This is a genomic window from Streptodolium elevatio, from assembly GCF_053592165.1.
On the sequence record NZ_JBSFVE010000004.1, the window covers coordinates 260,888 to 318,558 of the forward strand.

47 protein-coding genes (1 of these 47 cut by a window edge) are annotated in these 57,671 nt (G+C 72.4%); 19 read left to right on the forward strand and 28 right to left on the reverse strand.

Features of this window, described 5'->3' with window-relative positions:
* Window positions 1-326: 326 nt before the first annotated feature.
* The gene (locus ACWD12_RS10940; protein ID WP_450099258.1) at window positions 327-1,181 is read left to right on the forward strand and encodes a hypothetical protein; all 855 of its coding nucleotides are present in this window, start codon (window positions 327-329) and stop codon (window positions 1,179-1,181) included.
* Here ACWD12_RS10940 and ACWD12_RS10945 read toward each other — a convergent pair.
* Window positions 1,173-1,772, reverse strand: a complete 600-nt coding sequence (locus tag ACWD12_RS10945) for a TetR/AcrR family transcriptional regulator (RefSeq protein ID WP_450099259.1) — start codon at window positions 1,770-1,772, stop codon at window positions 1,173-1,175. The two genes, ACWD12_RS10940 and ACWD12_RS10945, sit on opposite strands and share 9 nt — an antisense overlap.
* A 76-nt stretch (window positions 1,773-1,848) precedes the next feature.
* Here ACWD12_RS10945 and ACWD12_RS10950 point away from each other — a divergent pair, with 76 nt between their 5' ends.
* Entirely contained in the window at window positions 1,849-2,619 is a 771-nt protein-coding gene (locus ACWD12_RS10950) for a hypothetical protein (protein ID WP_450099260.1), read from the forward strand.
* A gap of 146 nt (window positions 2,620-2,765) precedes the next feature.
* Window positions 2,766-3,557 (forward strand): VOC family protein, encoded by a 792-nt coding sequence (locus tag ACWD12_RS10955; protein ID WP_450099261.1) that lies wholly within the window; start codon window positions 2,766-2,768, stop codon window positions 3,555-3,557.
* Between the two features lie 131 nt (window positions 3,558-3,688).
* Here the strand turns inward: ACWD12_RS10955 and ACWD12_RS10960 are convergent, their stop codons facing one another.
* Window positions 3,689-4,213 (reverse strand): VOC family protein, encoded by a 525-nt coding sequence (locus ACWD12_RS10960; protein ID WP_450099262.1) that lies wholly within the window; start codon window positions 4,211-4,213, stop codon window positions 3,689-3,691.
* Window positions 4,214-4,420: 207 nt separating this feature from the next.
* Window positions 4,421-4,963 carry an inorganic diphosphatase gene (locus ACWD12_RS10965; protein WP_358349186.1) on the reverse strand — a complete coding sequence of 181 codons (543 nt, stop codon included), beginning with the start codon at window positions 4,961-4,963 and terminating at the stop codon, window positions 4,421-4,423.
* 267 nt (window positions 4,964-5,230) lie between these two features.
* Between ACWD12_RS10965 and ACWD12_RS10970 the strand changes: the two genes are divergently transcribed.
* Window positions 5,231-6,058: an enoyl-CoA hydratase/isomerase family protein gene (locus ACWD12_RS10970; protein ID WP_358349188.1), complete on the forward strand. Its 828-nt coding sequence runs from the start codon at window positions 5,231-5,233 to the stop codon at window positions 6,056-6,058.
* Here the strand turns inward: ACWD12_RS10970 and ACWD12_RS10975 are convergent.
* Window positions 6,055-7,206 (reverse strand): DUF7638 domain-containing protein, encoded by a 1,152-nt coding sequence (locus ACWD12_RS10975; protein WP_450099263.1) that lies wholly within the window; start codon window positions 7,204-7,206, stop codon window positions 6,055-6,057. The two genes, ACWD12_RS10970 and ACWD12_RS10975, sit on opposite strands and share 4 nt — an antisense overlap.
* Window positions 7,207-7,357: 151 nt before the next feature.
* On the opposite strand from ACWD12_RS10975, the gene ACWD12_RS10980 reads away from it, so the two are divergent.
* A complete protein-coding gene (locus tag ACWD12_RS10980; RefSeq protein ID WP_450099264.1) occupies window positions 7,358-8,905 on the forward strand; it encodes an amino acid permease in 1,548 nt (515 codons plus the stop codon).
* 17 nt (window positions 8,906-8,922) lie between these two features.
* Here the strand turns inward: ACWD12_RS10980 and ACWD12_RS10985 are convergent, their stop codons facing one another.
* The 4 genes from ACWD12_RS10985 to ACWD12_RS11000 all read right to left on the reverse strand — a co-directional run bounded on the left by ACWD12_RS10985 (window position 8,923) and on the right by ACWD12_RS11000 (window position 15,599).
* Window positions 8,923-10,542, reverse strand: a complete 1,620-nt coding sequence (locus ACWD12_RS10985; protein ID WP_450099265.1) for a DUF7379 domain-containing protein — start codon at window positions 10,540-10,542, stop codon at window positions 8,923-8,925.
* Window positions 10,543-10,670: 128 nt separating this feature from the next.
* Window positions 10,671-12,881, reverse strand: coding sequence for an MMPL family transporter (locus ACWD12_RS10990; protein WP_450099266.1), 2,211 nt, complete (start codon window positions 12,879-12,881; stop codon window positions 10,671-10,673).
* Window positions 12,882-13,178: 297 nt separating this feature from the next.
* Window positions 13,179-14,669 (reverse strand): MFS transporter, encoded by a 1,491-nt coding sequence (locus tag ACWD12_RS10995; RefSeq protein ID WP_450099267.1) that lies wholly within the window; start codon window positions 14,667-14,669, stop codon window positions 13,179-13,181.
* Between the two features lie 111 nt (window positions 14,670-14,780).
* Window positions 14,781-15,599: a hypothetical protein gene (locus ACWD12_RS11000; protein WP_450099268.1), complete on the reverse strand. Its 819-nt coding sequence runs from the start codon at window positions 15,597-15,599 to the stop codon at window positions 14,781-14,783.
* Between the two features lie 200 nt (window positions 15,600-15,799).
* On the opposite strand from ACWD12_RS11000, the gene ACWD12_RS11005 reads away from it, so the two are divergent.
* Window positions 15,800-16,690 (forward strand): LysR family transcriptional regulator, encoded by an 891-nt coding sequence (locus ACWD12_RS11005; protein ID WP_358347697.1) that lies wholly within the window; start codon window positions 15,800-15,802, stop codon window positions 16,688-16,690.
* A 3-nt stretch (window positions 16,691-16,693) separates the two neighbouring features.
* Here the strand turns inward: ACWD12_RS11005 and ACWD12_RS11010 are convergent, their stop codons facing one another.
* On the reverse strand, window positions 16,694-17,545 hold the full coding sequence (locus tag ACWD12_RS11010; RefSeq protein ID WP_450099269.1) for a helix-turn-helix domain-containing protein: 852 nt from the start codon (window positions 17,543-17,545) through the stop codon (window positions 16,694-16,696).
* 150 nt (window positions 17,546-17,695) lie between these two features.
* Between ACWD12_RS11010 and ACWD12_RS11015 the strand changes: the two genes are divergently transcribed.
* Window positions 17,696-18,241, forward strand: coding sequence for a hypothetical protein (locus ACWD12_RS11015; RefSeq protein ID WP_450099270.1), 546 nt, complete (start codon window positions 17,696-17,698; stop codon window positions 18,239-18,241).
* A 42-nt stretch (window positions 18,242-18,283) separates the two neighbouring features.
* The gene (locus ACWD12_RS11020) at window positions 18,284-18,751 is read left to right on the forward strand and encodes a hypothetical protein (RefSeq protein WP_450099271.1); all 468 of its coding nucleotides are present in this window, start codon (window positions 18,284-18,286) and stop codon (window positions 18,749-18,751) included.
* Window positions 18,752-18,830: 79 nt separating this feature from the next.
* On the opposite strand, the gene ACWD12_RS11025 is transcribed toward ACWD12_RS11020, so the two are convergent.
* The 5 genes from ACWD12_RS11025 to idi form a co-directional block, all read right to left on the reverse strand.
* Window positions 18,831-20,441 (reverse strand): AMP-binding protein, encoded by a 1,611-nt coding sequence (locus tag ACWD12_RS11025; RefSeq protein WP_450099272.1) that lies wholly within the window; start codon window positions 20,439-20,441, stop codon window positions 18,831-18,833.
* Between the two features lie 15 nt (window positions 20,442-20,456).
* Complete coding sequence (locus ACWD12_RS11030) at window positions 20,457-21,647, reverse strand: acyl-CoA dehydrogenase family protein (RefSeq protein ID WP_358347711.1); 1,191 nt, start codon at window positions 21,645-21,647, stop codon at window positions 20,457-20,459.
* A 67-nt stretch (window positions 21,648-21,714) separates the two neighbouring features.
* Window positions 21,715-22,695, reverse strand: a complete 981-nt coding sequence (locus ACWD12_RS11035; RefSeq protein ID WP_450099273.1) for a hypothetical protein — start codon at window positions 22,693-22,695, stop codon at window positions 21,715-21,717.
* Between the two features lie 274 nt (window positions 22,696-22,969).
* Window positions 22,970-23,920, reverse strand: a complete 951-nt coding sequence (locus tag ACWD12_RS11040) for a hypothetical protein (RefSeq protein WP_450099274.1) — start codon at window positions 23,918-23,920, stop codon at window positions 22,970-22,972.
* Window positions 23,921-24,140: 220 nt separating this feature from the next.
* Window positions 24,141-24,710, reverse strand: a complete 570-nt coding sequence (gene idi, locus ACWD12_RS11045; protein WP_450099275.1) for an isopentenyl-diphosphate Delta-isomerase — start codon at window positions 24,708-24,710, stop codon at window positions 24,141-24,143.
* Between the two features lie 202 nt (window positions 24,711-24,912).
* Here idi and ACWD12_RS11050 point away from each other — a divergent pair, with 202 nt between their 5' ends.
* Complete coding sequence (locus ACWD12_RS11050) at window positions 24,913-26,631, forward strand: N-acyl-D-amino-acid deacylase family protein (protein WP_450099276.1); 1,719 nt, start codon at window positions 24,913-24,915, stop codon at window positions 26,629-26,631.
* A 143-nt stretch (window positions 26,632-26,774) separates the two neighbouring features.
* On the opposite strand, the gene ACWD12_RS11055 is transcribed toward ACWD12_RS11050, so the two are convergent.
* The gene (locus ACWD12_RS11055) at window positions 26,775-27,350 is read right to left on the reverse strand and encodes a chaplin (RefSeq protein WP_450099277.1); all 576 of its coding nucleotides are present in this window, start codon (window positions 27,348-27,350) and stop codon (window positions 26,775-26,777) included.
* Between the two features lie 191 nt (window positions 27,351-27,541).
* Window positions 27,542-27,883, reverse strand: coding sequence for a chorismate mutase (locus ACWD12_RS11060; protein WP_358347725.1), 342 nt, complete (start codon window positions 27,881-27,883; stop codon window positions 27,542-27,544).
* 217 nt (window positions 27,884-28,100) lie between these two features.
* On the opposite strand from ACWD12_RS11060, the gene ACWD12_RS11065 reads away from it, so the two are divergent.
* Window positions 28,101-28,562, forward strand: a complete 462-nt coding sequence (locus ACWD12_RS11065; protein WP_450099278.1) for a hypothetical protein — start codon at window positions 28,101-28,103, stop codon at window positions 28,560-28,562.
* Window positions 28,563-28,668: 106 nt separating this feature from the next.
* Here the strand turns inward: ACWD12_RS11065 and ACWD12_RS11070 are convergent, their stop codons facing one another.
* From ACWD12_RS11070 to ACWD12_RS11080, 3 genes are all read right to left on the reverse strand, one after another.
* Entirely contained in the window at window positions 28,669-29,085 is a 417-nt protein-coding gene (locus ACWD12_RS11070) for a hypothetical protein (protein WP_450099279.1), read from the reverse strand.
* 246 nt (window positions 29,086-29,331) lie between these two features.
* Window positions 29,332-30,252, reverse strand: coding sequence for an IclR family transcriptional regulator (locus tag ACWD12_RS11075; protein ID WP_450099280.1), 921 nt, complete (start codon window positions 30,250-30,252; stop codon window positions 29,332-29,334).
* Between the two features lie 213 nt (window positions 30,253-30,465).
* Window positions 30,466-30,846, reverse strand: coding sequence for a limonene-1,2-epoxide hydrolase family protein (locus ACWD12_RS11080; protein WP_450099281.1), 381 nt, complete (start codon window positions 30,844-30,846; stop codon window positions 30,466-30,468).
* Between the two features lie 193 nt (window positions 30,847-31,039).
* On the opposite strand from ACWD12_RS11080, the gene ACWD12_RS11085 reads away from it, so the two are divergent.
* Window positions 31,040-31,297 (forward strand): FAD-dependent oxidoreductase, encoded by a 258-nt coding sequence (locus ACWD12_RS11085; protein ID WP_450099381.1) that lies wholly within the window; start codon window positions 31,040-31,042, stop codon window positions 31,295-31,297.
* Window positions 31,298-31,388: 91 nt separating this feature from the next.
* Here the strand turns inward: ACWD12_RS11085 and ACWD12_RS11090 are convergent, their stop codons facing one another.
* From ACWD12_RS11090 to ACWD12_RS11105, 4 genes are all read right to left on the reverse strand, one after another.
* Window positions 31,389-31,982: a TIGR03086 family metal-binding protein gene (locus ACWD12_RS11090; RefSeq protein ID WP_358347748.1), complete on the reverse strand. Its 594-nt coding sequence runs from the start codon at window positions 31,980-31,982 to the stop codon at window positions 31,389-31,391.
* A gap of 163 nt (window positions 31,983-32,145) precedes the next feature.
* A complete protein-coding gene (locus tag ACWD12_RS11095) occupies window positions 32,146-34,587 on the reverse strand; it encodes a CoA transferase (protein ID WP_450099282.1) in 2,442 nt (813 codons plus the stop codon).
* A gap of 5 nt (window positions 34,588-34,592) precedes the next feature.
* Entirely contained in the window at window positions 34,593-35,027 is a 435-nt protein-coding gene (locus tag ACWD12_RS11100; RefSeq protein WP_450099283.1) for a Zn-ribbon domain-containing OB-fold protein, read from the reverse strand.
* A 2-nt stretch (window positions 35,028-35,029) separates the two neighbouring features.
* Window positions 35,030-36,205, reverse strand: coding sequence for a thiolase family protein (locus tag ACWD12_RS11105; protein WP_358347756.1), 1,176 nt, complete (start codon window positions 36,203-36,205; stop codon window positions 35,030-35,032).
* Window positions 36,206-36,642: 437 nt separating this feature from the next.
* On the opposite strand from ACWD12_RS11105, the gene ACWD12_RS11110 reads away from it, so the two are divergent.
* Entirely contained in the window at window positions 36,643-39,528 is a 2,886-nt protein-coding gene (locus ACWD12_RS11110) for an ATP-binding protein (RefSeq protein ID WP_450099284.1), read from the forward strand.
* Entirely contained in the window at window positions 39,525-42,551 is a 3,027-nt protein-coding gene (locus ACWD12_RS11115; RefSeq protein WP_450099285.1) for an ATP-binding protein, read from the forward strand. Before ACWD12_RS11110 ends, ACWD12_RS11115 begins: the two co-directional genes overlap by 4 nt.
* On the opposite strand, the gene ACWD12_RS11120 is transcribed toward ACWD12_RS11115, so the two are convergent.
* Window positions 42,542-42,988: a hypothetical protein gene (locus ACWD12_RS11120; protein ID WP_358347764.1), complete on the reverse strand. Its 447-nt coding sequence runs from the start codon at window positions 42,986-42,988 to the stop codon at window positions 42,542-42,544. The two genes, ACWD12_RS11115 and ACWD12_RS11120, sit on opposite strands and share 10 nt — an antisense overlap.
* 443 nt (window positions 42,989-43,431) lie before the next feature.
* Here ACWD12_RS11120 and dapD point away from each other — a divergent pair, with 443 nt between their 5' ends.
* On the forward strand, window positions 43,432-44,424 hold the full coding sequence (gene dapD, locus ACWD12_RS11125) for a 2,3,4,5-tetrahydropyridine-2,6-dicarboxylate N-succinyltransferase (RefSeq protein ID WP_450099286.1): 993 nt from the start codon (window positions 43,432-43,434) through the stop codon (window positions 44,422-44,424).
* A gap of 126 nt (window positions 44,425-44,550) precedes the next feature.
* On the opposite strand, the gene ACWD12_RS11130 is transcribed toward dapD, so the two are convergent.
* Window positions 44,551-45,297 (reverse strand): HAD family hydrolase, encoded by a 747-nt coding sequence (locus ACWD12_RS11130; RefSeq protein ID WP_450099287.1) that lies wholly within the window; start codon window positions 45,295-45,297, stop codon window positions 44,551-44,553.
* 77 nt (window positions 45,298-45,374) lie between these two features.
* On the opposite strand from ACWD12_RS11130, the gene ACWD12_RS11135 reads away from it, so the two are divergent.
* The gene (locus ACWD12_RS11135; protein WP_358347771.1) at window positions 45,375-46,205 is read left to right on the forward strand and encodes an MgtC/SapB family protein; all 831 of its coding nucleotides are present in this window, start codon (window positions 45,375-45,377) and stop codon (window positions 46,203-46,205) included.
* A gap of 67 nt (window positions 46,206-46,272) precedes the next feature.
* Here the strand turns inward: ACWD12_RS11135 and ACWD12_RS11140 are convergent, their stop codons facing one another.
* The gene (locus ACWD12_RS11140; protein WP_450099288.1) at window positions 46,273-47,985 is read right to left on the reverse strand and encodes a class I adenylate-forming enzyme family protein; all 1,713 of its coding nucleotides are present in this window, start codon (window positions 47,983-47,985) and stop codon (window positions 46,273-46,275) included.
* 427 nt (window positions 47,986-48,412) lie between these two features.
* Between ACWD12_RS11140 and ACWD12_RS11145 the strand changes: the two genes are divergently transcribed.
* The gene (locus tag ACWD12_RS11145) at window positions 48,413-48,823 is read left to right on the forward strand and encodes a hypothetical protein (protein WP_450099289.1); all 411 of its coding nucleotides are present in this window, start codon (window positions 48,413-48,415) and stop codon (window positions 48,821-48,823) included.
* Window positions 48,824-48,939: 116 nt separating this feature from the next.
* On the forward strand, window positions 48,940-49,656 hold the full coding sequence (locus ACWD12_RS11150) for a DUF305 domain-containing protein (RefSeq protein WP_450099290.1): 717 nt from the start codon (window positions 48,940-48,942) through the stop codon (window positions 49,654-49,656).
* Between the two features lie 106 nt (window positions 49,657-49,762).
* Here ACWD12_RS11150 and ACWD12_RS11155 read toward each other — a convergent pair whose 3' ends face one another.
* Window positions 49,763-50,431 carry a TetR/AcrR family transcriptional regulator gene (locus ACWD12_RS11155; protein ID WP_450099291.1) on the reverse strand — a complete coding sequence of 223 codons (669 nt, stop codon included), beginning with the start codon at window positions 50,429-50,431 and terminating at the stop codon, window positions 49,763-49,765.
* 140 nt (window positions 50,432-50,571) lie between these two features.
* Between ACWD12_RS11155 and ACWD12_RS11160 the strand changes: the two genes are divergently transcribed.
* The gene (locus ACWD12_RS11160; RefSeq protein WP_358347780.1) at window positions 50,572-52,095 is read left to right on the forward strand and encodes an MFS transporter; all 1,524 of its coding nucleotides are present in this window, start codon (window positions 50,572-50,574) and stop codon (window positions 52,093-52,095) included.
* Between the two features lie 189 nt (window positions 52,096-52,284).
* Here the strand turns inward: ACWD12_RS11160 and gyrB are convergent, their stop codons facing one another.
* Window positions 52,285-54,378, reverse strand: coding sequence for a DNA topoisomerase (ATP-hydrolyzing) subunit B (gene gyrB / locus ACWD12_RS11165; RefSeq protein ID WP_450099292.1), 2,094 nt, complete (start codon window positions 54,376-54,378; stop codon window positions 52,285-52,287).
* A 724-nt stretch (window positions 54,379-55,102) separates the two neighbouring features.
* Between gyrB and ACWD12_RS11170 the strand changes: the two genes are divergently transcribed.
* Window positions 55,103-57,671 carry the 5' portion of a protein kinase domain-containing protein gene (locus ACWD12_RS11170; protein WP_450099293.1) on the forward strand. 98 nt of this gene lie beyond the right edge of the window, so only the first 2,569 of its 2,667 coding nucleotides appear in the window; its start codon is at window positions 55,103-55,105; its stop codon lies beyond the right edge, outside the window.

The window sequence follows — 57,671 nt, forward strand, 5'->3', positions numbered from 1 at the left end:
ACTCGCGCCAACACCTGGGGCCCCCCCCGTTGGGGGGGGCCCCCACCACTCTCCGTTTACCGAGCCCCTGGCTCCTGACCCCCGAGCTTTCAGCCGCCCTCCGCGACGCGGATCCCGAGCGGGTCGTGGCCCTGGTGGCGGCCACCGTGCAGCACTACCTGACCGGCGCCCTTCCCCCCCGGCCCCGCAAGTCGGATGACGTCGGCGCCACTTCGCCGGAACGGGAACGGGAAGGGGGCCGAGAGCCCCGGGAACCACCCGGTCCGGTGCTGCGTCCCAACGCCATGATGTGGTGGCGACGGCACACCGTTTCCGGACGTCCGGCCATGCGCAGCAAGGCTGTTCTGGCTCTGGCCCTTCTCGCGCCCGCGTCCCTGGCAAGCTCCGGTTGCCTCCTGCCGCCAGGCGACCCGCCGATGGACGACGCCCCGAAAGGCCGGCGGATCGACTCCGCCGTGGCGGTCGAACGCGGGTTCCTGAACCGGCAATACGGCGCCTTCCATCTCGGCCGAACCGAGCGCGAGGCCGAGGTGATCGGATCCCACCTTCAGGCCCCGGCGCCGAAGGTCGACTTCGCCGCGACGGCCTTGGTGGTGATCGCCGTCGGCACCGGATGCGCCGAACTGCAGGAAGCGCAGCTCTACGCGAACGGCGCGAAGTTGCGGGTGCGCGTCAACCGCGGCGAGGACCACGAGGAGTGCGACGCCCCCTACTTGAACGTCCTCTACTTCTCCGTCCCGCTCGCCCGTCTGCCGCATGACGCCCGGTACCAGGACGCTCCGCCCGGGGACTTGGGCATCGGAATCCTGGTGTCCGACGACGAGATCGAGGTCGCACCGGCCGCCACCCCGACGCGCGTGGTCGAGGTGACCGACCGGCGCCAGGTCGAGGACTGGATCGAGCAGAACGGCGGCGGTCCCCCGGCCGAGCAGGACGCCCGCGTCGAGCCGGTCCCGGCGGACGGCGAGCGGCGGTTCGCGTTCCTGGTGCCGGCCTGCGCGACTCCGGATTCGACCCGCGTCGACATAGGGCCGGACGGCCTCCCGGTCCTCGTCGCGGACACCTCGCGCCCGTACCACGCCGAACCGTGCGCCCCGCGTGAGCACTACCTCGTCGTCTACGACGTGCCGGCCGCCGCGTTGCCGCCGCCGGGGGCTATCGCGCCGGCGGCGTCAGGGTGAGACGGCCAAGGTCTTGAGGGCGGACGCCGCGGCGCGCGCGAAGTCGAGCAGGAGCGCGTCGTCGACCGGGACGTGGAAGGCGTACAGCGCCGCGAAGTGCGGGCCCGCGAGCATCAGGTGGGCGATGTCCGGCCTTACCGGGCCCGGCAGTTCGCCCCGGCACACGGCGCGTGCGCAGATCTCCGTGAAGTCGGCGCGCTCGATGTCGAGGAAGCGCCCGCGGAACTGTTCGGCGAGAGCGGGGTTGCGGCCCAGTTCGGCGACCAGGGCCGGGATCACCTCGCGCGCCACGGGGTTGGCCGCGCGCGCCTGGACGATGCGGGCCAGGGCGTACAGGTCACCGACGAGGGACCCGGTGTCGGGCGGCGCCGTGACGTCGATGTCGTGGACGGCCGCCGCAAAGGCGAGTTCGGCCTTGGATCCGAACCGGCGGTATATCGCGGCCTTCCCGACGCCCGCGCGGGCGGCGATCGCGTCCACCGTGAGGCCCGCGTACCCGGTCTCGGCGAGGGCGTCGCGCACGGCCTGGCGCACGGTGCGGTCGACGCGCGGATCGCGCGGGCGGCCGCGTGGCGTGGCGCTCTCGGTCATGACGTCAGAATACGAGACCATGGTTTCGTAATTCACGATGCGGTGGATCTCGGATCCCCTTGCGGAGGTGGCGGCGATGCACGATTTGCGCGAATGGCTCCCTGCTCACGAGTGGAGCAGCCGACACCACCGCGTGGTGGCGGCGCCCGTCGCGGTGTCGGCGCGGTGCATCCTCGACCTGGAGGACTCCGACATGCCGGTCACCCGGGCGCTCATGGGCGCCCGCCAGTTGCCGGCACGCTTCGCGGCGCGCGGCGCGGGATCGGGGGCAGGCCCGGGATCGGCGGACGGATACGCATCGGTCGAACCGGATCCGCCGTCGTCCGAACGCATGCGCCGCCTCGGCTTCGTGGTCCTGCGGGAGAGCGACGAGCCCGGCGTCGGTGTCTCCGCCGGATTCGTGGGCCGGCCCTGGCAGTTGACGCTCAAGTCGGCCGTCGTGCGCGGTCTGGACCCGGCGTCGTTCCTGGCCTTCGACGAGTCCGGCTACATCAAGGCGGTGACGTCGATGTGGGCCGAGCCGCGGCACGACGGGACCAGCCGGCTGATGACGGGGACGTACATCCATGCCACGGACCGCGAGGCGGCACGGCGGTTCGGGCGCTACTGGCTCGCGATCAAGGCCTTCAGCGGGTTGACGCGGATGGACATGCTGCGTGGCATCGCGCGCCGCGCCGAACGCGAGGCCGTGGCGGCGGCCGCGACCACGTCGGCCGGTCCGGCCGGCGCGGCGGGCTCCTCCCGTACGGCGGACCCGGCGGCCGGCACCGGTCCGGCCGACCCGATCGCGACGGACGGCCCGACGCCCGTAACCGCGGACCCGGCACGCCCCGGCAACACGCCGTAGCGCCGCGCGTCGGGCGCATCGCGCGAGGTCAGAGGCACACCTTGCGCGATGCGGCATACCAAATGCCCGAGGTTCGTACAAATGTCGGAGGCCGCTGCGAGACTGTGCGCGTTCGAGGCATCACGCCACGAGAGGAGCGGTCCTCCATGATCACACCCCCCGACTTCCCGACCGGTACGCCGAACTGGCTGGACCTCGGCAGCCCGGACATCGACGCCGCGGTCGCGTTCTACGGCGGCGTGTTCGGCTGGTCGTTCCAGGGCCTGGGCCAGGAGGCCATGGGCTACGGGTTCTTCCAGATCGACGGCAAGACCGTTGCGGCCGTCGGCCCGCTTACCGAAGAGGGCGCCACCAGCGCCTGGACGACGTACTTCAGTACGCCCAGCGCCGACGACGCCGCGAAGACCGCGGTGGAGGCGGGCGGGACGGTGCGCGTCGAGCCGTTCGACGTGTTCGACGCGGGCCGGATGGCCTGTCTGACCGACCCGACGGGCGCGGAGTTCGCGGTGTGGCAGGGGAACACCACCAAGGGCGTCGACATCGCCTGTCAACCGAACACGTTCCTGTGGACCGAACTGCACACCGGCGACGTGCCCGCCGCGACGGCGTTCTACCGCACGCTGTTCGGCTGGCGTAGCGAGGTCATGGAGATGCCGGGCATGTCCTACACCGTGGTCTCGACCGCCGAGGGCGAGGACCAGGGCCAGGCGGCGTTCGGCGGCATCTGCCCGCCGATGGACGAGGGCGCGCCGACGCACTGGGTGCCGTACTTCGACGTCGAGGACCCCGACGACATCTCGCGTCGCGTCGAGGCGGGCGGCGGCACGGTGCTGGTGCCCGCGGAGAACATCCCCGAGGTGGGCCGCATGGCGTGGTACGCCGACCCGGCCGGCGCCACGTTCGCCGTCCTCAAGCCGGACCCGCAGCAGGGCGGCTGAGTCCCGGCGGCGGCGCGTACCAGGGCTCCCGCACACGACGAAACCCCTTCCGCACGGGAGTCGTCGTCGGTACGGGAGCCCTTCCGCGTCCGATCGGCCGAGTTCGGCCCAACTCAGGCAGCTCAGGCAGCTCAGGCGGGGACGGACGGGATCGAGATGCCGATGCCGCCCTTGGTCCCGCCGCCGTAGCGCGCCTTCTCCTTGGCGATGTCCAGCGACTGGGTCGGCTTCGAGCGCGCCTCGGCGAGGACGTCCGCGGTGATCAGGTCCGCCGGCAGGAGCCAGCTCACCTCGAACTCCATGCCGTCCGGGTCCTTGGCGTACAGCGCCTTCGTGGTGCCGTGGTCGCCTGCCCCGACGAGCGCGCCGGCCTTGGCCAACTCCCCGCCCACGCGCTCCAGTTCGTCGAGCGTGTCGACCTCCCACGCGAGGTGGTAGAGGCCGACGGAGGTACGCCCGGCGCCGGAGTCCGCGGCGGCCGAGCCGATCTGGAACAGGCCGAGGTCGTGGTCGTTGGTGCTGCCGGACGCCTGGAGGAACGCGGCGCCGGGGAAGGCCATGACCGTGCGGAAGCCCAGGACGTCGGCATAGAAGGCGACACTGCGCTCGACGTCGCGGACGTACAGGACGGCGTGGTTGAGGCGGGTGACCGGCATGGCGTGCTCCAAGGGATCGGGCTGCTCCCTCGACGATAGCTCGATTTAGTTAACCATTCAACTAACCATCGGAACGCCGGGCCCGCGCTCGCCCCCCACCACCGCCGGCCCCGCGCCGATGACAGGCCGGACATGCGTCGCAATCGCGTGACCGATGCGCGGCCGATGCGTGGCCAATGCGTCGGTCGAACACGCTCGTCCCGCGGGTCAGCCGCGGCGCGGCCCCGGGCGCGGATGGTCGGCGCGCCCCTCGAACGGCAGTACCCGCTCTGCGTGTTCGGCCCGCTCCCGCGCCGCGGTGATCTCCTTCTCGGCCTCGCCGCGCCCCTCCCAGTGCGACCCGTCCACCGACTTGCCGGGCTCCAGATCCTTGTAGACCTCGAAGAAGTGGGCGATCTCGTTGAGCTGATGCGCGGGCACGTCGGCGATCTCGCGCATCGCGGTCCGCCGCGGGTCATGGGCCGGTACGCACAGGAGCTTCTCGTCGGGGCCCTTCTCGTCGCGCATCACGAACATGCCGAGGGCGCGACAGCGGACCCGGCAGCCCGGGAACGTCGGCTCGTCGAGCAGCACCAGGGCGTCCAGCGGGTCTCCGTCGCCCCCGAGGGTCTCGGCGACGAAGCCGTAGTCCGCGGGGTAGGCGGTCGAGGTGAACAGCATGCGGTCGAGCCTGATGCGGCCGGTGTGCCGGTCCATCTCGTACTTGTTCCGGCTTCCTGCCGGAATCTCCACGACGACGTCGAACTCCACGACGGCTCCTCCCTGTTTTTCGCCCGCTTCGGCCCGTTCGGTGGCAATGACACGGCAATGACAGAGGTGCATATCGGCGCAGTCGTGGACCTTCCCCGGTGAAGGTGCCGTTACGCCCGCGTGAACCGGCCGGATCGGCATGCCCGGCGTGCTTCCGCCATCCCTTGACTTGGTCAATAAAGAACGGTTTCCTGTCCATCGCCGGGTCCGGTGCGCACCGGACCGGCCGCGACCGCGCGACGAGCCGCAGAACGAGGGGAAACCGCCATGATCCGCATCGAGGACACCGACCGCGTACGGATCCTGACCCTCGACCGTCCCGACGCCCTCAACGCCTTCAACGAGGCCCTCTACGACGCCACGTGCGAGGCCCTGATCGACGCCGCGGCCGACCCGTCGGTCGCCGTCGTGGTGCTCACCGGAACCGGCCGCGCGTTCTCCGCGGGCACCGACCTCGTCGAGATGGCACAGCGCAACGCGGGCGGCTTCGTCAACGGCAAGCACGGCTTCCCGGGCATGGTCGACCAGCTCGCGGCCTTCCCGAAGCCGTTGTTCCTGGCCGTCAACGGGCTCGGCCTCGGCATCGGGGCCACCGTCATCGGCTTCGCCGACATGGTCTTCATGTCGACGGACGCCCGCATCAAGTGCCCGTTCACCTCACTCGGCGTCGCCCCCGAGGCGGCCAGCAGCCACACCTTCCCGGCACTCATCGGGCGGCAGCGCGCCGCGTGGGTGCTGCTCAGCTCCGAATGGATCAGCGCGCAGGAGTGCGTCGAGCTCGGACTCGCGTTCAAGGCCGTCGCCCCGGACGACCTGATGGCGGAGACCCTGCGGCACGCCAAGGTGCTGGCGTCGAAGTCGGTCGCGTCACTGGTCGAGTCGAAGCGCGTGCTGCTGGCGGCGCTGGGCGATCAGCTCGACCGGGCCCGCGAGCGCGAGAACGAGGCGTTCAAGCTGCTGCTGGGCGGCCCGGCCAACCGCGAGGCCCTGACCGCCTTCGCCGAACGCCGCGACCCGGACTTCGCCGCCGTCGACGCACGCACCGCGGGCGGCGGCACAGGCGACAAGGCAGGCGACGGCGGGCAGTCCGCCTAGCGGGGCTCGCCGGGTGCGTCGTCCCCGGCCGCGACGGCCGAGCGGGCGAGGACGAGTTCGGCGCGTACGAGTTCGAGCAGACGGCCCATCCAGTGCCGCTTCGTCTCCCCCGGCCCGGCGCCGTCCCAGAACGGGTCGAGGCTCTGGTAGACGATGCGCGCATCACCCGTGGACACGAGGATGTCCGCGAGATCCGGGTGCTCGCGGAACTTCGCGCGCAGCAGCTCGGTCATGACGGCGAGGCGCACCGCCGGCCACTCGGGGCGCTCCGGGTATCCAGCCGCGACGTAGGGGACGCGTATGCCCATCGGCTCGGCGGCCACGGCTTCCCGGCCCGCGTCGTCGAGGATCGACAAGGCGTGGAAGGCGTGGTGCAGGGAGGGGTACGTGGCGCCCGCGACGGTCGTCTCGAGGGGGAACTCGTTGCGGAGCGCGCCCGGGTCCCGCGGCGGCGGTCCGTCTGGGTGGGCGAAGTTCACGTCGTACAGCTCGACCGTCGATGCGGTCGCGAGCTGCGCGGCCTTGGCCGCGGAAGCGGCCTCGTCGCGGTCGTCCCATTCGGCGGCGTACTCGGCGAGCTCCTGCCGCGCCTGCTCTGCCTCGTCGGCGGAGATCTGTTGGCCACCCCAGAGCGTGGCACCCTCGTCGTGCCACATGACCCGGTACGCCGCCTGCGTCGACGCGGAGTCGACCAGCCACCCCCACCGGTCGGGGACGGCGTCAGCCGCAGTACGCATGGCAGCCAATGCCTCCGGCGAGGACTCGCGCCCGTAGGCGCGGACGGCGGCGTAGAAGCGGTCGACGGTGTCGGGCCTGCCGTTGAGCCGGTCGACCGCGTCGGCCATCTCCGTGATCAGCGCCGTGGGGTCGTCGTACGACATGGTGGCCTCGGCAACGGTCCAGTCCCCGAAGTCGTAGGCGTGGACCTGCATGCCGTCCTCGACGTGCGCGACGATCTCCCCGTCGTGGACGGCCTCGACGAACCGTTCGAAGGACCAGGTTGCCCAGGGGCCGCCGCCGACGGACACGATGCCGTCGGCGTACGCGGCGAGGTTCACCAGCTCCAGGCGGCCGTTGAAGCGGTGGAGCGCGGGACGGGACAGGCCCTCGACACGAGAGCCGTCGACCATGCGGTGGGTGGGATGCACGCGCGGAGCCTAGGACCGGACGGCCGCCGGGAGAACTGATTTTCGACTCGACCTCCCAGAGACGCCGAAATGCGCGTTTTGGTGGGGATCGTGCAGTGGGGTGATACTGACGCGGTTCCCCCGATGTCCCAGCACCAGGACCTGCGCGCCCATGAGTACCACCCCACCCGTGTCACCGGCCCCCGGCAGCAACGGCCCCGAGCGTGCCGCAGGCCGGGCAGGCGGCTCGGTCGGGCGGTTCGGGCAAGTCGGCAGGGGTGGGGCCGGTGGATCGGGCGCCGCGGCCGTCGGCTCGGGTGGACCGGGTGAACGCAAGGCGGGCGAGGCGGTGGGCCGCGACGGGGACGAGCATCTGGGGCACGGCCTCAAGCCGCGCCACCTCACGATGCTCGCGCTGGGCGGGGCGGTCGGCGCCGGGCTGTTCGTGGGCACCGGGCAGGGCATCCGGACCGCCGGGCCCGCGATCCTGATCTCGTACGCCCTCGCTTCCCTGCTCGTCGTGCTGGTCATGCGCATGCTCGGCGAGATGTCGGCGGCGTCGCCGCGCAGCGGGTCGTTCTCGGTCTACGCCGAGCGCGCGTTCGGCCGCTGGGCGGGCTTCACCGTCGGCTGGCTCTACTGGTGGATGCTGACCGTCGTGCTCGCCGTCGAGTCCGCGGGAGCCGCGCGGATCGCGCACGGCTGGTGGCCGGACGTACCGCAGTGGGTGTTCGCGCTCGCGATCATGGTGTTCTTCTCCGGCGCCAACCTGCTGTCGGTCAAGGTCTTCGGCGAGTCCGAGTTCTGGTTCGCGGGCGTCAAGGTCTTCGCGATCGTCGCGTTCCTGGTGCTCGGCACCCTGGCGATCCTCGGTTGGCTGCCGGAAAACGACGCGCCCGGGCTCGGCAACCTCACCGGGCAGGGCGGATTCCTGCCGAACGGCTGGTCGGGAGTGGTCACCGGCCTACTGGCGGTGGTCTTCGCGTTCGGCGGCCTGGAGGTCGCCACCATCGCCGCCGCCGAGTCCGACGACCCGGCGCGGTCGGTGGCCCGGGCGGTACGCACGATCGTGTGGCGCATCGTGCTCTTCTACATCGGCTCGGTGCTCGTCATCGTGACGCTGCTGCCGTGGGACTCGGACGCGGTCGGATCCGGGCCGTACGCGGCGGTGCTGGACCGCATCGGCATCCCCGGCACGGCCACCCTCATGGACGTCGTCGTCTTCGTCGCGCTGCTGTCCGCGCTCAACACGATGCTGTACGGCGCGTCCCGCATGGTCTACTCGCTCGCCGAACGCGGCGAGGGGCCGCGAGCCCTGCTGGCCGTCTCGCGCGGCGGCGTACCGCGCCGGGCCGTCCTGGCGTCGTCGGCCTTCGGGTTCTTCGCGGTGCTGCTCAACGTGTGGTGGCCCGAGCAGGTGTTCAAGCACATGCTGAACTCGGTCGGCGCGATGCTGCTGTTCGTGTGGTTCGCGGTCGCCGCCTCGCAGTTGGTGCTGCGGCGGCGGTACGAGCGCGAGGCGCCGGAGAAGCTGGTCGTGCGGATGTGGCTGTACCCGTACCTGACTTGGGCGTCGCTCGCCGCGATGATCGCCGTGGTCGCGCTGATGGTCTTCGGCCAGAGCGACGACGCACGTACCCAACTCGCTTCGTCCTCCGCGGTGGTCGCGGTGATCCTGGCCATCGGCCTGCTGCGCGAGCGGAAGTCCGTCCCGGGCTGAGTCGTGTCTGCCTGGTCTCAGGGCCGCAGCCACTCCAGGAGTTTGGCGCGGGTCTGCGACTCGCCGAACAACGAACTGTGCCACACCGCCCGGTCCGCGGTGAAGTGCAGTGCGCGCTCGTCGGGGATCGGGAACCCGGAGGCGGACGCGCCCGCGGGCATATCGCGCAGGCACACGCCGTGCGTGGGGACGACCAGGTCGTTCGCCTCGGGGAACACCGAGTCCATGAGGAGATCACCGGCACGCAGCTTCAGTGCGAGGCCGTCCGCGGGCTCGAAGTCGGCGTGGATGCCGTAGAACTCCGTGCCCCCGCAGTCGGACGCGGCGAGCGCCTCGAGAACGGGGCTGCCGGGGCACATGGCGCACAGCCCGTCGAGGTCGGTCAGCGCCGCGTGCCCGAGGATCTGCACGGCGGTCATCAGGCCGGCCAGGGTGTCGCCGACGATCTCGGCCGGACCCGGCAGCAGGGTCAGCAGGTTGGTCTGGCGGTCGATGAACTTGACCACGTGCTCGGGATCGGCGAGCGGCGTACCGCGGTTCGGGGTGGCCGCGAACACGACTCGCCGCACGCGGTACTTGGCGTCCGGCGCGCCCTGGCGGCGGACCAGTTCGCGGGCGACCAGGCCGCCTCTGCTGTGCGCGACGATGTCGACGTCGAGCGGGCCCGGTGCCAGGGTCATGCGGTGCAGCGCGTCGATGTTGGCCTCGACGGAGACCGAGACGGTGGGGTGGTCGAAGGCGATGACGCGGCCGCCGTACGCCGCGTGCAGCGCCGCGACCGTGGCGGTGTCCAACTCGCCGAACCCGCCGTGGCTGGTAGAGAAGGTGCCGTGCACGAGGAGGAGTACGCGGCCTTCGGTGAGGCGCGCCCACTGCTCGGCGGTCTCGATGCGGGAGTCGGGCGCGTAGGGCACGGCGTAGTTGTCCGGCGTGACCGTCCGCACGCCGTAAGGGCGCGTCTTGATCTCGTGCTGCTGGGCGAGGTTGTCGACGATCGGGTCGAGCACGCGGTCCACGATCGGGTAGACGAACACGACGAGTTCGTGCACGACCTTGCGGACGATCGTGCCGATGATGCCCTCGTCGAGGTTCGGCCCGTCGGGCGGCGGCGGGGCCTCGGTGGTGTCGAGGGCCGCGGCCGGTACGGCGAACCGCGTTGTCCCGGCAGCGGGTTCGCCGGTTGCCCCGTGGACCGGGTCGGCTCCGGGGGCGGCGGCGCTCTGCGGCCATGCCCAGTGCCACAGTCCCGCGGCGTCCTGGTAGCGCAGCACCTGGGCGGTGCCGGGTGCGGAGGACGGGACGTCCAGGATGAGGTCCGAGGCGGGTGCGGGCGACAACGATTCGAGGCCCGGCGGCGGCGCCTGCGCGGGCAGTACGCCGTCCGGTCCGGTCGGCGCGGGGCCGGAAGCGGGCGCCCCCTCGGCGGGCGCGGCCGTCGTGCTGACCACGAATGTGCGCTCGGCCGTCATCCCGCTCGCCGCCAGCGCCGCGTGGACCGGGTCGACGGCGACCGCCAACCCCTCGTCGGCGAAAGGCCGTTCCGGTACCACGTCGACGCCGATCAGAAGCCCGGGGGCGGTGAGCGCCACCCCGTCGCCGAGGTCGACGTGGCCCTGTCCGCTGAATGTCCCTGCCATGGCGATTCCCCCCGGAATGCCGAATGACCCCCGCGCCGCAATCGCGTCGCTGTGCACGACGATACTGCCGGAAGCCCCCGTTCCGAGGGCCGTACGGCCAAGCCCGCGGCTCGCCGCCGCCGTCGCGGTCAGCCGCGCGGCGTACGCGAACCGGCCGGGTCGGACGACCATTCCGCGGCCAGGCGCTCTTCCAGGTGCTTGCCCTCGATGTCGGGGTCCGGCACGTACTTCGCGAACCACTGCGGGTGGTACCAGAGTTTGCCGCGCACGATGGCCATGACCGCCGGGACGAGGGTCAGGCGTACCACGAACGCGTCCAGGAACACGCCGGCCGCGAAGCTGAAGCCGAGGGCCTTGATCGTCGGGTCGTCCGTGAACATGAAGGCGACGAAGATCGAGAACATGATCAGCGCCGCGGCGGTGACCACGCGGGCGGACTGCGCGGTTCCGCGTTCGACCGCACCGCGCGCGTCGCCGGTCTCCGAGTGGTCCTCCTTGATGCGGGAGACCACGAACACCTCGTAGTCGCTGGACAGTCCGAAGATGATGGCCAGCATGATGATCGGCAGGAAGCTGATCGTCTCGGTCGGCGTGATGCCGAAGATGTGCTCGCCCCAACCCCACTGGAACAGCGCCACCTGGGCGCCGAACGCGGCCGCCACGGAGAGCAGGAAGCCGAGGATCGACTTGATCGGCACCAGGATCGTCCGGAACGCCAGCGTCAGCAGGACGAACGCGAGGCCGACCACCACCGCGAGGAACACCGGGAGCGCGTCCGCGAGTTTCTGCGAGACGTCGACGTTGGACGCGGTGGTGCCGCCGACCGTGACCGGGACTCCCCCGGCCGCCGCCTCGACCGTGGCGCGGTTGTCGCGGATGCGGTGCACCAGGTCGGCCGTCTCCTCGTCGTTCGGCGCCGTGGTGGGGATGACCCGGACGACCGCGACCTGGTCGTTCACCGCCAGCGGCGCGGCCGACGCGACGCCCGGCTGCTGGTCGAGCGCGACGGCGAGCTGCTGGACCGAGTCCTGCGAGACCGCACCGTCGGCGACGACCAGGAGCGGACCGTTGAAGCCGGGCCCGAAGTTGTCCTCGACCAGGTCGTACGCCTTGCGCTCGGTCGTCGACGTGGGCTGCGACCCGGAGGTCGGCAGCCCCAGTTGGATGTCGAGCGCGGGGATCGCGAGCACCACCAGCAGGGCGACGCCCGCGAAGAGCACCGGGATCCGGAAGCGCACGACGAAGCGCGCCCACTTGGCGCCGAACGTCCGCGCCGGCTCCGTGGCGGCGGTCTTCGCGACCGTCTCGTGGTGACCGGGGCGCAGGCGCGTACTGACGAACCGGATCAGCGTCGGTCCGGCGAAGCCGGCCAGCGCCGGGAGCAGGGTGAGGGCGACGAGCAGCGCGATCGTCACCGCCGCGGCGGCGCATAACCCCATGACGGTCAGGAAGGGGATGCCGACGACGGCCAGTCCGCACAGCGCGATGACGACGGTGAGCGCGGCGAACACCACCGAACTGCCGGACGTGCCGAGCGCGAGGGCCACGGAGTCCTCGGTGGGTGTGCCGCGCAGCAGTTGGTTGCGGTGCCGGTAGAGGATGAACAGGCCGTAGTCGATGCCGCAGGACAGCCCGAGCATGATCGCGACGGTGGTCGACGCGGAGGCGACGTCCACGACGGCCGCGACCGCCGTGACGCCCATCAGCGAGATGACCACGCCGATGACCGCGGTGGCGATCGGCATTCCGGCCGCGACCAGCGCGCCGAAGGTCACCAGCAGGATCACCAGGGCGACCGCGATGCCGACCAGTTCCGGGGTCTCGGAGACCTCGATGCGCCAGCCGGGGTAGACGCTGCCGGTGTACTCGACTTGGACCCCCGCGTCGCGTACCGGCTGCATCGCCTTGACCAGGTCGTCGATGCTGGAGTCCTTCACCCCGGCGGGGTCCTCGGAGTACTGCACGAAGCTCTGCGCGACGCGGCCGTCGGGCGCCACGCTCTGGGAGGCGTCGGACACCGAGACGACCTGGGGCACCGACTTGGCCTGCGTCAGCGCCGACTGGATCGCGGACTGGTACGCGGGCTCGGTGATGCTGCCGCCGCCGGGCGCCGCGAACACGATCTGCGTCTGCGCGCCGGCCAGGGCGGGGAGCTTCTGCTCCAGCAGATCGGTCGTCTGCTGCGACTCGGTGCCCGGGATGGTGAATTCGTCGTTCGTCTGGCCGCCGCTCGCCGTCGCGGTGACGATCGCGGCCACCAGGACCACGAGCCAGAAGGCGAGCACCCAGCGACGGCGCCGGAACGCCCAGCGGCCGAGCCGGAACAGGTAGGTGGACACGCGGTTCCTCCGACGCCGACTCCCGCTCCGGCGTGCGCGCCAGGCGGCCTGTGCCGCGGCCCCGCACCCCGGCTGTCGGCGTGCGGCCCCTGGCCGAAACATGATGATTGTCGGCATATCGGAACGCGCTCCTCGGAACGCCTCGCCGCGAAGGGCCGCGCATACGCTCACTTGGCCGAACCGCGGGCCGGGGTCGACGAGCAACGGGCGACGGGCCGCGCGCAGCGGGCGACGCGCAACGGGCAACGGGCCCGGTCGACTGGGCAGCCCAGGCGGCGTTCCGCGGGTGACCGGTGCCTACGAGGCGGTGTCCTCGGGCGCCGCGCGACCGGGCACGGCGTCCTTTTGCCGGCCCGGGGCCAGCAGTGATATCGCCGTGGCCAGCGTCCCCGCACCGACCGCGATGCCGCACGCGACGGCGAACTGGGTCGGGCCGGGGATGCCGTGGGACCCGGTCGCGAGGACGGTGGCGGCCTGCTGCGCGCCCAGTGTCATGCCGATGTTGCGGGCGACGGTGTTCGCGCCGGTCGCGGCGGCGGTCTGGGTCGGCGGCACGGCCGCCACGACGACGTTGGCCAGTGCGGTCTGGAGCAGCCCGACGCCGAAACCGACCACGGCGCTGGCGACCAGGGCCTGCCATACCGCGGCGTGCCACAGGCCGAGCATGCCCATGCCGCCGGCGGCGAGCGCGGTGCCGCCCGCGAGGACGAGCCGCGAGCCGTACCGTGCTCCGACGCGGCCGCCGACGACTCCCGCGACCAGAATCGTGAACGACTGCGGCAGGATGAACAGCCCCGCCTTGGTGGCGCTGAGCCCCATGCCGAACCCGGTGGACTCCGGCAGCGCGGCCAGCTGCGGCAGCAGGAACATGCTCGTCGACATCGTGACGCCGGAGAGCACGGCCGCGGCGTTCGCCGTCCAAACCGCACGCAGCCGCATCGTGCCGAGGTCGATCAGCGGGGCCGGGCTGCGCCCGGCGGCCGCCGCCCAGCACAGCCCGAACACCACGGACGCGGCGAGCAACCCCAGCACCCCGGCCGATCCCCAGCCCCACTGCCCGGCCTTGGTGAGCGCGAGCAGCAGGCTCACCAGGGTGCCGGAGAGCAGGACCGCACCGATCCAGTCCACCGGCCCGGGTTCTCCCGGCGCCGACCGCGGGACCCATGCCACCGCGGCGGCCAGGGCGGCGACGATCAGCACCAGCGGGAACCAGAAGAGCCAGTGGTACGACATGTGCGTCACGATCGGGCCGGCCGCCACGATGCCCACACCGCCGCCGACGCCGGTGAGTGCGGACAGCAGCCCGATCGTCGCCGCCACTTTCGCGGACGGGAACGCGTCGCGCACAATCGCGAAGGACAGCGGGAACACCGCGCCGCCGAGTCCCGCGATAACCCGGCCGACCACGAGAGTGGGCAGCGTCGTCGCCAGCCCGCACAGCGCGGTCCCGGCGGCGAGCAGCCCCAGCACGGCCAGCAGTACGCGGCGGTGCCCGAACATGTCGCCGAGGCGTCCGGCGAGCGGCGTGGCGACCGCCGCGGACAGGATGAAGGAGTTCATCATCCAGGCGAGTTCGCTGGTGTCCGCGTGCAGCTCGCGCTGGAGGGTCGGCACCGCGGGGCCGACCATCGCCTGGAGCTGCGAGTAGGCCATGGTGGCCAGGACGAGCGCCGCGAGCAGCCGGGGATCGGCGCGTTCGCGGGTCTTCTGTGCGCGGCCCGCGGCGGCATGCGCCGCACCCGCACCCGCCCCCGCACCTGCTCCGGATCCCGCAGACCGCCGTGGCACGTTGTGTCCCGCTCCCTCGGCACGCGGCAGCCGCGCCCCCATCTGACACCCCGTCAGTTACCGATTCTGGCAGGTGGGCGTGTGGTTTGTCCGCACTTCCCGAGCACTAAATCATCGGCTGTTGACAGAACGGTCGGCGAGGCGGGCCCGCATGAAGGGCACGGGGGTCCGGCCGACGATGAGAGTGCCGTGCGGCAGGCGGGTGCCGGCGGGAGGATCGGCGGCCGGGAGGACGGCGGACAAGGGCGCCGCGGCGTGGATGCCGACGGGGCCGGCGCCGTCCGGCAGGGTGGCGACACGCAGGATGTCCTCGACCGGGTCGTCAGGGCCGGGGGCGACCGCGTTGACGAGTACGCCGCGATGCGGACCGGCCGCGACGGCGCGGGCGAACGCGCGTACCGCCGCGACCTGGGCGACGCGCGACGCGACCTCGATCCACGCGGGCCAGCCCTGGTCGGCGGCGGTCCCGTCCTCGACGGCGGCGACGTACCCGTCCAGCACGCGCGCGAGGTGCGGCAGGTCGGCGTCGGGACCGTCGAACCGGTCGCGCAGGCCCTGCGGCAGGTGGTCGAGCGACCCGAGCGCGCCGCTCACCACGACGAAGCGCGCGCCGTCGCGCAGGACCGGCGAGAACGCGGCCATCAGGCGGTGCACGCCGTGGTTGTTCAGCTCGATGTAGTCGCGGACCTGGTCGGCCATCCGCAGTCCGGGGGCGACGGCGCCGGTCGTGTGCACGATCACGATGTCGACGCCTCCCCCGCCCGCGGTCGCCGCGGACGCGGCCAACGCCCGGGCGGCAGGGGCGTCGGGTAGTTGGTCGGCCGCGGCCTCGCGCACCACCGCCCCGGGCGCCAGACGACGTCGCAAGCCGCGTACGACGGCTCCGCCGATCCCCTGGTCCGCTCCGGTCACGACGGCGCTTGCGGGCATGGCTGACTCCCTGGGGATGTGCGACGTCGCGGACGTCGGGACGTGGTGATGTGCGGCGGCCGCGGTGATCGCGGCGAATGCGTGTGCCATCCAAGATGCGCGGACCGGAGCCCCGGAACAACGGCGAGGGTCGCAACCTTGGTTAACTCAGGGGTTACCGATCGCGATCCGAGGCGGTCGCGGAAGGCGGAGCGGGGTACGTGGAACTGCGCGACATCGAGATATTCCTGACGCTCGCCGAAGAGCTGCACTTCGGTCGCACCGCGGACCGCCTGCTGGTCTCCCGGGCGCGCGTGAGCCAAGCCGTCAAGCTCCAGGAACGCCGCATCGGGGCGCCGCTGTTCGAGCGTACGAGCCGCAACGTGACGCTCACGCCCATCGGCGCCCGGCTCCGCGACGACCTGGCGGAGGGCTACCGCCTCATCAACGAGGGCATTGCCCGGGCGAGTTCGGCGGCGAAGGGGCTGACCGGCGTCCTGCGCCTGGGCATCATGGACGCGATGCTGCACGAGATCCACGCGGTGACCGACCTGTTCCGCGAGCGCCATCCGGAGTGCCGCCTGCAGATCCGCGAGGCGCAGATCGGCGACCCGTTCGGGCCGCTGCGCTCCGGGGCGGTCGATGTGCAGTTGGTCTGGCTGCCGGTGGAGGAACCGGATCTGACGGTGGGTCCGGTCGTGGTCACCGAACCGCTCGTCCTTGCCGTGTCGTCGCGCCACCACCTCGCCGGGCGCGACACCGTGTCGCTCGAAGACCTGGCCGAGGGGCCGGTGTTCCAGGCGGTGAGCAACATCCCGGCCTACTGGGAAGAGGCGATCAACCCGCGCGTGACACCGAGCGGCAAGCCGATCCCGCGCGGACCGGAGGTCGCCACGGTGCACGAGACCCTGGCCAACATCGCGGCGGGGCTGGGCATGTCGCCGGTGCCCGCGCACGCACCGAAGTACTTCGCGCGGGAGGACATCGCGTACATCCCGATCCACGACGCCGCGGAGCTGCGGTGGGCGCTGGTCTGGCGCAGTGCGGGCGAAAGCGCGCTGGTACGGGCGTTCGCACAGGCGGCCCGCGACGCGGGAACACGCCGCGTCTGAGGGCTACTTCGGCGGAGCCACCCGACCGCGCAGCACGGCGGCGGTGAACTCGTCCAAGGGGTAGAAGAGTTCGATGGCCAGCTCGGACAACGTGACGTCGGCGGGCGTCCCGAAGGTGGTCATGGTGCCGAACATCGAGAGCACGCCGACGGGCGTCCGTACGCGGATCGGCACCTGGATCGGGCTCGGCCGGGCGGCGGGGGTGTCCGGCCAACCGGCGTCCGGGTGGGGCGGCGCGGACCCGTCGGCCAGGGCGGCGGGCGGGGCGGGGTCGGGGTAGGTGCTGACCTCGTCGTACAGCGCGCACAGTTCGGCGTCGCCGGTCGCCTCCACCTGGCGCCGCAACCGGGTCAGCGTGAGGTCGCGCACCTGGTCGAGGTTGGCGAGCCGGGCCGCGAGGCCTTCCGGGTGCAGCATCAGCCGGAAGACGTTGGGCACGGGTGCGAGGAGGTGGTCGGGGATTCCGTCCATGAGCACCCCGAGTGCGCCGTTCCCGGCGACCACGTTCCAAAGGCGGTCGACCACGACTGCGGGGTACGGCTCGTGCGCCTTCATCATCATGTCCAGCGCCGCCCGGATCGCCGCCATGTCCTCGTCGTCGAGGCTGCTCTCGCGGTACGCCGGGGCGTAGTCGGCGGCCATCAGGAGCACGTTGCGCTCGCGCAGCGGGACGTCCAGCGCCTCGGACAGCCGCAGGATCATCGACCGGCTGGGCAGCGCCCGGCCGGTCTCCAGGTACGACAAGTGCCGTGCCGACGTGTCGGCCAGCAACGACAGGTCGAGTTGGCTGAGCCTGCGGCGCTGCCGCCATTCGCGCAGCAAGGCCCCCACCCGGGTGGTCGGCGCGGTCTCCATGATCGCGAGGGTAGTGCGTTCGTGGTCATGGCGGCCATGACCTCACAGGTCATTGAGCGGCGGCACGGCGCGGTGGCACGGTCGTGGCACCGCCCGCCGCCGGGCAACACGGCCGGGAGCGGCCGGGCGGCCGACACGGAGGAGCAGGCCATGACACGCACCGCCGCCGGAACACCGACCACCGCAAACGCCAACGCCGCCGTCGACGCCCTCACCGCTTCGGCGGCAACGGCCGGCACCACCGCCGACACCGCGGCGCACACCACCGCGGCGCGGCCCGTCGGGCCGGCCCCGCCCTCCCCCGACGAGTTGCTGCGTGCCGCCGTCCGGCTTGACGCGTGGGCAGCCGGCGCGTTCGGCGTCTTCCTGCTCGCCCTCGGATCCCTGATCGACGGGCCGCTGGGGCTGCCGCTCGCGTGGTCGGTCCCGTTCGGCGTCGCGATGCTCGGCGGGGCCCTCGCCCTCGCCCTGATCGCCAGGTATCCGGAGATCCCGGCGCCGCTCGCGGTGCTGGTCGTCTCGTGCAACGCGGCGTCGAGCGCGGCACTGCTGGTGCTGGCGTTCGTCGACCTGGTCCCGCTCACCGGGTGGGGCCGCGTCTTCATGCTCTGCGGTGCGGCGATCGTCGCGGCCTTCGCGGCGGCGGAGTACGTCGGCCTCGCCCGCCTCCGGGCGCCGGAACGCGCTCGCACGTAGGGTGGGCGTCCCCGGTACCGGCCGGGTCGGAGAGGAGGCGGCATGCACGAATTGCGGCAGCACCACTACGGGTTCGCCCACGGGATCCTCCCGCAGATGGCCACCACGATGGGGCCCCGGCTGCTGGACGAGCCGCCGCCGCGCGGGTACGACGCCGCCCTCGCCGCGATCTGGGACGGCTACGGCGAGTCCCTTCCGGAGGAGGCTCGTCTCGACCGGCCCGGGCTCGCCGGGCAGTTGGTGGAACGGGACGGCCACCGAATGCTGGTGGTCACGCTGCCGCCGCCCACCGCCCCGGCCGAGGCCTACTTCGCCGCCGTCGTCCGGGCCCCGGGCGCCGCCGCGTGCCGGTACTTCACGCTGGAGCACACCGTCAGCCCGATCGACGGCGCCGAGGGCACGGTGCTCGGCGGATGGGCGGACGGCAGCCACCTCAACTACGGTTCCTCGGGCCCCGCGACGGTCGAGAACTTCGTGGCCGCGATCGTGCGGAAGTCGGGACAGGGCTGAGGGGCGCGGCGCCGCCGGGCGGCCCCGGCGGACCGGTCCGCGGCCCCACGGCCCCGGACCACGGCCCCGGAACGCGGCGTCAGGCGTACCGCTCCTTGAGGTCCTTCTTGAGCACCTTGCCCGCCGGGTTGCGGGGCAACGTGCCGACGATCTCCAGGCGTTCGGGGAGCTTCTGCACCATCAGGCCCTGCCCGCGCAGGTATTCGCCGAGCGCGTCGAGCGTCGGCGGGCTGCCCGGGTCGGCCGCGACGACCACCGCGCACGCGCGTTCGCCGGTCGCCGGGTCGGGCAGCCCGATGACGGCGACCTCCGCGACGTCCGGGTGTCCGCTCAGGAGGTCCTCGACCTCCTTGGCGCTGATGGTCTCGCCCTTGCGGATGATGACGTCTTTGAGACGGCCGGTGATGAAGACGTTGCCGGCGCCGTCGATCCGGCCGAGGTCGCCGGTGCGGAACCAGCCGTCTTCGTCGAACGCCTCGGCGTCCAACGACGGGTCGAGATAGCCGAGCATCAACTGCGGCCCCTTGGCGCGCAGTTCACCCTCGCTTCCTGGCGCGGCGTCGGAGCCGTCGGAGGCCACGACGCGCAGCCGCACGCCGTTGGTGGGGCGTCCCTCGGCGGCCGCGAGTGCGTCGTCCGGGTCCTCCACACCGGCCATGGTCAGGATCGGCGCCTCGGTCAGGCCCCAGCCCGCGACGATGCCGACGCCCCCGAGCTCCTTCTTCATCTGCGCGTGCAGGCCGGGCGGCTTGGGGGCGGCGCCGCCGGGGAAGCAGCGGACCTCGGGGAACAGCGGCCTGTCCGGGTCGCGGCGCTGCGCGGCGAGGTACGTCTGATGGAACACCGTGCCGGCGCCCGCCAGGGTCACTCCTTCGCGACGCAGCAACTCGACCGTGACCGCGGGGTCGAAGGACTCGGTGAGGATCATCGCGACACCGAACACCACCGACGACGTGAGCCAGGTCGTACAGCCGCCGATGTGCGCGAAGGGGAAGACCAGGCCCACGCGGTCGCCCGGTACGCAGGCGATCCGCTCCGCCATGCCGGTGCCGCCGGCCATGACGGTGGCGTCGGTGTGCCGGGCGCCCTTGGGATCGGCGGTGGTGCCGGACGTGTAGAAGTACCAGCGCACAGGCGCCTGTTCGGGACCGTCCGGAATGGCCGGGGGCGGTGGCAGCCGGGCCGGGTCGCCCGCGGGCAAGGCCACACCGGGGGCCGCGCCTTCGGAGGACGCGTCTACGGAGGCCTGGCCTTCCGAAGTCCCGTTCTCCCGCACCGCGCCGTCCAGGACCATGACCTCCAGCGCCGGGTTGCGCGCCGCGACGGCCGCGGCCATCGCCGGGTAGTCGAATCCGCGCCACACCGGCGGCACGATGAGCAGCCGGGACGCCGCCTGGTCGGTGACGAAGGCGAGTTCGCGCTCGCGGTAGATCGGCATGACCGGGTTCTGCACGGCGCCGAGCCGGGCCAACGCGCCCACGACGACGACCGACTCGATCCAGGTGGGCAGCTGCCACGTGACGACGGTGCCCTCGCCGACCCCGCGGTCGGCCAGGTACGCCGCGAACTTCTCGGCGGCGTCGCGGTACTGACCGTACGTCATCCGCCGACCGCGCTCGTCGGCCATCATCTCCGTGTCGGGTGTCTCGTCCGCCCGCGCGGCGATCGCCGCCCAGAAGCTCGTGTGCATGCCTGCTGCCCCTCCTTATGCCCTGCCGTCGCGGGCGAGAGCCTGCTTGGCGATGACGATCTGCTGGATCTGGCTGGTGCCTTCGTAGATGCGGAAGAGCCGGGCGTCGCGGTAGAACCGCTCGACGGGGACCCCGCGCATGTAGCCGGCACCGCCGTGCACCTGTACCGCGCGGTCGGCGACGCGTCCGACCATCTCGCTGCAGAAGTACTTGGCGCAGGACGGCGCCATGCGCAGGTCCTCGCGGCGGTCGAACTCCCCCGCCGCGGCGACGACCATCGCGCGCCCCGCGTACACGTCGGTCTGCGAGTCGGCGATCAGGCCCTGGATGAGCTGGAACTCCGCGATGGGGTGCCCGGATTGGCTGCGGGACTTGGCGTACGCGACGGTCTCCTCCAGCAGGCGCTGCGCGAGCCCCACGCAGAGAGCGGCGATGTGCAGGCGGCCGTGCGCGAGGCAGCGCATCGCGGTGCGGTAGCCCTGTCCGAGTCCGGCGTCGCCGCCGATCAACGCGGCGTCGGGGACGGCCACGTCGTCGAGGAACACCTCGGCGGTCCAAGCACCTTGCTGGCCCATCTTGTGGTCGCGCGGGCCGACGACGAGACCGGGGGTGGCGGCGGGGACGAGGAACGCCGAGATCCCGTCGGCACCGCGGCCGGGGTTGTCCGCATCGCGGGCGAAAACCATGAAGACGTCCGCCACCGGGGCGTTGGTGATGAACCGCTTGGCGCCGTTGAGCACCCACCCGCCGTCGGCCCCGCGCCGCGCACTCGTACGCAGGTCGCCCGGGTCGGACCCGGCCTCCGCCTCGGTGAGCGCGAACGCCGCGGTCCACTCGCCGCTCGCCAGGCGCGGAAGGTGGAGTTTCTTCTGCTCCTCGGTGGCGCCTTCCAGCAGCACGTGCCCGGCGATGCCGTTGTTGGTGCCGAACATCGACCGGAAGGCGGGGGTGGTCCAGCCCAACTCCATGACCAGGGAGACTTCCTGGCTCATCGTCAGGCCGAGGCCCCCGTACTCTTCGGGGATCGCGAAGCCGTAGAGCCCCATCGCGGCGGCCGCGGCGCGCAGGTCCTCGGGGATCGTGTCGGTCTCGTCGATCCGCGCCTCCAGCGGCACCACCTTCTCGCGGATGAAGCGGCGTACCGAGGCCACGATCTCGTTCACGTCGGAGTCGTCCACCGGGTCTTCCTCCTCGACAGCAGGCACGGCGCGGCGGTGCCTGGGACGGGTGCGCGCTCTAACCTTATAAACTTTGTGAGCGCAGCCCTAGTGGTCACCAGGCGGTGATGTGACCCGCCACATGTTCGAGGTCGGCGAGTTGGTCCGGGTCGTACCCGACGACCACGACGATCGGCTCGTCGGCGGCGACCGCCCTGCGTACATCGTGCAGGTGCTCCTCGATGCCGACCGGCGGCCCGTCCGGAGCCCAGCACACGACCGGCACCACGATGCCGCGCGCGGCGGCCTCCGCCACCGCCTGCTCGGTCGCCGCGTCGGGGCGCTCCCCGTCGACGAGGGCCAGCGCGGGCAGGTCCGGCTCGGCGGTACGCCGCGCGGCGACCGCGGCGGCGGCGAACCCGGGGGTGGGGACGGCGGGAAGCTCGACGGTCCGCGGGCGCAGCGTGGGGAACGTCCGCCCGAGGTAGAAACCCGCGGTCCCGGCGTCGGCCGCGACCATGCCGCGCTCGCCGAGCAGGAGCGCGTATTGGCGGGTTATCAGCGTGGGCGCCAGGGGCGGCGTCGCGCCTCCCCACGCCTTCTGCACGACGGCGGCCAGTCGCTCGCGCAGTGGCGCTTCGACGGTCTCCTCGCCGGACCGGTGGGCGCAGCGCACGGCGAGGATCTCCAGGTCGCCGACCGCACACGGCACCACGGGGAGCCCGTCGGGCAGGGCGGGCGGTTCGCCGTCGACGAGGCCGGTGGCCAGGATCAGGTCGTACGCCTCCAGCCCGCACAACGCCAGGTCGTGCTCCTGGAGGCCGATCGTGCCGAGGTGGTAGTCGCTGTCCCAGGGCAGCACGCCCTTGGCACGCCACGTGTTGTAGACCCCGATGCGGGCCTCGGCGGCCAACGCGCGCAGCCCCGGTACGGCGTCGTGCTCCACGACCCCGGACCCGGCCACGACCAGGGGCCGACGGGCCGCGAGCAGCGCTTCGGCGAGGTTGTCGAGCGTCTCGGCCCGCGTGGCCCCGTCCTGGTCGTCGTGTGCGAACCAGGACCGCATGCGGGCCTTCCAGGGGCTCTCGTCGTTCATTCCCACCTCCGCGAAAACACCCCTGGCCTGGGCTGTCCGGCCACAGCACTAGACGTACCGCAAGGCGTACCAAAGCACCACCACCGCCCCGCCTGCCACGTGCGTTGCGCGGCGAGGGCAAGGGGTCCGGACGCGGTCCGAACGGCGGTTCGAGGTGCGTGCCGGGTGCCCGGGGCAGGGGCGGCGGGCAGACCGCGTGCGTCGAATGCGGAGGACACCGAAAGCGCGCGGCCCACATGCGCGCGATGTTCGGATGCGCCGGATGCGCGCCGCGTCAGACGTACATGAAGTGCGGGGACGCCACCACGAGGGTCGGGACCAGCAGGGCCGCGGCGGTGAGGGCGCGGAGGGCCACGACGGCGACCGGGGTCCGGGGAGTCCGCGGCTGGCGGACGGTCAGCTCCTCCTGGCGCTGCTGCGGCCACGCGAAGCAGGGGCAGAAGGGGCCGTTGGCCTGGCCCGGGCCGGAGAGCTTCGCCAGCGCGCGCCGCAGGTTGGACCGGGCGATGGGGCCGTGCACGTCGGCGTCGGCGCCCTTCTCGGCGAGTGCCGCGCTGTGGTCGGCCCAACGGACGAAGAAGCCCACCCGGGGGTACGCCTCGGCCATCGTCTCCGACGCGGTCATCCACAGCGCGTCGCGGCGGCGCAGGTGGCCGGACATGTGGGTGAGGACCGCGTTCAGCTCCTCGGGCTTGAGCAGGTCGAGCGCCCGCGTGGTGACCTCGACGCGCGGCGGGCGGGAGGGCAGCAGGACGAGCCGCGGCTGCGCGTCTTCGACGATCACGAGGCGCGGGTGGCCGCGCTCGATTTCGTCCAGGACCGGGCTGGTGGCCTCAAGACGGTCGAGCTGGACGTGCAGCGCGCGGCGGTAGTCGCGTACCACCGGTCCCCCGCGCCGCCAGCCGGCCGCCAGGCCGAGCAGCACCGTGCACGCGACGGCGACCTGTACGGCGAGTGGCACGTCCACGAAGCCGATGCCGGGCGCGATGCCCATCGCCCGCGCCGGGGCGGTCCACAAGTCGGTGGTGAACACCGGCACCGCGAGGGCCAGGGAGACCAGTGCGCCACCCGCCGCGGCCCGCCAGCCCTGCTGCACGAGGCGCGGGCTGAAGCCGGCCGCTTCGGCGCGGTCCAGCACGAAGGGCGCGGTCACGAGAATTGTCGCCGCGAAGAGCGCAAGCACGAACCCGTGCATCACGTCGCTGCCGCCTTCCGCCCTGGGCACCGAGGGACCCCTGTCCGCACTTTTCTACCAAGAGGAGGCGGCTGTGCCCAGCATTCCGAGGGTTCACACGAAAGGGTTTGCTCACACTGGCAAATTGTGTGCGGAGCGGACGGCGGCGCGGGGTCGCGTGGGGGCGGTGCGAGACGTGACGAGGGGCGTTAAACCCGGGCAAGTGCCGTGGCTCACGCCCCTCCACACCTCGTGCCGCGCCGCGCGGGGCTCAGCGGCCGTCGGCGAGGTCCTGCAGGGCCGGGCGGGCCGCGCCGAGGACCGCGTCGAGCCATGCGGTGTGGTCGTGTTCGGCGAGCCAGACGTCGAGTTCGGCGAGCGGGACGTACGCGACCTCGCCCACCTCCTCCGGGTTCAGCTCCAGCGCGCTGCCGACGCGGCCCACGAAAAGGTGGTTGAACTCCTTCTCCACGAGGCCGGAGACCTCGTCGGTCACGTCGTACGTCACCAGCCCGGCGGGGATCAACACGGCGGGCTTGACGCCCAGTTCCTCGCCGACCCGGCGGGCGACGGCATCCGCCGGGGCCTCGCCGGGGAACGGGTGGCTGCAGCACGTGTTCGACCAACGCCCGGGCGAGTGGTACTTCGTGAGCGCGCGGCGCTGCATCAGCACGGCGCCCGCGTCGGGGCCGCCGTCCTCGCCGAGCAGGAACACCGAGAAGGCGCGGTGCAGTTGCCCGGGCGGCTGGTGGGCCGCGAGCTTTTCCGCAAGCCCGATCGTGTTGCCGTCCGCGTCGACAAGCTCGACCATCACGATGTCGGGCGACGCTGCCTGCGTCATGCGTGCTCCCTACCGTCCCGCTACTGTCCGTACTTACCCCAAAACCCTACCGGCCCCGGCTTTATGCCGTGGGCATTCCGGGCGGTATTCGGACCACTCCCGAGTGCCGCGGCCATCGACATCGCAAGGCCGTACTGCTTCACTGCGGACCATCGGTTAATGAGGTTTCATCACAAGCTTGCGTACGGCGGGAGGGCTCCTCATGCACGACCTGGTGATCCGCGGCGGCACGGTGGTGGACGGGACGGGAGCGACGGCGCGTACGGCCGACGTCGCGGTACGGGACGGCCGCGTCGTCGCCGTCGGCGACCGGTCCGGCATCGGCGCCGGACGCACTGAGATCGATGCCGACGGTGCGCTGGTCACACCGGGCTGGGTCGACATCCACACGCATTTCGACGGGCAGGTCACCTGGGACGACCTGCTCACCCCGGCGTGCTGGCACGGCGTCACGACCGTGGTCACCGGCAACTGCGGGGTGGGCTTCGCCCCCTGCCGCCCCGACGAGCGGCGCCGGCTCATCGAGCTGATGGAAGGCGTCGAGGACATCCCCGGCACCGCGCTGCACGAGGGCATGCAGTGGCACTGGGAGTCGTTCCCCGAGTACCTCGACTACCTGGCCACCCGGCGCATCGTCATGGACGTCGGCACGCAGATCTCGCACGGCCCGGTCCGCACCTACGTGATGGGCGAGCGCGGCGCGCGCAACGAGCCCGCGACCCCCGAGGACATCGCCGCGATGGCCGCGATCGTCCGGGAGGCGATGGAGGCGGGCGCGCTCGGCTTCACGACGTCGCGCACGATCATGCACCGGGCGATCGACGGCGAGCCGGTGCCGGGCACGTACGCCGCCGAGGACGAGCTGTTCGGCATCGGTACCGCGCTGCGCGAGGCGGGGCACGGCGTGTTCGAGGTGGCGCCGGCCGGGGTCGCGGGCGAGGACGACCTCGCGCCTTCGCGGGAGGTGGCGTGGATGCGGCGGCTGGCGGCGGCGATCGGCCGGCCGGTGGCGTACGGCATGACGCAGTCCAACGCGTCGCCCGCCCTGTACCGCGACCTGCTCGCCGAGACGCAGGCCGCCGCGGACGCCGGGGCCGAGGTGTGGATGCAGGTCGCCGGGCGGGCGACGGGCCTCATCTTCAGCCTGGAGACGACGTACCACCCGCTGCGCGGCCGGCCGACGTTCGACGCGCTCGCCGCGCTGCCGATGACCGAGCGGGTGGCGCGCCTGCGCACCGCGGAGGTCCGCGACGCGATCCTGGGCGAGAGCGGCTCGCAGTCCTCGCTGCTGAGCGCGTTCGGTGACCGCATCGTGCCGATCGGCGACGAGGTCGACTACGAACCGGCGTACGAGGACAGCGTCGTCGCGCGGGCGAAGCGCGAGGGCCGCGAGCCCGACGCGGTGCTCTACGACCTGATGCTGGAGCGCGACGGCCGCCGCATGTTCATGATCCCGATCCTGAACTACGCGGACGGCAGCCTCGAACCGGTACGCGAGATGCTGCTGCACCCGCGCTCGGTGTTCGGCCTCGGCGACGCGGGCGCGCACTGCGCGACCATCTGCGACGCCAGCATGACCACGACGATGCTGACCCACTGGGCGCGCGACCGCTCGCGCGGCGACCGGCTGCCCCTCGAACTCGCCGTCAAGAAGATGACCTCGGACACCGCCGCGCTGTACGGCCTGCGCGACCGCGGCCGCCTCGCCCCCGGCATGCGCGCCGACCTCAACGTGATCGACCTGGAGCGGCTGCGCACCCACCCGCCGGAGGTGCTGTACGACCTGCCGGGCGACTGCCCGCGCCTGATCCAGCGCGCCGACGGCTACATCGCCACCGCCGTCGCGGGCAGCGTCACGTTCCGCGAGGGCGAGCACACGGGCGAGCTGCCGGGCACCCTGATCCGCGGCCGACGCGGCTGAGGCCCGACCGCCCGAGAACGACCCGAGGCCCCGTACACCGCATGGGTGTTCGGGGCCTCGGGCTTACATATCGTCGGGTCGGTACTGCGCCCCGTTCACCCGGATCTCGCCGGACGACGGGGGTCAACCAAGACCTGGGAAGGTCAGAGGGTGACCTTGTCCGTCACCTCGTGCACGACCTGGATCTCGGGGCAGGGGCACTCCTCCTCCGGGCACTCGTCGACCGGCGGCGTGTGCGGCGGCTTCACCGGCGGGGTGTGCGGGGGCTTCACCGGCGGCGTGTGCGGCGGCTTGACCGGTGGGGTGTGCGGCGGCTTCACCGGCGGGGTGGTGGGGGGGCACGCCGGCGGGCCCTGCGGCGGGCAGTGCGGCGGCTCGTGCGGAGGGTTGTGCGGCGGGTTGTGCGGGGGCTTGTGCGGCGGGTTGTGCGGCGGCATCGGCGGCGGGGGCTTCATCTGGCCCTCGCCGTTGATGCAGGTGTTGCCGAAAGCCGGGTTGAGCACACCGATGACACTGACGGTGTTACCGCACAGGTTGACGGGCACGTGCACCGGAACCTGGAGCAGGTTGCCGGAGAGCACACCGGGAGAACCGACGGCCGCGCCGTCGGCGGCGGAGGAGGCGTATGCCGTCCCCCCACCGAAGGCGAATGCGCTGCCGACCATGGCGGCAGCCACCACGGTCTTCTTGGCGAACTCGTTCACTGAGTTGATTCCCATCGTTCGAATGACGGTGGAACCGGAGTTCCACCGTCATCAACGCGCGACACCCCACGGGGGCAACGGGAAGATCACCAATTCGCCCGTATGCACGACTGACCGCCGGGCATTCACCTGTGACGGGTAGTCAGAAGTACGAAAGAGACCGCTTGGCCGATCACTTCGGACTGACCCGGACAGTTGGAAACGGCTCAGGAACGCGGAATCGACGTGTGGTGGTGGATTACCTCGGCGATGAGGAAGTTCAGGAACTTCTCCGCGAAATCCGGGTCGAGCTTCGCACCCGCCGCCAGGGAGCGCAGCCGCTGGATCTGGACCGCCTCACGCGCCGGATCGGCGGGCGGCAGGTCGTACGCCGCCTTCAGCACGCCCACGCGCTTGGTGCACTTGAACCGTTCTGCGAGCAGGTGCACCAGCGCGGCGTCGATGTTGTCGATGCTGTCCCGCAGGTCCTGGAGCTCGGCGGGCACCGCCGGCGCGTCCGTCGGCGCGTCGCCGCCGCGCTCGGGCTGTTCGGTGGTTCGGTCGGCCATGTCGCGCCACCCTACCCGGGCAGCCGGGCACCCCGGCGGCGAGGCCCCGACTTCCGGATCTTGCCCGCGCCCCTACGGCGGATCTCCGCGGGCACGAGTCAGGTGTCGCGGCGCTCTCCCCGGGGAATCTCAAGGTACGGCCGACGCGGACCTACCTGCTCATCTGGGCGCGTACCCGGTCGGTACGCATGCGACGAGGCATGAGGGGGCGATCGGTATGGATGACGTCCGCCTGACACCCGCAGAGCGGCGGGCGCTCGAACTGATAGAGGCCGAGCTGCGGAAAGACCGCGATCTGGACCGCGCGATGCGCCGGATGCGGGTCCCGCGGACCGGCCGCAGGCCGCTGCGCCGCCGCGGATCCGCCGGCGACGGCCCGGCCGAAGGGCCCGCTCAGGAGGGGCCCGCGAGCGCGCCCGGGGCGGACGAATGCACCGAGGCCCCCGACTTCCCGTTCGCGACCTCCGCGGCGCCGGCGACCTCGGCGGCCGCCCGGCAGCGGGAGCGGCGGCGCGTGTGGGCGCTGGCCCTGGTCCTGAGCATCGTGTTCGCGGCCCTGCTCACCGCGGGCACGCTGTTCTTCCTGGTCTTCGCACTGGTTCTGGTGACGCTCGCGGCGTCGGCCGGGCTGGTGTGGATGGCGGTCAGCTTCTACCTGCGCAAGCCCGACCCCGGCTGATTCCCGCGGATCCCGACTGAGGCCGACCCCCGCGGTTCCCGGCTGATCAGGGCTGGTTCGGGCTGGTCCGGGCTGGTTCCGCGGCGGCGGCGATTGCCCGTCCGGCTCAGCGCGCGTGCCGACGACGGCTGTGCGCGCCGCCCGGGCGGGCTTCGTGCTGTCCCGGAGGCACCGGCGGCGCCGACCGTGGGGCGGAGGCTTGGGGTGCCGCCGAGCGCGCCGCGGCGGGCTCCGCTGTGCGCTGCCGGGAACCGGGGCCGTGCACCGGGCTGTTCCGGCCTCGCCCGCGTACCGCGACCACGATCGTCACCAGCGGCCCGAGCGCGCCGATCACCAGCGCGGCGTCCAGGGCGGCCAGGCGGCCCTGCCCGATCGACAGGAGGACCAGGGAGAGGCACACGACGATCGACGCGAGAACGCACACCGTCATACGGCTCTGCCGCGCGCCGTGCACGAACGTCCACGCGCACGCGGACAAGCCCACGACGGCGGTCACCAGCGCGGCGACCGAAGTGGTGTTCATCGCGGGAACCTCCGCATTCTCGCCCCGGACCACGCGCGGTCCGGAATCCGAGTGTTACCCGGATTGACCGCAATGATGCCGCAGAGCCCGCCGGGCGGCGGCCCCGCACTCCGGGGACACGTCGCACCACCGGACGGCGTCGGGCGCCTCTGCCACGGAACGCACCGTCCAACCTCCGAGTTCCCGTACGCCCGCCCGGGCAGGCGTACGCGGCACCGCGCCCGGCGGGCCTCAGGAACTGCCGGCTCAGGCCGGAGGCTTGCCGCCCACCGCGGTGGTGACCCGGGTGCAGGCCTTGAGGAGGCGGCGGCCGACGCGGTCGATCTCACGCGCGGTCATCTCGCGGTGGGGTTGTACGGAGAGGTTCATCTGCGTCCCGCCGAGCGCGTCGAACACCGGGGCACTCAACGCGCTCACCGGGTGGCGGCCGGACCCGGCGAGGTCGCCCGGGAGGTACTCGGCCTGGCGCAGTTCGGCCAGCAGCGCCATGACCATCGGCTGGAGGTCCTCGGCCAACGGGTCGTCACTCAACTCCGCGAGCGCGTGCCGCAGGCGGACCCCCGCGGGGGTCAGACGCTCGACGCTGTAGCCGCGTTCGCGGATCGCCCGCAGGGACGCGAGCAGGGGCCCGCGCGGCGCGGGGCGCTCGGTACGCGACGCCCAGTCGTCGATCACCGCGTCGGGCGCCCAGGCCACGAAGACGCCGCCGAAGGGCGGCGCGAGCGGGATCCGCCGGCCGATGCGCACCGCTCCGGCGTCGGGTCCGCTGCCCGCGTGGGCCACGATCACCAGGTGGCCTTCACTGCGGATCGCCGCGGTCGCCTGCATGCCGAGTTCTTCGGCGAGGGCGACGGCCTCCGCCTGCGCGAGGTGCACGGCCGGGTACGACAACTCCGCCGCCCGACCGGTCGCCACCAGTGCGGGTCCCAGCGTGAACGTCTTGTCCACGGGGTTGCGGATCAGGTAGTCCGCGTTGGCGAGGCTGGCGGTGACCGCGTGGCACGTCGCCTTGCTCATGCCGAGCGCCCGGGCGATGTCGCTGAGGCTGAAAGCATGCGCGGGACGGCTCGCGAGCAGTTCCAGGACGCCGACGACCCGGTCCGTCGGGGGCGACGGGCTCGTCCCGGGGGACGCCGTGTCGGTTCCGCCGCCGTCGACCGCCGCCATCGTCCTTCTCCACCCTCAGCCGCCCGGTCGCGGGCCGGATCCCGCGCCGCCTCGCGGGCGCGCCACACGCTACCAAGCGAACCACCCCATACCCCGCCGCACGCCGCACCGGCAGCCGCAAATGCGTCGGAACACAGACCCGTGGGGGGTGGTCGACGGCCAAGATCGCCGACGGCCGACGGTCTGGCCGCCGTCGGCGACATCAGGGTCCCGTCAGCCGGAGTTCTCCGCCAGCGCCTTGGTCACCGCGGCGAGGTCGAAGTAGTCGCGCCAGGCGTGGATCTTGCCGTCCCGCAGCTCGAAGACCCCCATGACGAGGATCTCCAGCGTGTTGCCGTTCGGGAACGTGAACACGTCCGTGCGCTCGTTGAGCACCGTGTCCCCGTGCACCGCCTGGTGGTGGACGGTGAACTCGGCACCCGTAAAAGGCCCGACGAATCCGGCGATGAAGTCGCGGATCTCCTGACGTCCCGTCACCGGCATGATCGGGATGTTGTGGTAGGTCGCGTCCTCGGTGAAGTACCCCGCCAGCTCGTCCGGGTCGAGCCGACCCCACGCCTTGATGAACTCGTCGACCGTCGTTGCTGCATCCATGCGCGCGACCGTAGTGGTCGGACGATACGACCGCCATAGCCGTCGGGGCGCCGATCTTGTGCACAGGAAGTAACGCCGCCGTTACGCTGACGCCCACACGCCGAAATCCCGCACCGTCTACTGATGGAAGACAGAGATTCCTGAGAGTGGACAACCCAGTAGAGGGACGGCGACTCGATGACCACCCAGGCTCATCCGGCGGCCGACGCCGGGCAGGGACGGATTCCTTTCCAGTCCGGCGGGTCCCGAAGGGCTGTTCGTCGCGGCGGGATTCAGCGGACACGGCTTCAAGATCGCGCCCGCGGTCGGCACCCTCGTCGCCGATCTGCTGTGCGAGGGCGCCAGTTCCCATCCCGACATCCGCGGCACCGACTTCCGGCTGGAGCGCTTCGCCGAAGGCCGCCCGCTGGCGAGCAGGCACCCGTACGTCGGCGCGGGCGAGATGCGCTGAGCGCCGAACCCACGGGAACGGCGCGGCGGTCCGGCCGCCCATGTGCGGCCGGTCCGCTGCGGACGCCCGTCGCCTCAGGCGTGCGGACGGCTCAACCGGCCGGGGTCCAGCGCGGGTCCCGCCCGGTGAAGGCGAGGAGCCTGTCCGCGCTGCCGGAGTCCTCGGGAACCGGCACGACCGGCCCGTACTTGCCGAAGTTGTCGCGTACGAAGTCGACGGTGCGCTGCGCCGCGGCCTCGAGCCCTTCGGCGAGTTCGTCGGTCAGCGCCAGGTCCTGTCCGGTGGCCTTGGCGATGTCCCACGCGTGCACGGCCGCGTCGAGCGCGGCGACGGCCGCGCCGAGTTGCGTCGGCATCGGGCCCATCGGGGTCGGGACGTCCTGGGCTTGCGGATCGACCGAGCCCCATGCGGCGGCGGACTGCGCCAGCACGGCGTCGAGTCGGGCGATCGCGTCGTCGGACAGTTCGTCGGCCGGCGAGAACGGGTCGCCGGTGGGTGCCGCCTCCGGATCGATCTGCATGACCAGCGCCTGCTGGTCCAGCCGTGCGTGGTTCAGGACCTGACGGACCGTCCACTCGGTGCACGGTGTCGCGGCGCCCCACGAGCCCTCCGGCACACCGACGGCTGCCGCCCGCAAATACGCATGCGCTTCGGCCAGCACCTTGAGTCCGTCGACAGCATTCACTCGGAACCACCTTCCGGCACGATCACCCAGCTCGGACCGACCACGCTAGTGCGCGGACAGCTCAAAAGCGCTGTAACTACGCGCCATGATCCGGTGCCGTCGACCCGGTGCCGCGACACCGTCAACCCGGCACCGTCGACTCGGCACCGTCAGCCCGGCGTGGTCAGCCCGGCGTGGTCCCGGTGATCCCCTTCTCGGTGAGGTTGGCCAGTTCGTCTTCGGTGAGGCCCAGTTCGCCGCACAGGACCTCGGCGGTGTGCTCGCCGAGGGTGGGCGCGGCGCGGGTCACCCACGGGCCGCTGACCGAGGCGAGCCGGAACGGCAGTCCCGGCACCCGGTGCTCGCCCGCCACGGGGTGGACGACCCGGTTGAGGAAGCCGCGGTGTTCGAGCTGCGGGTCGGACTCGATCGCGGCGGGCGGCACGACCACGGCCGCCGGCACGCCCGCGGCCAGCAGCTCGGCCTCGGCGTCCGCGACCCCGCGCGTCGCACACCATGCGGACACCACGGCGTCGATCTCGTCGTGTGCGTCGCGGCGGGTCTTCAGGTCCTCGTCGCCCGACCAGCGTTCGTCCGGACCCACGACGCCGAGCAGCGCGACCCACTGGGTCGCGGTCTCGGCGGCCAGCGCGACCCACGCGTCGTCGCCGGCGCAGCGGTAGACGCCCTGCGGGGCGGCACCCGCGCCGCGGTTGCCGTCGCGGCGTACCTCGCGGCCCTCGGCCGTGTAGGTGGTCAGTGCCTCGGCGGCGACGTTGAGCGTCGCCTCGACCATCGTGGACTCGATCATCGTGCCGACGCCGGTGCGGTCGCGCTCGCGCAGCGCCGCGAGCAGGGCGAAGACCGCGTGCGTACCGGCGTTCGGGTCGCAGGGCCCGCGCGGGATCAGCGGCGGGCCGTCGGCGCGGCCGGTCATCCAGGCCATGCCGGACGCCTGCTCCATCGTCTGGGCGAAGCCGGTGCGGTCGCGCCACGGGCCGTCCAGCCCGAACGCCGGCATGCGCAGCAGGATGAGGCGTTCGTTGCGGGCCTGGAGGGTCGGCCAGGTGAGGCCGAGGTTGTCCATGACCCGGGGCGAGAAGTTCTCGATGACGACGTCGGCCGTCTCGGCGAGCCGCAGGACCAAGTCGTGGCCCTCGGGCGTGCCGAGGTCCAGGGTGATGCCGCGCTTGCCGGGGTTGGCACCGAAGTACACCATCCCCCATTCCCACCACCGGTCTTCGCCGGGCTTGCGGGCGGAGGCGAAGCGCATGCCGTCGGCGCGCTTGTGCGCCTCGACCTTGATGACGTCGGCACCGAGCGCGGCGAGCGTGAGCGTGGCACTGGGGCCGGCCCAGAAGGCGGTGAGGTCGAGGACGCGCAGCCCGGCGAGAGGCCGGTCCCCAGGGGTGGCGGGTGCGCCGGCCCCGGCCGCGACCACCTCGGACGCGACCACCTCGGACACCACCGCCTCGGACGCCACCGCTTCCGACGCGACCGGCGGGGCCGCGTCGGGTGCCGAAGCCTCGAACGGCACGCCCCGGAACTCGCCGATGCGGTACGGGACGCGCGGTTGCAGGAAGCCGCCGTACGGATTGGGCACGAACACGCCGCGCTGCACGAAGTGGTCGACCGAGGTGAGCGTGCTCGGCGTGCCCACCGCCGCCACCGGGATGCGCAGCGCCCCGGCGAGCGCCACGACGTCCTCGGTGCGCTGCTTCGTCGTCCATCCCCGCACGATCTCGAGGAATTCCTCGCGGTTGCGGGCCCGTTCGCCCATCGTCGCGTACCGGGGGTCGTCGATGAGGTCGGGGCGCTCGATCATGAGCAAGAAGTCCTGGAGCTGCTGGCCGGTGCCCAGGCAGAAGCCCACCCAGCCGTCCGCGGTCGGCTCGATCGACGGGATCTCCAGGGTGCGCCCGCTGACGAAGTCCACGCCGGTGGCCCGGAACAGCGAGGCGGCGACCGAGCCGTACGTCTGCATCGTCGACGCCATGCACTCCAGCATCGAGACGTCGGCGTGGTCGCCGTGTCCGGTACGCCGGGCCGCGTGCGCCGCCGCCAGTCCCGCGACCGCCGCGTAGCCGCCGCTGACCCACTCGCCTATGTGGCCACCCGCCTGCAGCGGCTCCTCCCCCGCCAGACCGCGCCCGCCGGTCGAACCGCAGGACGCCTGGAGGGTGAACTCGGTCGCGGGGCGCCCCGCGTGCGGGCCGGTGCGGCCGTAGGGGGTGATCGAGACGACGACCAGGGAGGGGTTCGCCGCGCGCAGTGCGGCGATCTCGGCGTCGGCCAACCGGCCGTCCTCGACGAGGAGGTCGGCGGTGCGCAGCGCGCCGTCCCGGGCCGCGGCCGACAAGTCGTCGAGCGCGCGCACCGCCTTGCCCACGGCCAGGTAGCGGAACAGCGCGGAGTCGTCCTCCCCCGGGGTGGTGCCGCCGGCCGCGCGCCCGGCGGCGGCTCCCGAGGTGCCGTCCCGGCCGCGCCGCAGCGGGTCGCCGTCGGTGCCTTCCAGCTTCACCACGTGTGCGCCTGCGTCGCGCAGGAGCTTCGCGCAGTAGCCGCCGGGCACGCCGTACGAGAGTTCGACGACGGACAGTCCGGCCAACGGAGCGGTGGGAGCCAACGCGATCAACCTCCGGGGGCGGTCGAGGGGGTGAACTGTGGTCTGAAGTAGGGGAGTACGCGTTCGCCGCCCACACCGTGCGGGTCCACCCGCACGCGGAGGCCCTCGCGGACCGCGTGTACCTCGATGCCGATCAGATTGGTGAGCATGCGGTAGCCCTCGTCGAGGTCGACGATCGCGACGGCGTACGGCGTGGTGAAGCTCGGCGTCACCGGGCGGTGCACGACCGTCCAGCTGTAGACGGTGCCGAGCCCCGCGCTGACGCGCCACTCCAGCGCCCGTGAGGCGCACCCCCGGCACAGGTCGGTCGGGGTGAAGTTCGCCGTTCCGCATTGCGTGCAGCGCTGGTAGCGCAGTTCGCCGTCCGCGCAGCCGTCCCAGAAGGGCGCGGTGAGCGGCGTGACGGGGTTCAGGGGTATGCCTGTCTGGGGTTCGAGCACAGTCAGGGCCTCTCGGTTCCGAACAGCGCCACCTGGTTGAACAGGGCGCCGGAGCCGCCCGCGCTGGCGAGGGCCACCCGGGCCCCCGGGATCTGCGTCGACACGCAGGTGCCGCGCACCTGCTGCACCGCGCGGATCGCGCGCTGGAGCATCTGGGGATTGGATCCGGCGTGGCTGTAGGACATCAGCCCGCCGTCGGTGGTGATCGGGTGCTTGCCGTCGGGTGCGATGTGGCCGTCCGCGACGAACGGCCCGCCCTCGCCCGGCTCGCAGAAGCCGAACGCCTCCAGCTGCCGGATGACCTCGAAGGAGAAGGGGTCGTACAGCTCCAGGACGTCGACGTCGGAGCGCCCGAGGCCGGCGGTGCGGAAAGCCCGGTCCGCGGCCCGGCGTCCGACCGAGCCGACGACGTGCTCGTCGTCGCGCCGCCCGGCCAGGTCGTACGCGGGCGGGTGCTGGTAGGCGGGCCCGTGGCAGTCCGCCGCCATGCCCAGCAGGTACACCGGTGCGGACGGCAGGTCGCGGGCCCGGTCGGCGCTCGTCAGCACCAGGGCGCAGCCGCCCTCCGAGGTCATCGCGCAGTCCAGCAGGTGGAAGGGCTCCGCGATGGGGCGCGACGCCAGGATGTCCGCGGGGGTGAAGGGTCCGCGGCCGTGGTAGACGGCCTCGGGGTTGACGTGCCCGTTGTTGCGGATGGTCGCGGCGACGGTGGCCAACTGCTCTTCGGTGGTCCCGTACCGGATCATGTGGCGGCGGGCGATGAGCGCGAACTCGGCGGCGGTGAAAAGGCCCCAGGGGATGACGAACTCGTTCTCGGGGCGGGTCCAGGGCGCGGTCGCGGCGTGGTCGGTGTAGACGCCCGCCTCGCCCGACGCCACCACCGCCACGTCGCACATGCCGGACGCGATCGCCGAGGCGGCTTCCGCGATCATGCCCAGGCCGTACTGCGTGCCGCGCCAGGCCGGGCCGAGGCGCAGGTCGTAGATGAGCTTGGCGGACAGGTCGGCGGCGGAGACCCCGTCGACGTCGTCCAGGCCGAGCCCGGCGTCCGCGAGGGCCCCGTGGATGGCCTCGACGGTCACCGACACGGACGTGTGGTCCGGCAGGCGGCGGGCCTGGGCCGTGTTGAAGACGCCCGCCACCGCGACGTCGCGGTAGGGATGGGACCCCGGTGCCATGGCGACGTCTCCCCTTCTCAGCCGTTCCCGGCCCGACGGCCGGCACGTTCGTTCGCGAGGGTTGCGCGCCCTTCGCGAAGGCCCATTTGAAGCGGGACGTGATGAGGAGTCAAGAGCCATTGGTTGTAAGGCGCCACTGTCGTTCACGGTCGTTTCCGGTCAGCTTGCGAGGAATTCCCGTGAATCGCGGACCGCGCAACGGGGCGGGAGACCGGCTCTGTTCGCACTCTGATCCGGACTGCACGGGCCGCGACGCATCGGAGCGGGGCCAACGACCGGGTGGCACCGCTCAGCGGACCGGATCTCCGCAATCAATGAGGACTTCTGTGTTAAGGCGGGCACATCGGGTGACCTCCATAGGCCAGGATGGAACTTGCATACGCGTCGGCCCGACCGCCATCGGACGATGCGTGCACCCTCGTGGGGAAGGTGCCGTCATGGCAGAAGCGAACGGATCGCCGGGTTCCGGGGCCCTGCGGCCCGCCGGAGCAGCGGCGGACGCGGCCTCCGACGGGCGCTCGTCCTCCGCGCCCGCACGGCGCGAAGGCGGCGCGCGTCGCATCGACGTGCGCCGGGGCGCTGCCGTCGAGGTGTCCGGCTGGGATGGCTCGGAACCGCTGCTCGCGCAGGCGCCGTTACTCGAACGGGACGACGAAATGGCCGTCCTGGAACGGGTGATCGGCAAGTTGTGCGAGCAGGCACGCGCCGAATCCGGTGCGCCGGGCGCACGCCCCGGAGAGCTTCTGGTGGTCGAGAGCGAAGCCGGGTGCGGCAAGACCACGCTGCTCGACGAGGCACGGCGGATAGCCGTCGAACACCATTGCACCGTCCTGCACGCCAAGGGCGCCGAGCGCGAGCAGACGCGCTCCTTCTCCGTCGTGAAGCAGCTGTTCTTCAACCTGCTCGCCGGCTGCACCGGCGACGAACGCGCCGCGATGCTCGGCGACTGGCACGACATCATCGCCCCCGCGCTCGGCCTCTGCCCCGCGACCGCGGGCTTCGCCCCCGACCCGCTGGGTATCCGGGACCCCCTCGACTGGCTCATGACCGGCCTGACCCGGCACCGCGGCCCGGTCGCCCTCGTCGTCGACGACGCGCATTGGGCGGACGCCGAGTCCCTCGCCTGGATCACCAGCTTCGCCGGCCGCCTCGACCAGTGGCCCGTGCTCCTCCTGGTCTCCCGGCGCACCGGCGAAGTCACCGACGTCGAACCCCTGTTGCGCGAGCTGTGCGCGCTGGACCGGACCCGTCGCATCTCTCTCGACACGCTGTCCCGCGCCGCGGTCTCGTACATAGTCGGCGAGGCGCTCGGCTCCGGCGCCGACACCGCTTTCCGGGAACGCTGCTTCGAGGTCACCAGCGGCAGCCCCTTCGTGCTGTGGGCGATGCTGCGCGAGGTCCGGCGCCTGCGCCTCGCCCCGGTCGCCGCCAACACGGGCCGCCTCGGCGCCATCGCCGCCGACCAGATCGGCGAGCAACTGGCGGCCCGGCTGGAGCGCATGGGCGAGGCGACCATCGCGGTGGCCCGTGCGGTCGCCGTCCTCGGATCCGACGCGACCACCGTCCGGGTCGCCTCGCTCGCCGAGATAGACATGGACAAAGTCGGGCTGATCGCCGACCGGTTGCGCGCCGCCGCGATCCTGGTCGACCTGGACGTCCTGAACTTCGTCCACCCGCTGATCGCCGGCGCCGTCTACCAGTGGATTCCCAAGAGCGCCCGCAGCGCCCTGCACGCGCGCGCCGCACGTCTGTTGGTCGCGGACGGCCGCGATGCGCGATCCGCCGCGCTGCACCTGCTGGCCACCGAACCCTGCGGCGACCCGTGGGTCGTCGAGCAGTTGCGCGAAGCCGCCGCCCAGGACAAACGCGCCGGTGCCCCGGACTCGGCCCTGCGCTGCCTGCAACGTGCGCTGATCGAGCCGCCGCGTCCCGCCGACCGGGCCGCCGTACGCTACGAGCTGGGCCGCGCCACCTTCGTGACGTCCCCTCAGGAGGCCATCAACCACCTGCGGGTCGCACTCGCCGACGACGCGGGCGACCGCGTCCTGCGCGAGTCCATCGTCCTGCACCTGTCACGCGCCCTCGGGTACACCGACTGCATCCAGGAAGCCGTCGAACTCCTCGATACCGAGGCCCAGGCCGCCAACGCGTCCGCGACGCGGCTGCGCCTGCAGGCCGAGCACTTCCTGTGGGCGGTGTTCTGGGTCGACGACCCCGACTACCACGCACGGGCGCGCCGCCTGAAGAACCTCGTCGTGCGGCTCGAGGGCAGCAACCGCACCGAGCGCTGCCTGCTGGCCCTGCGCGCCTGGTACGGCATGGTGCGCGGCGACCCGATGGTGCAGGTCCTCGCGAGCGCCGACCAGGCGTGGGGCCCGGGCCTCAACTGGACGGACGAGGACTGGGGCTTCGAGATCCCCAGCCTGCTCGCCCTCACGTACATGTACTGCGACCGCAACGACCGCGCCGAGGAACTGTTCACCGAAGGCATCACCGAGCTGAAGGCGCACGGCTGGCGCGGCACGCACCTGTCGTACGCGCACTCCATGCGCAGCCTCGTGCGCTACCGCCAGGGCAAGCTCGTCCAGGCCGAGGAGGACTGCCAAATCGGGCTGCGGCTCGCGCTGCGCCTGCCGCCGACCGCACCCGCGCGCTGGTACCCGCTCGGCACGCTGATCCAGGTGCTGGTCGCCCGCGGCCGGGTCGGCGAGGCCGCCCGGATAGCCGACGAGCACGCGTTCGGCGAGCCCTTCCCCAGCGCCGTCGTGTTCCCCGACCCGCAGGCGGTGCGCGGCGAACTCCGGCTCGCCCTGGGCCTCGCGGACGAGGCCGCGGCGGACTTCCTGGAGACCGGCGCGAAGTTGGAAGGACGCGGCGTCGCCAATCCGGCCTGGTGCGGGTGGCGCGTCAACCTCGCCAAAGCACTCGCCGGGCGGGATCCGGAGGCCGCGTACGAGCAGGCCGGCGAGGCACTGCGCCGCGCGTACCGGTTCGGCGCGCCTTCCGCGATGGGACAGGCGCTGCGGGTGACCGGGCGCCTGGAAGGCGGGCAGAAGGGCCTCGCGAAAGTCGAGGACGCCCTGATGTGGCTCGAACACTCCGATGCACGCTACGAATACGCCCTGACCCTGGTGGAGTACGGCATGGTCCTGCGCCGCGAGTACGGCGACCGGGACGCCGTCGACCCGCTGTTCGAGGGTTTGACCGTCGCCGTGGAGTGCGGGGCCAACGCCCTGGCCGACGCGGCACGCGCCGAACTGGCCGACATGGGCGAACTGCCGCCCACCGCCATGCTCGGCCCCGGCTCGGGAGGCGCCCGGTGAGCGCCGCGGCCTCCGCCGCGTACGACCCCGCCGACGCGGGACTGTTGGAACGCGGCGACGAACTCGCGCTGCTCCAGGGGCTCATCGGCAATCTGCTCGACGCTGCGCCGACGGCCGGATTCGGCGGGGCGCAGCGCGGCCGGGTCCTGATGTTCGAAGGGGCGGCCGGGCTCGGCAAGACGACCCTGGTCGACGCGGCACGGCGCCGCGCGGCGGCCCAGGGCTGCACCGTGCTGCACGCGAAGGGCGGGGAGCGCGAACAGGGCCGCGCGTTCCATGTGGTACGCCAGCTCTTCCGTCCCCTGCTGGTCGCGTGCACCGACGCCGAACGGCACGAACTGCTGGGCGGCTGGTGGGACATGGTCGCGCCGGCCGTGGGCCTGCCGCCGTCCAACCCGGACCACGAGGTCGCCCCGCCCGAACCGCAGGGCGTACGCGACGCGCTCGACTGGCTGATGGCCGGGCTCACGCAGCGCCGCGGCGCGATGGTGGTGCTGGTCGACGACGCGCACTGGGCGGACCGCGAATCGCTCACCTGGCTGGAGGCGTTCGCCCGCACCGTCGAGTCGATGCCGGTGCTCCTCGTCGTGGCGCGCCGCCCCGAGGAGCCGACGCCGAACGCCGACCTGCTCGGCGATCTGGTGACGCTGCCCAACACGCTCCAGCACCAACTGGCGGTGCTGTCCCCGGGCGCCGTCGCCGCGATGCTTCAACTCCGGCTGGGCGACGCGGCCGAGCACCGGTTCGCCGAACTGTGCCACCGCGCCACCGACGGCGTGCCGTTCGTCGTGGCCCAGTTGGTCGGCGAGATCCTCGACCGCGACATCAAGCCGACGGCCGCCAACGCCGAGCAGCTCGACGCGCTCGCTGCGGCGATCGTGGGCCGGGGCATGATCCGGCGCCTGGAGCGCACCGGTGAGAACGCGGTACGTCTGGCCCGCGCGGTCGCCGTCCTCGGCGCCGACGCCACGTTGGGCCGCGCCGCGGAGATGGCGGGCCTGACCCTGGCCGAGGCGGTCGGGCCGGCCGACTCGCTGCGTGCGGTCCGCGTGCTCGCCGGCGACGAAACCCTGGAATTCGCCCACCCGACCATCGCCACCGAGGTCTACCGGCGCATCCCACCGCAGGCACGCGGCGCGATGCACGCGAAGGCGGCGCGGCTGCTGATCGCGGACGGCCACGACGACGCGCAGACCGCGGCGCACCTGTTGGCGACGTTCCCGTCCGGGGACCAGTGGGTCGTGCGACGGCTGCGCGGCGCGGCCCGGCAGGACCTGCGGGCGGGGGCGCCGGACTCGGCGTACCGCAACCTGCTCCGGGCCCTGAACGAGCCGCCGTTCGGCGACGAACGCACCTCTGTCCTGTACGAATTGGGCCTCGCGGCGTTTGTCCACGACCCGCGCGCGGCAATCGAGCACCTGACCGCGGCCCTGGCCGGCGCGCAACCGGAGAGCGAGGCCCGGCACGCCATCGTGCTGCGCCTCGCCAAGGCCCTCGCGCACGACGACCGGCTCGCGGACGCCGTGCACCTGCTGGACGCCGAGGCCCGCGCCACCAAACTCTCACGCGCCCGGCTGCGCCTGCAGGCCGACCATTTCCTCTGGGCGATCTTCTGGACGGACGACACCGACTCGCACGCCCGGGCCCGCCGGGTGCGCGCGCTGGCGGGACGGCTCGCCGGCTCCGACACCACCGAGCGCTGCCTCCTGGGCATCCGCGCGTGGTACGGCGTGGTGCGCGGCGACCCGGCGGTGCAGGTGCTGGCGTACGCGGAACGCGCCATGTCCCCGCCGCTCAGCTGGGTGGACGACGAATGGGGCTTCGAAGTCCCGGTGATGACCGCGCAGTCCTTCGTCTACTGCGACGAACTCGACCGCGCCGAGCAGTTCTTCGCCGAGGGCATCGCCGAGCTGGAGGCGCGCGGTTGGCGCGGCACCCATCTGTCGTTCGGCCACACGCTGCTGGCGCACATCCGCTACCGCATGGGGCGCCTCGTCGAGGCCGAGGCCGGGGTACGCAAGGGCCTCGAATACGCGGAACGGCTGGGCCCGGACGCGCCCGCACGCTGGTACGGCCTGGGCGTGCTGATCCAGACCCTCATCGCGATGGGCCGCCTCGACGAGGCCGAGGAGCTGGTGGACCGGCACGACTACGGCGTGCAGCAGCCGCAGGCGGTGATCTCCCCGGTGCCGCAGGTGGTGCGCGGCGAACTGCGGCTGGCCCGGCACCAGTACGCGGCCGCGGCCGCCGACCTCAGGGCGGCCGGCAAGCAGCTCGACGCACGCGGGGTCGGCAACCCGGGCCTGTGCGCCTGGCGACCGCTGCTCGCGCTGGCGCTCGCCACCGACGATCCCGCCGCGGCCCGGCGCCTGGCGAACCGGGCGGTGGGCCAGGCGTACGTGTTCGGCTCACCCGCGGGCCTGGGGATCTCGCTGCGTGCCGCGGGCCAGGTGACCGGCGGTCCGGAAGGGCTCGCCAAGCTGGGCGAGTCGGTGCGCTGGCTCGCGGAGTCGCCCAACCGGTACGAATACGCCGTCTCGCTCGTCGAGTTCGGGGCGGCACTGCGCCGGGCGAAACGCATCACGGAGGCGCGGCTGCGCCTGGGCGAAGGACTGGAGGCGGCCTCGCGCTGCGGAGCCGAGGCGCTGGCCGCGCGGGCCCGGGCCGAGTTGGTCGCGGCCGGCGGGCGGCCGAGGCGGGCGTACCGGACCGGGGTCGAGGCGCTGACCGCGCGTGAGCGCCAGACGGCGGAGCTGGTCGCGCGCGGCATGTCGAACACGGCGGTGGCACGGCATCTCGCGGTGCAGCTGGGCACGGTGCAGAAGCACCTGACCGCGGTGTACGCGAAGCTCGGCACCGACCGCGACGGACTGGCCGACCTGCTGGCCCCCGTCCCCTTCCCGGCAGTTGTGCCGGGCGCAGGCACGCCGGTCGTCACCGGTGTCGCCCCGGACGGTGCGGTAATCGGCGGCCTCTCCGGCGGCGTACCCGAAGGTGCCGCGGAGAGCGCCGATCACCGCTGACGGAGGAGCACCGCGCGGGTGTACATGACCGGGCAATAGGTGATGACGGACTCGTCGAGTCCCAGCACCAGGCGGCCCCGTTCCGCGTGCACCGACAGAGGACTGTGGCCGTAGCCCTCGATGGTGATCTCGCCGGATCCGTGCGCGGCGTCGAGGTAGCCGTACGCGTATCCGAGCAGTACGTGGCAGCGCCGGTAGCGGAAACGCGCCACGTCTCGCGGGTCGTCGGCCGGCTTCTTGTCGATGAGGTACGCGGTGTGCGAGCCCCGGAAGGTGCCGTCCCCGGCCAGCCGGATGTCCAGGAAGAAGTCACGGAGGTCGTACCCGGCGTGGCCCCGGTGCCCCGGAACCACGGTCTCCTCGGACACCCAGCGGGCGCCGAGCCCCCGCGGGACCGTGCTGCCCCGGGTGGGTGCCGGACTGTGGTGGAGGACCACGCGTGACTCCTCGTGCTGTGAACGGGAAGGTCGGCCGGGAAAAACGGCCGACTCCCGCGGTGCCGCCGATCGTCCGTCGTCCGGACCCGCGGCGAAGCGGGTCCGGACGACGCCCCCGCGCGGCCCTTCGGCCTTCCCCCGGTCGGCGGGACCACGCCGAGCGTGCCTGCGCTCGTGTAGCTCAGCGTGCCGGACCTGCGACGGTCGGCGCAGTGGAGGCGACCCTCTACTCTTTGCCGACTGTGCGGCCGGCAGGCGTTCGGTTGTGCTTCGCTGGGGCTCGCGGTGTGACTCGTCCCATGACTTGTCCCGTGACCTGTCCCGTGACCTGTCCCGTGCCTTGCCCATGACCTCTTGCGCGGCGTCTCGCGCGGCGGGTCGGCCGGCGTCCATCTGGCGGGCGTTCCGGCCCCCGACAGGAGGGTCCCGGTAACGTAGGCCGCGTGATCGAGACCTCTTCTGCTTCCACCGCTTCGGGTGCCGTCGCCGCGGGACTGGCGACGCTGGCCGCCGACGGCACCGTCCTGGACACCTGGTTCCCCGCGCCCGAGCTCGCCCCGGTCGGCGAAAAGGCCGAGACCGTGCGGCTGAGCGCCGACGAGGCGGTGGCCGCCCTCGGCGCCGACGTCGCGGCGGGCCTCGGTGCCGACGAGATCCGCGGCGTCGAGGTCGTCGCCGTACGCACCGTGATCGGCTCGCTCACCGATGCGCCGGTCGACACCCACGACGCGTACCTGCGCCTGCACCTGCTCAGCCACCGCCTGGTGCGCCCGCACGGGGCGAGCCTCGACGGGCTGTTCGGCCTGCTCGCCAACGTGGCGTGGACCAACCTGGGGCCGGTCGCGGTCGACGGCGTCTCGGCCGCGCGGCTGCGCGCCCGTGCCGCCCGGGTGTCGTTCGAGGTGGCGGGCGTCGACAAGTTCCCGCGCATGACGGAATACGTCGTCCCGTCGGGCGTCCGCATCGCCGACACCACGCGCGTACGCCTCGGCGCGCACCTCGCGTCCGGCACCACCGTGATGCACGAGGGCTTCTGCAACTTCAACGCCGGAACGCTCGGCGCGTCGATGGTCGAGGGCCGCATCAGCGCGGGTGTCGTGGTGGGCGACCACAGCGACATCGGCGGCGGCGCGTCGATCATGGGCACCCTGTCCGGCGGCGGCAAGCAGGTCATCTCGGTCGGCGAGCGGTGCCTGCTGGGCGCCAACGCGGGCATCGGCATCTCGCTGGGCGACGACTGCGTGGTCGAGGCGGGGCTGTACGTCACCGCCGGCACGCGCGTCACCATGCCCGACGGCGCAGTCGTCAAGGCCGCCGAACTGTCCGGCCGCAGCGGCCTGCTGCTCCGCCGCAACTCGACGAGCGGCGCGGTCGAGGGCATCTGGCGCACCGAGTCGTGGGGCGCGCTGAACGAGGACCTGCACAAGAACGACTGAGGTCACACCGTCGCGCACGAGGGGCGGGGTACGGCGTTTGTCCGTACCCCGCCCCTCGTGTCGGACCGTCCGGCCGTTTGCAAACGGCGGTTCACGAACAGCGGTTCACGAACGGCGACTCGGGGATCAGGCGGCCGACTCGGCGCGGCCGAGCGACCTGACCACGTCGAGCACCGCTTCCACATCGGTCAGGTCGGCCAGGACGATGTCCGCCCCCGCGCGGGCCAGTTCGTCCGCCGTCGTGTACCCGGTGGCGACCGCGACGCACCTCGCCCCGTTGTGCAGCGCGGCCTCGACGTCGCGGACGGTGTCGCCGATCAGCACGGTCCGGTCGGCGGCGAACCCGCCGCCGGTGGCAGCCGCCGCACGCCCGAGCGCCAGCGGCACGAGCTTGTCGCGGTCCTCGTGGTCGTCGCCGTACGCGCCGATGTCGAGCCGCAGGTGCCGCGCGGCGGCACCGAGCAGGGCCAACTTCACCGGTGCGGTTGCCGCCTGATTGCCGGTCAGCACGCTCTGGTGCACGTACGGGAGGTCCGCCAGCGCACCGATCAGCGCCACCGCACCCGGCAGCGCAACGCCCTCGCGCCGCACCTGGTCGGCCCGCGCCGCGAAGATCTCGGCGAAGGTCTCGTTCAGGCGCGTGATCAGGTCGTCGGTCGGCAGCAGCCCGTGCGCGCGCAGCGTCTCGCGCGCGATGTGCAGATCGGTCCGCCCGCCGAAGTCGACGCGCTCGGTGAGCGGTCGCCCGGTGACGGCGAGGAGCGCGTCGGCGTACGCCTCCCGGCTCGCGGGTCCCGCCTTGACCAGCGTCTGGTCGATGTCCCACAGCACCAGGACCGGCCCGGCCGCGTTCCCCGCTTGTCCGTCTGCCACGGCGCCAGCGTAGTTTCCTCCGGATGCCGTGGCGAGGGTTCTCCGTCCGCAACACGGTGAATGAGCAAAATGTGTGAATGGCACCTTATATCAGCGAGTTCGCCGCCACACCGTCGTTGTTCGGCATCGACAACGGCCAGGGCGCCCGGCAGTTCGCGGAGCTGGGCTTCGCGCTGGTGCTCACGTCGCTCCTGGGCTGGGAGCGCGAGGCACGGCAGAAGAGCGCCGGGATGCGGACCCACACCCTTGTCGGAGTGGGCAGCGCGCTGTTCATGGAGGTGTCGATCCACGGCTTCGGCGCCACTGAGGGACTGCCCGGAGTCTCGCTGGACCCGTCGCGTGTCGCCGCCCAGATCGTGTCCGGGATCGGCTTCATCGGCGGCGGGCTGATCTTCGTCAAGCGCGACATCGTGCGCGGCCTCACCACGGCCGCGACGATCTGGTTCGCGTGCGCGATCGGTATGGCGTGCGGCGGCGGCCTGCCGCTGCTCGCGGGCGGGGCGACGCTCCTCTACTTCGTCATCCTGCGGGGCATGCCGGTGCTGACCGCGCGGATCCTGCCGGACACCGCGTACGGCGCAATCGAGTTGCGGCTGCGCTACGTCCAGAGGCGCGGCGTGCTCGGCCGCGCGCTGGCCATCTGCACGCAGCACGGTTTCCAGGTCACCGACGTGCGCACCGAACCCGGCGGCACCGACTGGCAGCCGGAGCACGCCGGCGGCGGCTACCGCAGGTCCGGCGAGGAAGACGACCAGGACGACGGGACGGAGCACGGCGGCGGTGCCGCCACCGCCGTGCTCCTGCGCTTGGAGGGCACCGGCCCTGCGCATCCGCTGGTCGAGGAGCTGTCCGAACTGGACGACATGCGCGCGGTGTCGCTCGGAGTGCGCTCGGACGCGACCGAGTAGCCGGCTACTCCCGGATACTCTCCCGGCCGCCGCGGACGCTCCCCGCCGTCCCCTGCCTACTCCCGGCCTACTCCTCGACGAGGTCCGCGGCCTTGGCGCCGGTGGCGACCGCCCGGATGACCTTGCCGGTCGGCGTACGCGGCAGCGGGGTCGTGCGGATCTCCCAGTGCGTGGGCACCTTGTAGTACGCGAGGCGTTCGCGCACGTACGCGGCCAGCGCCTCCGACTCCAGCTCCGCCCCCGGGCGGGGCACCACGATGGCCTTCGCCTCCTCGCCGAGGTCGTGGTGCGGTACGCCGACCACCACCGACTCCGCGACGTCCGGGTGTGCGTCGAGGCAGTGCTCGATCTCCGCCGGGTAGATGTTCTCGCCGCCGCGCAGGATCAGGTCGGAGCGGCGCGTCGCCATGAAGAACTGGCCGTCGCGCGCGTACCCCAGGTCACCGGTGCGCAGCCAGCGGTCGGGGGTGATCGACTTGGCGGTGGCCTCGGCGTTGCGCCAGTACTCCAGCATGACGAGAGGGCTGCGGATCCAGATCTCGCCCTCCTCGCCGTCCGCGAGGCGCTGCCCGTCCTCGCCGTGCACCTCGACCTGCACGGTGGGCACCGCGGCGCCGATCGCGCCCGGCATCGACTCCAGTTGCGCGGCCCCGGCGGAGGTGGCCACGCCCCCGCTCTCGGTCAGGCCGTAGCCGACGCCCATCGCACCCTTGGCGTGCGGAAAGACCTGCTGGAGACGGGTGATCAGCTCAGGTGCGAACGACGCGCTGCCGCCGCCGAGCCGGGTGACCGACGACAGGTCGAACGCGCCGGAGTCGGGGTGGTTCACGACCCGCCAGCCGACGGTGGGCACGAGGGACCAATTGGTGCAGCGTTCGCGCTCGATCGTGGCGAGCACCGAGGGCACGTCGAAGCGGCCGCTGTAGAGCACCATCGTGTGGCCGTCGGCGAGCGCCGCCACGGCACCGGCGAGCAGCCCCGACACGTGGAAGAACGGGCTGTTGACCAGCCAGCGCCCGGGCCGCGCGGCGGCGGCGCGGCGCTCCTCGGGCAGGTGGGCGATGCCGCGCGCGGCGAGCAGCGCCTGCACGTTCTGCATGGCGATGACGTTGCGGTGGGTCAGGACGGCGCCCTTTGGGCGGCCGGTGGTGCCGGAGGTGTAGAGGATGACCGCGGCGGCGTCCTCGTCGTCGGGGCCGGCCGGGAGTTCGGCGTCCGGGGCGTAGCCGACCAGGTCGGCGAACCCGCTCTCCATCTCGACGACGGGCACCGGCGGTTCCGGCAGGCGCTCGAGCCGGCGCCGGTCGGCGACGAGCACCTTCGGCTCGCAGTCGGCGAGGCCGTAGCGGATCTCGTCGCCCGCCCACCAGCCGTTCATGCCGACGGCGACGGCGCCGAGGGACACCGTGGCCCAGAAGGTGACGAGCCATTCGGGGCGGTTGTTGGACAGGAGCGCCACCCGGTCGCCGGGTCCGACGCCGTAGCGCTCGCGCAGTGCGCAGGCGACGGAGGCCACCGCTCGCGCGTGCTCGGCGTACGTCCACCGGGTCCCGTCGTCGTGCACGAGGTACTCGCGGTCGCCGAAGGCCGCCGAGTCGGCGACGAAGGACGCGAGCGACCGCCGCCGGTGCGCGAGCACCCGCATGGTGACGCCGAGGACGTCCTCCTCGGCCAGTTCAAAGGGGGAACCGGGAGCGGTCAGCGCGGCCATCGGGTCGGCGGCCGAGCCGGATGCGGAGGACGCCGGTGCGGGAACGGAACCGGGGGTGGAGATCGCCATATGCGGACCCTAGGAATGCTTGACCGAGTCAGTCAAGTGGTCGCGGTGTGCGAACAGGCCACACCGACCCGGCCGCATCCCCGCAGGTTGGCACGTGTTGCATCCCCGGAGACCGCGTACGCGCCCCCGCAGTCACCCCCATTTGCCGCCCCGCCGAGCGGCCCCCGCCCAAGTCCCGCCTGACGCATCGTCAGATCAACCGCCTCACCCCACGCCGCCCCCGACGCGCACCCGGAGGCCGCCGCGACACCCGCGCCGCCGTAGCCCGAACGATTTCGAGGGCATCCAGCATGGCTCGATTCTCAGCGGCTCAGCGGCTCAGCGGCAGCGGCTCAGCGGCGTTGGCATACCCTGCCCCGGTAGGCTACGTCGGGTGATCGGGCGGCTCAGGTCATGCCACGCGGGAGTTCGAGGAGGGAGCGGGCGGATGCGCATTGCGTCGACGCTGTGCCGTCTCCTCCTCTTCGCGCTGATCCTGCTCGGTACCACCGGGATGCACACGATCGGGCATCCGCCGGAGGCGCGGGCCGCTTCCGGCGCCGAGGCGACGCACCCGAGTACGGCGGTCTGTCCTGACGGGCACTGCCCCTCCCCCGGTACGAGCTTCGACAGCCCCGAACACGACATGCCCGCGCGGCACGGCGGCGGCACGGATCCGATGTCGCTGTGCCTTGCCGTCGCCCTGGCCGCGTTCGTACTGGCCGTCACGTGGTTCGCGGTACGCCGCCGGGCGCGCGAGCACGTACGGTCCGCGCGCTGCGCCTGGGGCCGCCTCGTCTCGGGGCTGCCGCCGCCGAGCCCTCCCGACCCCTCCCGACTCGCGGTGCTGCGGATATAGGCCGACGCGCGTCGGCGGGCGAGCACGCCCGCCCACGTACCGGCCTGTCCGCCACCGCGCGTGCGGCAGTTGATCCGCGGCGCGGCGAACACCGAAGAGTTTCGGGAGATATAGGTATGAAGCGCCGTACCACGCGCACCCTGTCACTGTCCGCGATCGCCCTCTCGGGCGCCCTCGTCCTGGTCGCCTGCGGAGGCGACGACACGGACGGTATGGACCACGCCAAGGGCGGCTCGGGCTCGGGTTCCGCCCCCGCGGCCGCGCCGGGCGTGTCCCAGGGCGGGTTCAACGACGCCGACGTGATGTTCGCGCAGATGATGATCCCGCACCACGAGCAGGCCTTGGAGATGGCGAAGGTCGTGCTCGCCAAGACGGCCGACGCCGACGTACGCCGCCTGGCGACCGCGATCGAGGCGGCGCAGGCCCCCGAGATCGCGCTCATGAAGGGCTGGCTCGCCGCATGGGGCAAACCGGCCGACGCGTCCGGCGGCATGGACCACGGGTCCGGCGGTGACGGCATGATGTCGGACTCCGACATGGACCGGTTCCGCGCCGCGGCCGGCGCCGAACTCGACCGGCAGTTCCTGGAGATGATGATCGTGCACCACAACGGCGCGATCGCGATGGCCGAGGAGGAGTTGGCCAAGGGCGTGAACCCGGAGGCCCGCAAGCTGGCGGAGGCGATCAAGTCGTCGCAGGCGGCGGAGGTCCAGGAGATGCAGCGGCTGCTGACCGCGCGTCCGGGGGCGCCGGATAGCGCCTCCGGCGGCACGTCCGGCCCGGCCTCGTCACCGGCTTCCGCCCCGGCGGCCGCGACCGGCGGACACCACTGACGGGACAGCAGGGGCGGTCCGGTACGCAACACGTGCCGGACCGCCCCCAACCTCACACGACAGCCGCCGATGCCGCCGCCCTGCGGAGGCGGCCTGAGGAAACGTCTCAGCGCGGTTCCAGCATCGGGATCAGCACGTTGTCGACCATGCGCGTGACGTCCTCGCGCGTGGGCGCGGTGTCGTTGGCCATGTAGAGCTGCCCGATCATGGCCGGTCCGGCGATCAGGCACTCGTAGGCGTCGGCCCCCGCCCGCGCCTCGCCGCGCTCGATCGCGCCCTGGACGACCTGACGCAGGAGGCCGATGGCCGGGTCGACGGCGCGCTCCTTCCAGAGGCGCTTCAGCTCGACGCATCCGCTCGCGCCGCCGCAGACCGCGCGGAGTGCGATGCCCAACGGACCGGTGCAGCCGACCGCGTACGAGTACATGACGCTGAGCAGGTCCTCGCGCAGATCCCCGACGAGCTCGTGCTTCTCCGGCGACGGAAGCGCGTCCGCGAGGCAGTCCACGATCATCGACGGCTTGTCCGCCCACCGGCGGTACAGCGTCGACTTGCCGGTCCCGGCCCGGGCGGCGACGCCCTCGAACGTCAAGGCGTCGTAGCCGCGTTCGGCCAGTTCCTCGACCACCGCCACGCTGATTGCACGTGCCAGCACCTGACCGCGCCGACGCGGGAAGCGGCGGTGGTCGCAGCCGACCCCGGCGGCGACGTCGTGGATCGCGCCCTTCGGTACGTCCACACGAACGTCGGCCGGCACAGCCTGTACTTCGGTCATCCGTCTGCCCTCCGGATTCCATCGTACAGAAAACGTTTGCGTTCTCTAAGTGCGTTGCCTACTGTGTTGAAAGTACGGAACCGTCCTCTAATTCCGACACCCTGAACCACCTGAACACCGGAATCCTGTGAGGTAGCAGCATGTCAACGGCACCCCCAGAGGTGGCCGCCACCACGGCATCCCCCGCAGCGCCGGGCCGGAAGGTACATCCGGGCCTCGCGTTGGCCGTCCTTGCGGGTGCGCAGCTCATGATCGTGCTCGACGCCACGATCGTGAACATCGCCCTTCCGGACATCCGAGAGGCGCTCGGCTTCTCCGAGGCCTCGCTGACCTGGGTGATGAACGCCTACACGCTCACGTTCGGCGGCCTGCTGCTGCTCGGCGGGCGGCTCGGCGACCTGGTCGGCCGTCGCAAGATCTTCATCTACGGCCTGCTGGTCTTCACGCTGGCCAGTCTCCTCGGCGGCTTCGCGCAGAACGAGGCGACGCTGCTGGCGGCCCGCGCCCTCCAGGGCGTCGGCGGCGCGATGACCGCGCCGGCGGTGCTGTCGCTGGTCACCACCACGTTCAAGGAAGGCGCCGAACGCAACAAGGCGCTCGGCGTGTACGCGGCCGTGTCCGGCATGGGCGCCGCGGTCGGCCTGCTGGCCGGCGGCTTCCTGACCGAGTACGCCAACTGGCGCTGGGTCATGTTCGTCAACGTGCCGATCGGCGTGGCGCTCGCCCTGGCCATCCCGCGCGTGTTCCCGGCGGACGTCGTCGTCGACTCCGGCCGCGGGCTGGGCCGCTTCGACATCCCCGGCGCGGTCACCTCGACGGTGGGTGTGTCGGCCCTGGTGTACGGCTTCATCCGGGCCGCCGAAAAGAGCTGGACCGACTCGGTGACGCTCACCGCCTTCGTCCTGGCCGCCGTGTTCATCGCGGGGTTCCTCGCGATCGAACTGCGCACCCGCGAACCGCTGCTGCCGCTGCGGCTGTTCCTCAACAAGACGCGGACCGGCGGCTACCTGGTGATGATGCTCGCGGGCGCGGGCATGATGAGCACCTTCTTCTTCCTGACGCTGTTCATGCAGGAGGACTCGCTGCTCGACCTGTCGCCGGTGCTCGCGGGTACCGCGTACCTGCCGCTGACCGTCGGCGTCATAACGTCCGCGCAGATCACGTCGCGCCTGATCACCACCAAGGGTCCGCGCCCGTTCCTGATCGTCGGACCGCTCATCGCGGGCATCGGCCTGCTGTGGCTGTCGTTCCTGGAGACGGACTCGACGTACTGGACCGGCATCCTCCCGGGCGTGCTCCTGATGGGCATGGGCATGGGCGCGGTGTTCGTGTCGATCATGACGACGGCGACCGCGGGCATCGCGCCCGAGGACGCCGGCATCGGCTCTGCGGTGCTGAACGTGACGCAGCAGATCGGCGGCACGATCGGCCTCGCGGTCCTGGCGACCATCTCCACGCAGGCGCTCAAGGACGACCTCAAGGACCAGGTGTCCAAGGCCGGCGAGGTCACCCCCGCGGTGCAGGCGCACGCCATGACGGCGGGCTGGACCGCCGCGATCCTGGCCGCGTCGATCATGTTGTTCGCGTCGGCGCTGATCGCCTTCGCCCTCGTGCGCATCCGCCGCGAGGACGTCGTCGTGGACCCGAGTGCCGTGACCCACTGAGTCGACGGGAGTTGACGGCGGTCGACGGCAGTTGACGGCAAGGCACCGGCCGTCCGGCCGCGCACGGTACCCGGCGCGCGGCCTCGGGTGGCCGACCGGATGCCCGGGCCGGGTGGTGGATCTTCCGCCACCCGGCCCTTCGTCGTTCCCGGGCGGGGGCTCGGGAACGGGCCGCCCGGTGACGGCAGGTCAGATGTCGAGGAAGCGGACGTCCTTGGCATTGCGCTGGATGAAGTGGCGGCGTGCTTCGACGTCCTCGCCCATCAGGACGGAGAACAGGTCGTCGGCGACGGCCGCGTCGTCGAGGGTGACCCGGCCCAGGACCCGGTGGTCCACGTCCATCGTGGTCACGCGCAGTTCCTCGGCGTTCATCTCGCCCAGGCCCTTGAAGCGCTGGACGGAGTCGTCGGTCACGCGGCGCCCGGCCTGCCGGCCCCGTTCGACGAGCATCGTGCGCTCGCGGTCGGAGTAGGCGTATTCGACGTGCTCCCGGCCCCACTTGATCTTGTAGAGCGGCGGGCGGGAGAGGTAGACGTGGCCTCCCTCGACCAGCGGCCGCATGAAGCGGAAGAGGAAGGTCAGCAGCAGGGTGTTGATGTGCTGGCCGTCGACGTCGGCGTCCGCCATCAAGATGATCTTGTCATAGCGCAGCCGGGCGATGTCGAAGTCCTCGTGCACGCCCGCGCCGAGCGCGGAGATGATCGCCTGGATCTCCTGGTTGTGGAGGATCTTGTCGATCCTGGCCTTCTCGACGTTGAGGATCTTGCCGCGGATCGGCAGGATCGCCTGGTACCGCGGGTTGCGGCCGGACTTCGCCGAGCCGCCCGCGGAGTCGCCCTCGACGATGAAGATCTCCGACCGCGCGGGGTCGTTCGACTGGCAGTCGGCGAGCTTGCCCGGCAGCGCCGCGGACTCCAGCAGGCCCTTCCGACGGGTCAGGTCGCGCACCTTGCGGGCCGCGACCCGGGCCGTGGCAGCCTGGACGGCCTTGCGGACGATGTCGGCGGCCTCGTTCGGATTGCGGTCGAACCAGTCGGCCAGGTGCTCGTGCACGACCTTGTGCACGAAGGTCCGGGCCTCGGTGTTGCCGAGCTTGGTCTTGGTCTGGCCCTCGAACTGCGGCTCGCCGAGCTTGACCGAGATGATCGCGGCCAGGCCCTCGCGGATGTCCTCGCCGGCGAGGTTGGCGTCCTTGTCCCGCAGCAGCTTCCGCTCCCGCGCGTAGCGGTTGACGACGTTGGTCAGCGCCGTGCGGAAGCCCTCCTCGTGTGTGCCGCCCTCGTGCGTGTGGATGGCGTTGGCGTACGAGTAGACGCTGTCGGCGTACTGGCTGTTCCACTGCAACGCGACCTCGACCGACAGCAGCCGCCCGGCCGCCTCGGCGCCGAAGGAGATCACCGAGGGGTGCACCAACTCGCCCTTGCGCGCGTTGAGGTGGGCGACGAAGTCGGTGATGCCGCCGTCATAGCGGTACGAGACCGTCCGCGCCGGCTGCTCCCCGGCGGTGGCCCAGCCGACCCGGTCGGCCGCGGACGTGGCACGCGCGGAGGGCCGCTCATCGGTCAGGGTCAGGGTGAGCCCCCGGTTGAGGAACGCCATCTCCTGGAAGCGTCGGGCCAGCGTCTCGAAGGAGTAGTTGGTGGTCTCGAAGATCGCCGGGTCCGCCCAGAAGGTCAGCGACGTGCCCGTGCGGGAGGTGGCTTCGCGACGGGCGAGCGGGGCGACGGGGGTGCCGTCCTTGTAGTCCTGCGTCCACCGGTGGCCGTCGGTCCGGATCTCCGCCGACAACCGGGTCGACAGGGCGTTGACCACCGACAGGCCCACGCCGTGCAAACCGCCGGAGACCGCATAGCCCCCGCCGCCGAACTTCCCGCCCGCGTGCAGGACGGTCAGTACGACCTCGACGGCCGGCCGTTTCTCCACCGGGTGCATGCCGACCGGGATGCCGCGGCCGTTGTCGACCACCCGTACCCCGCCGTCGGCCAGGACGGTCACGTCGATCCGGTCGGCCACCCCGGCCAGCGCCTCGTCCACGGAGTTGTCCACGAGTTCCTGCACGAGATGGTGCAGTCCCCGCTCGCCCGTGGAACCGATGAACATCCCGGGCCGCTTGCGTACGGCGCGGAGTCCGTCCAGGACGGTGATCGCGTTGGCGTCGTAGGCCGCTGACCCGGCACGGCCGGTCCGCTCGGATCCAAGGGCGTCGGTGGCGATGCCCGTGCCGATGTCAGCGCCGGCATCGGGATCGGTGTCGCTGTCGGTGCGAGTGCCGTAAGTGGTCACAGATGCTCTCTTTCGGGCATGGCGGACCGCACTCCGGCACCTCGGTGCGGGAGCGGCCGGACAACTGGCGGGAAAGTGATGCGGCAGCACACGGGCAACACACAGACAACACAAAGAGGACCCCCGAGGCCTCAGGGGTCGGGACCAGTGGCCGCCGAAACTCCTTCCAGGATACCGAAGATGCCCCTTGCCTTCGGGTCAGGAGGAGGACTGAATACCTCCAGGATCGCCGTTCTCCCCCATGGTTGATCCCCCCTATGCATGAACCCCGAAAAATGCCCTGGCGGGCCACACAGCGACTTTCCCGATGCCCTGCCGCGGAGCACTACCGGCACTTTCTTCGGGCGGCTCTCCCCGCACGCGTGTCGTGCCGCTTCAGGTCCGCTCGCGGCCCGAGCGGCGAACACCCGTCCGACGGACGGCCCGTGGAATGAGGGTGCTCCCTCGACTCGTGAGCGGACCGCGGCATCGTGGAACCCGGTTCATCCCGCACGCGTCTCAACGCTGTGAAGGTTCCGCGACACCTGCCGCGGAGGGGGAACACCGTGGGCGCGCGCGTCCCCGGGCCGGTACTCTGCCTCAGGCAGCAGGGGGATTCCGGACGCGGCGATCTGCGTCCCCGGGTGGCTGCGCTCACGTCGGCCGCACGGGCCGACGCCAGGTCTGTCGCAGCGAGGAACCGGCGGGGATGATGGGCGGTGGTGGGGGAGAATTCGGGGGGATTGTGGCGGAACACGAGTGGCCGGGTGAACCTCTGGCCAAAGGCGACCCGACCCGCATCGGGCCCTACACGGTTCTCGGCCGCCTGGGGGCGGGCGGCATGGGCCGGATCTACCTGGGCCGTTCACCGTTCGGCCGGCTGGTCGCAATCAAGACGATCCGCTCCGAACTGGGCGGCGACCCCGGCTTCCGGGCGCGCTTCGCGCAGGAGGTGGCCGCGGCCCGACGGGTGAGCGGCGTGTTCACCGCCGCCGTCGTCAACGCCGACCCGGACGCCGCCGTGCCGTGGCTCGCGACCGCGTACGTCCCGGCCCCCTCGTTGGAGACCCTGGTCCGCTCGTGCGGTCCGCTCCCGGCGAGCGCGGTGCGCTGGCTGGCGGCCGGCATCGCCGAGGCGCTGGAGTCGGTGCACGCGGCCGGCCTGGTGCACCGCGACCTCAAGCCGTCCAACGTGCTGGTGGCCAGCGACGGCCCCAAGGTGATCGACTTCGGCATCTCGCGCGCGGCCGACTTCGGCTCGCTGACGATGACCGGCGTTGCCGTCGGCACCCCCGCCTACATGTCGCCCGAACAAGCCCAGGGCGTACGCGACATCACGCCGGCCAGCGACATGTTTTCGCTCGGCGCGACCCTGGTGTACGCGGCGACCGCGCACTCCCCCTACCCGGACCGCAAGCCCGCCGAGGCGCTGCTGCGCCTGGTGACGGGCTCCGCCGACCTGACGGGGCTGCCGGACGAGTTGCACGACCTCATCAACTCGTGCATGCAGCGCTCCCCCGAACACCGCCCCTCGCCGACCGCGCTCCTGACCTCGGTGGCTCCGCTGCTCGACTCGGAGAGCGGCTACACCGGGGACAGCCGACTGCCCGAGGCCGCCGCCGCGATGGTGGAGCGGTTCGAGCGGCAGTACCGCCCGGCCGGCGCGCGCACCCCGCCGGTCCCCGAGCCGCAGCCGGCCCCGGACGTGCCGGACGAGGAAGCCCCGGGCCGGATCAGCGACGACGACTGGGGCAAGCTCCCGGCCCAGGTGCGCGAGGAGCCGCCGCCGCGCGACGACGGCGGGCGCCGCTCCGACCACGCAGCCGACCGGCCGGGCCCGGCGCCGACCACGCCGGACGGCCCGCAGGGGCCCGGGCAGCAGCACGGGCACCAGCCCCAACCGCAGCCGCACGCGGCCCAGCACGGCCGGCACGAGCAGCATGCGCAGCACGGCGGACAGGCCGCGCACGGGCAGCAGTCCCCGCCGCGACCGCCCGTCGGTCCGCCGCCGGTGCCGCGCCCGCAGAACCCGGGCGGCGGCTCGTCGTTCCCGCCACCGCAGCCGCGTCCCCAGCAGCAGGGACAGCCCCACGGGCAACCGCAGGGGCAGCCCCAGCCGCACGGGCAGCCGCCGCCGTACGGCCCGCCACCCGGCCAGTCGGGCCCGGGCGGGCAGCAGCAGGATCGGCAGTACCCGGGCCAGGGGTCACCGTACGACCAGTCCGGCCGACCGCAGCCCCAGCCTCCCGCGAACCAGCAGCACGGGGCCGGGGGTTCGGCCCCGTCGGGGTCGCCGGTGGCGGCGCTGCCGACCGAACTGGCCTTCCGCAAGGGGCCGCCGCCCGCCGCACCGACGTACGTCGCCGGTGCGGACGACGCGCCGCGCCAGCACCCGCCGACCCCGCGCACGCCGACCGGGCCCATGGAGGCCCCGACGTCCCAGCCGTGGCGGTTCGCCGCGACGGCGGAGATCGTGGCACCGCCGGTGCGGGCGGGCGGTGCGCGTACCTCGCGCGTGCACGTGCACAGCAAGGACAACGGCCTGCACACGCTGCACCTGGCCACGCGGGAATGGCGGTTCGACAGCAGCGGTTGGTCGCATCCGCCCGCGGTCGAGGGCGACATGATGTACCTCAGCAGCCAGGACAACCACCTGTACGCCCTGGAGTTGACGAGCCGTCAGTGGCGGTGGAGCTTCCCGACGGGCGGCGAGGTGGTGGCCGCACCGGTCGTCGCGAACGGCACGGTCTACTTCGGCAGCAGCGACAACGCCGTGTACGCCGTCGAGGCCGCGACCGGCCGGTGCCGCTGGCGGCACCAGACCAGCGGCTGGGCGACGTCGCCGACGGTGGTCGACGGCACGGTCTACTTCGGCAGCAGCGACCGCTGCGTCTACGCCGTGGACGCCGCGACCGGCTGGGCCCGCTGGCGCTACCAGACCGGCGGCTGGGTGTCGGCGCCGACCGTGTCGGGCGGCATCGTGCACATCGGCAGCACCGACCACTACCTCTACCTGCTGGACGCCGCGGCCGGGACACTGCGCGGATGGTTCGCCGCCAACGGTCCGGTCGCCCAGCCCGCGGCCGCGGCCGGCATGTCGTTCTTCGGCAGCGGCGACGGCGGGCTGTACGCGATCGACGTCAACACCCAGCGGTGCGTGTGGCGTTACAACACCGACGGCTGGGTGACCTCGCCGGTCGTCGCGGGCGACACGGTGTTCGCGGGCAGCAGCGACCACTCGATCGTGGCGGTCGGCACGAGCGGTGAGCCGCGCTGGAAGTTCCAGACCGGCGGACGCGTCACCTCGCCGATCG

What these genes read in the sequence shown, in the direction of transcription:
- ACWD12_RS10960 (WP_450099262.1), bottom strand. Translation starts at nt 4,213, where the DNA reads ATGCCGGTCACCCGCCTCAACCACGCCGTCCTGTACGTCCGCGACGTC.
- idi (WP_450099275.1), bottom strand. Translation starts at nt 24,710, where the DNA reads ATGACGCAGGCAGCGTCGCCCGACATCGTGATGGTCGAGCTTGTCGAC.
- ACWD12_RS10985 (WP_450099265.1), bottom strand. Translation starts at nt 10,542, where the DNA reads ATGGCAGGGACATTCAGCGGACAGGGCCACGTCGACCTCGGCGACGGG.
- ACWD12_RS10940 (WP_450099258.1), top strand. Translation starts at nt 327, where the DNA reads ATGCGCAGCAAGGCTGTTCTGGCTCTGGCCCTTCTCGCGCCCGCGTCC.
- ACWD12_RS10955 (WP_450099261.1), top strand. Translation starts at nt 2,766, where the DNA reads ATGATCACACCCCCCGACTTCCCGACCGGTACGCCGAACTGGCTGGAC.
- ACWD12_RS11050 (WP_450099276.1), top strand. Translation starts at nt 24,913, where the DNA reads ATGCACGACCTGGTGATCCGCGGCGGCACGGTGGTGGACGGGACGGGA.
- ACWD12_RS10945 (WP_450099259.1), bottom strand. Translation starts at nt 1,772, where the DNA reads ATGACCGAGAGCGCCACGCCACGCGGCCGCCCGCGCGATCCGCGCGTC.
- ACWD12_RS10980 (WP_450099264.1), top strand. Translation starts at nt 7,358, where the DNA reads ATGAGTACCACCCCACCCGTGTCACCGGCCCCCGGCAGCAACGGCCCC.
- ACWD12_RS11015 (WP_450099270.1), top strand. Translation starts at nt 17,696, where the DNA reads ATGACACGCACCGCCGCCGGAACACCGACCACCGCAAACGCCAACGCC.
- ACWD12_RS11160 (WP_358347780.1), top strand. Translation starts at nt 50,572, where the DNA reads ATGTCAACGGCACCCCCAGAGGTGGCCGCCACCACGGCATCCCCCGCA.
- ACWD12_RS10970 (WP_358349188.1), top strand. Translation starts at nt 5,231, where the DNA reads ATGATCCGCATCGAGGACACCGACCGCGTACGGATCCTGACCCTCGAC.
- ACWD12_RS11105 (WP_358347756.1), bottom strand. Translation starts at nt 36,205, where the DNA reads ATGGCACCGGGGTCCCATCCCTACCGCGACGTCGCGGTGGCGGGCGTC.
- ACWD12_RS11080 (WP_450099281.1), bottom strand. Translation starts at nt 30,846, where the DNA reads ATGGATGCAGCAACGACGGTCGACGAGTTCATCAAGGCGTGGGGTCGG.
- ACWD12_RS11035 (WP_450099273.1), bottom strand. Translation starts at nt 22,695, where the DNA reads ATGAACGACGAGAGCCCCTGGAAGGCCCGCATGCGGTCCTGGTTCGCA.
- ACWD12_RS11000 (WP_450099268.1), bottom strand. Translation starts at nt 15,599, where the DNA reads ATGCCCGCAAGCGCCGTCGTGACCGGAGCGGACCAGGGGATCGGCGGA.
- ACWD12_RS10950 (WP_450099260.1), top strand. Translation starts at nt 1,849, where the DNA reads ATGCACGATTTGCGCGAATGGCTCCCTGCTCACGAGTGGAGCAGCCGA.
- ACWD12_RS11065 (WP_450099278.1), top strand. Translation starts at nt 28,101, where the DNA reads ATGGATGACGTCCGCCTGACACCCGCAGAGCGGCGGGCGCTCGAACTG.
- ACWD12_RS11075 (WP_450099280.1), bottom strand. Translation starts at nt 30,252, where the DNA reads ATGGCGGCGGTCGACGGCGGCGGAACCGACACGGCGTCCCCCGGGACG.
- ACWD12_RS11020 (WP_450099271.1), top strand. Translation starts at nt 18,284, where the DNA reads ATGCACGAATTGCGGCAGCACCACTACGGGTTCGCCCACGGGATCCTC.
- ACWD12_RS11110 (WP_450099284.1), top strand. Translation starts at nt 36,643, where the DNA reads ATGGCAGAAGCGAACGGATCGCCGGGTTCCGGGGCCCTGCGGCCCGCC.
- ACWD12_RS11140 (WP_450099288.1), bottom strand. Translation starts at nt 47,985, where the DNA reads ATGGCGATCTCCACCCCCGGTTCCGTTCCCGCACCGGCGTCCTCCGCA.
- ACWD12_RS11150 (WP_450099290.1), top strand. Translation starts at nt 48,940, where the DNA reads ATGAAGCGCCGTACCACGCGCACCCTGTCACTGTCCGCGATCGCCCTC.
- ACWD12_RS11135 (WP_358347771.1), top strand. Translation starts at nt 45,375, where the DNA reads ATGGCACCTTATATCAGCGAGTTCGCCGCCACACCGTCGTTGTTCGGC.
- ACWD12_RS11055 (WP_450099277.1), bottom strand. Translation starts at nt 27,350, where the DNA reads ATGGGAATCAACTCAGTGAACGAGTTCGCCAAGAAGACCGTGGTGGCT.
- ACWD12_RS11060 (WP_358347725.1), bottom strand. Translation starts at nt 27,883, where the DNA reads ATGGCCGACCGAACCACCGAACAGCCCGAGCGCGGCGGCGACGCGCCG.
- ACWD12_RS11025 (WP_450099272.1), bottom strand. Translation starts at nt 20,441, where the DNA reads ATGCACACGAGCTTCTGGGCGGCGATCGCCGCGCGGGCGGACGAGACA.
- ACWD12_RS11155 (WP_450099291.1), bottom strand. Translation starts at nt 50,431, where the DNA reads ATGACCGAAGTACAGGCTGTGCCGGCCGACGTTCGTGTGGACGTACCG.
- ACWD12_RS11145 (WP_450099289.1), top strand. Translation starts at nt 48,413, where the DNA reads ATGCGCATTGCGTCGACGCTGTGCCGTCTCCTCCTCTTCGCGCTGATC.
- ACWD12_RS11010 (WP_450099269.1), bottom strand. Translation starts at nt 17,545, where the DNA reads ATGGAGACCGCGCCGACCACCCGGGTGGGGGCCTTGCTGCGCGAATGG.
- ACWD12_RS11070 (WP_450099279.1), bottom strand. Translation starts at nt 29,085, where the DNA reads ATGAACACCACTTCGGTCGCCGCGCTGGTGACCGCCGTCGTGGGCTTG.